Here is a 46,312-nt window from a genome sequence, read left to right as displayed (position 1 = left end):
CGCCCACGGTGCATTACCGCAGGCGGGGGAGAAGCCTACCTCAAACCGTTAGACCGGAACCGATATGGTGGGGCCTAGACAGAAGAAGAGCTAGAGGAAGAAGCGGAAGCCGACGAAGAAGAGCCTTCATCGCCGGTGAGCATAATCCACTTACCGTCCTTGTATTCCACGGCAACCTTCGCCAGCTTGCCATTCGGGCTAGAAGCGGTCTTAAAGGGCTGGTCAGACTTGCCCTCAATGTGAATCTTCGCATCGGCGCTGTAGTTCATGTATGCCGGCCAGTCGTAACGGGTACCCTTACCGGACGCCTTCTTCGGTGAACCACTAGTCAGCTCAAGAGTAACCGGGGTATCCGTACCGTACATCCAGCCCAGATCGTTCTCGTACATGATCGTAAGTTCCTGCAGACCATTCACATACACATCTGCAGGGTCAGCCTTCTTCATCGGCTCAGTATCACCGGTCATTAGCGCATAGTTAAAGCTTGCCAGCCAGTAGCCAATGAACGCATACATGCCATCAACGTTATCTTCGTTCATGTTCGCCGGGGCGAGGGGCTTGGGCACATTCTGCGCCTTCTTCTCGGCAGTGGCAGGAACGTATTCGCCGTTCTTCTCGAAGTTATCGAACTTCACAAAGCCCTTATAGGACTTGTCCGAAGAAGCAGATGCGGAAGCAGCGGCCGAGGCGCTTTCAGAAGCGGAGCTAGACGCCGAACCTTCAGCCGTCGGGCGAATATCGCTAGCGCACGCAGTCAATGCAGCCAGCACACCGGCACCGGTCGCACCCAGCGCCACGCGGCGGGACATACCAGCAGAAATGGGGGAAGGGCTCGTCATAATCAGCCTTTCATAGGAAGTCAACAAAGGAAATTGAGTGAGTTGACAACCCCATCATACCGGCAAACACGCAGATACCCGGCAGTAGCCGTCATCGAGTGCCGATGACAAAGCAACCTAATACCGCTGCAAAGCAACCTAAATACCGCAGCAAAGCATCACCGAGTTCCGGCATAAAGAAACCCCGCCCACGGTGCATTACCGCAGGCGGGGGAGAAGTCTATCTTAAGCCGTTAGACCTTACCTATAGGGTAGGTGCTTAGACAGAAGAAGACCCGCCGGCAGAGTCAGTCGCAGAAGAGCCATCCTCACTGCTGACCATAATCCACTTACCGTCCTTGTACTCCACACTAACCTTCGTCAGTTCCCGCGAACTATCCTCCATGAAAGGTTCATCAGGGCTGCCTTCAATGTGAATCTTCATATCGGCGCTGTAGTTCATGTACGCCAACCAGTCATAACGAGTTCTGCTACCGGAAATTTTCTGTGGTGAATCAGAAAGCAACTCAAGAGTCATAGGGCTATCCACACCGTAGAGCCAGCCCGCATTATTTTCATAGGCAACCGTCAAATTCTGGTAATTCTGCAGTGAATCCGCAGATTCAACCTTCTGCAGCGGCTCAGTATCGCCGGTCATCAGCAGATAGTTGGAACTCGCCAACCAATAACCAACGAACGCGTAAATACCGTCAACGTTCTGCTCGTTCATGTTCGCCGGAACGAGAGGCTTCGGCACATTCTGCGCCTTATGAGTGGCGGTTGCCGGAACGTACTCGCCGTTCTTCTCGAAGTTATCGAACTTCACGAGGCCCTTATAATGCTTGCCGGAAGAAGCAGAAGGCGAAGCGCTAGCCGAGGCACTGGGTGAGGCACTAGCTGAAGCGCTCGCGGATGCACTAGCAGAACCGGAAGTAGAGTTAGACGCCGAGCCATCAGCCAGCGGGCGAATATCGCTAGCGCACGCAGTCAATGCAGCCAGTACGCCGGCACCGGTTGCACCCAGTGCCACGCGGCGGGACATACCAACAGAGGTGGGGGAAGGGCTCGTCATAATCAGCCTTTCAAAAGAAGTCAACAAAGGAAATAGAGTGAGTTGACACCATCATTATACCCTAAGCACATGAATGGATATCAAATACCACTACCTATATCCTTTTGCGAAGAAAGGTCTAAAAAGCTGCAATTAGTGCACTAGGACGCTGAGGGGCTCGCAGACTCCGTGCTCTTATCAGCATCCTTATCTTTCTGAGTGCTCATAAACCAAGCACCCTCCTTATACTCCACAACAATCCTCATCGCCTGCCCCTGAGAATCTTCTGCCCTAGCCAGCGACTTATCGCGGTTGTCCCCCTCCGTCAGATGCCTCTTCGCATTCTGGTCAACCAGAGAACGAGCACGCCAGAAATAACGAATACGGTCGCCCTCAACCTGCGTGGGAGTGTCCGTCATCAGGTACACAGACATCGGCTCGCTCGTATCGTAAATCCAGCCGCGCCCTGTCTCATAGAGCTTAACCATCGGCTCAAGCTCCTTATAGTATTCGCTACTCGGGTCCGTCTTCTTCAACGGCTCAATATCACCCGTCAACGCCAAATAATTAAAGCTAGAAATCCAATAGCCAATCAGCGCATAAATACCGTCAATGCTCAGCTCCTGCACCTTCTCCGGCATGAGCGGTTTGGGCACGTTCTGCGCCTTCTTCTCAGCCGTGGCAGGAACGTACTCGCCGTTCTTCTCAAAGTTATCGAACGTGACCTTACCCTTATACGACTTATTCGCAGACGGCAACGTCGACGAAGCAGAGGGGCTCGCGCTCGCTGACTCAGAGGTGGCAGCATCAACCGGCGGATGCACCGTACGCGCACACGCAGACAACACAGCGGCAAGACCAACACCGCCCGCACCCAACACGGCGCGGCGGCTCAAGGCGACGGGCTTAGAAGAGGGGCTAGTCATCAGCAGTCTTTCGGTGAGGTCAACGGATGTGGGGAGTGAGTCGACACCCCCATCATACCGGGCGCACCTTATAGCAACCGTAAAGCACCGGCGAATAACAAATAGTCGGGCGCATATGAAGACACCCCATAGCTGCCACACAACAAAAGACAGCTACGGGGTGAACAACGTAATACGCCTCGGCTGAACCGGGCCCACCGGCTAGCAGAGTGGTTAACGGAGCAGATGCGCAAAATTACGGCGCGCGTGAGCCACCTTCGGGCTCACCACAAACGCACAATAACCCTGCGCCGGATTCAACGCGTAATAATTCTGGTGATACTCCTCAGCCTCATAGAACACGCCCAGAGGCTTAATCTCCGTAACGATGGGGGAGGAGTACAGCTGCTGAGCACGCGCCACCGCACGCTCAAACGCCTCACGCTGCTGCTCATCCGCGTAGAAAAGCACCGAACGGTACTGCGAACCGGTATCCGCACCCTGACGATCCCAGCTGGTCGGGTCGTGGCTCGTGAAGAAAATATCCAGCACCGTATCCAGGTCAATCACCTGCGGGTCAAAGCTGAGCTTCAGCGCCTCCTGATGCCCGGTCGCACCCGAACACACCGAACGATAATCAGGGTCGGGAGTATCGCCGCCCGTGTAGCCGCAGACGCTCTCCTCAACCCCGCGGAACTGGCGGTACACCGCATCCAGGCACCAGAAACAGCCGCCGGCAAGAACAACATCAGTCATGATTCCTCCTCGAATATTGAGCATCGAACTGACACTTAGAAATCCACACTACCTAAAGAACACCGCAGGGCCGCACAATATTCCTGCGCTACCGCAGGCTTCGGCGTAAACCGCCACCTGCCCCGCCGCGTCACCTGCCACAATAGAGGTATGACTGAAAAACTAGAAACCCCCACCCTCGCAGAAGTCGTCGACGCCTTCCACACACTCTTCCCGCCGCAGCTCGCCGCCGGATGGGACGCCTCCGGCCTCGTCGCCGGACGTGGCGCCGCCAAAGTGAGCACCGTCCTCTTCGCAGTAGACGCCCTCACCGCCACCGCTGAAGAAGCCGTAGCCGAAGGCGCGCAGCTACTCATCACCCACCACCCGCTGCTGCTCCGCGGCGCAAAGTTCATCCCCGACAGCGACTACAAAGGCAATGTTCTGCACACCCTCATCGAGGGCGGATGCGGACTGCTCGGCGCGCACACCAACGCAGATGCCGCCGTTGAAGGCGTGAACGAAGCACTCTGTGACGCTATCGGCCTGATTGACCGCGAACCGCTCACCGAAGCACAAACCCAGGTACTTGACGAGCAGGAACACGCGGTAGGCACCGGCCGCCTCGGCACTCTGCCCGAAGAAATCACCCTCAAGGAACTCGCAGAACGCCTCGCTACGGCATTGCCCGCGACCGCCGGTGGCCTGCGCATCGCTGGACGCGCTGACCAGCCGATCCGCCGCATCGCCCTCTGCGGTGGTGCCGGTGACTCCCTCTTTGACGCTGTGCGCGCCACCGACGCGCAGGTGTACATTACCGCCGACCTGCGCCACCACCCCGCCAGCGAATTCCGCGAAACCGCACGAGTTGACGGTAGCAACATCGCCCTGATTGATTGCTCCCACGCCGCCAGCGAATCCCTCTGGCTACAGTCGGCGGCAAACCGCCTGCGCGCCCTGCTCGCTGAGCGCGGCTTCACCATCGAAACGAAGCTGTCCGCACTGAACACCGACCCGTGGGACTTCACCGTCTCCACCGGCGTGGCAACCGGTCATGACGCGCACTCGGCAAGCACCGCCGCAGCCCCCGCGTGGGAACTCTAGGGCGAGAATTCTAGGGGTGAGAACTCTAGAAGAATCCGCGCAGATTCCCTCACCGCGTACTCAGTGCGTAAGAGCCCGGGCACCCCGTCCGTTGTGACGAGGTGCCCGGGCTAGAACCGGCCTGGCCTACTTAGTTAGCAATGCGATACAGGCCAGTAGTGATAGGGTTCATCACGCGATGCCGGTAATAGAACAACATCCAGTCCAATTCAATGCGGGTCACAGCATGATTCGGTTCAAACATGCCGGTCTCGGGAGTAATAACATTCTGCTGGGTAGCCCACAGAATCTCACGGTAGAACGCGGAATCCGGCGTAACATCCGGGAAGGATGAAACACCCGATACTTCCGGTGAACCAGACGCACGGTAAATCATTGCGGCAACGGTTGCATTCGTGAGACCGTCCTCCGCGTGGAACTTTCCGTCAGGTCCGCCGAAGGTAACACCCTTTTCACGAGCCCAAATGTAGGCGGCGTAGTTCGGATCGTCCGTCTTCACATCCGGCCACGGGGAGACTTCAGGAAGGTCCACCTTGGGGCTGCCCTTCATCTCATAAAGGGAGGAAACCAGCTCACCGCGGGTGGCAGGCTGCTTCTGTTCCTCGTCGTTCAGCGATGTCGAAAAGTACATACGTTCCTCTACGGGTACGTAAGCATTCGTGAACCGCTGGACACCCTCAAACTTCAAATCCTGGTGCGCCAAAAGAACGCCGCGGTGCTCCGGGGCAAAACCCACCATCGGGGTAATGAGAGTCTTATCCGTCTTGCTGGGGTAACCGTAGTCGCTCCACGCCTCAATGACGTACTGCTTGGACGGATCCAGCGTGTTCGCGGGAATCTTGAGATTGACGAAAGCGAAGCCTCCCTCCAGGCCCGTCTCGTATTCATCATCACCGTGGACGTAACGCTTCATCTCGCTCATAACCAGGACGGGGGAACCCGTGCCCTTCTCGCGAATGACGTACATCATGCCCTCAACGCCGGGGATGTCAGTCCCTACGAAGCCCTGACCCTGAATCAGCAGCTCCTGATCCTTTGTGGTGTCCTTCAAAGCGTCGTATTTCAACTTAGGTGCGAAGGTGTCGAAGTGATAATCATTGGTGCTCAGACCGTGATGCGTCACAACGTTCTTGCGAGCCCAGATATCCTGAACGGTTGACTGCGGCTGGCCCTCGGGCTCGGCGAGGATGCCAACCTCGTAACGCACCTTGTCCAGAGTCATATCCGGGAAATACTCCGTGAGAGTGTAGTAACTCGGCAAAGTATTAGCTTCAACCTTCAGCGGGGCGACAAAGGTGCCGTCATCGTCAATGGTGAAGTCCTTGCCCTCTTCAAACCGCAGAAGAGTGTCGGTAATCTGCAGAGCGTTATAGGGGACGTTCTCCTCGGGCGCGATGTAGATGACAACCTTGCCGTGCTGCTCGCGCCACTCCTTGGTGAATCCGCTGCCCAGAACCGTAATTTTGCTGTCCTCACCGGTGTACAGGCCGTCGCCCTCTTGCATGAAGACGTCACGGCCGTCCTGGTAGTAGTAATCCTCATAGACAACGGTGAAAGACGGCTCATCCGCAACGTCCTGAGTTGCAGGGGTGGGGGTATTGGTAACCGGCGCGTTAGCAACGGGCACATTTGCGGTGGGCGCTGCGTCCTGGGCTGACGCCGGGGTCAGCGGCAGGACCATCACGCCCGCCAGTGCGAGCGCGCTACAATTCCGAGCCGCGCGGAGGAATGAAGACTTAGAGTTCGGAAGTGAGGACATAAGACATCCTTAGGGTCATTTCTCCGGGGCTGCGCGAGCTTACCGGCAGGTTGGGAATCGGTCGCAGAATCTGCGCACGCCCGATGAGAAAAGTGGTTGAAAATCCCCCTCGGTTTCGGGGATATCCTCACCCTATCAAAGCGTTGAACGATTGTCAGGAAACACTCAAGGAATACTTTATGGTTTCGAGAAATCTCATACAGCGGTAGCTGTTAAAAGCTGAACCCCGTGCTCCCGAACAGAAAACCATTCGGGAGCACGGGGAACCAGAGAGTTATCCGATGCACCGCACGCGCCCTCAAGGTAAAACCCGAGGGGGATGCGGGCGGGCTAAACGACCTTACTTAGCGCGAGCCTGGAACGCCTCAATCAGAGTCTCCAACTCACCATGAGTCACCATGTACTGAGCATCGAAAGCGCCGTTAGCGTTCAGCACCACCTTGTTCTGCTGAGCCCACAGAATCTCACGGTAGAACGCCGAACCGGGAGCCACATCACTGTACGGGGAGTCGCCCTTAACCGCGGGCGAACCAGCCGCACGGTAGGTGAACGCCGCAACGGTAGCGTTCGAAATGCCTGCATCAGCATGGAACTTGCCGTCCGACCAGCCGAAGGTAATACCCTTCTGACGAGCCCACACGTACGCGGGGAAGTTCGGGTCGGTGGTCTTCACATCCGGCCAGGGAGAAGTTTCAGGCAGCTTCACCTCGGGGGTGCCCGCCTGAATGTACAGGGCAGCTGCGAGCTCACCGCGGGTAGCGAGGGTCTCCAGCTTCTCATCGGAAGGATCGGGCTTCTGGTTGTCATCCTTCTTGGGATCCTGAGCGTTGGGCAGGTTCGCCTCCCTGTAACCGTTCGTGCCGTTCAGGTCCAGGTCCTGCCACGCGAGTAGGGTACCGCGGCCCTTGGTGGACCTGCCCACGACCGGTGCGATCAGCTTACCGTTATTGCCGTAACCGTCGTTAGCCCAGACCTCAATCACGTACTTCTTCGAAGCGTTCAGAGTGTTTGCCGGAAGATTCACGGTACCGTTCAGGTTGCCATCACGGTACGCCGAAGACTGGGTGGGGTGGTCAAACTCGATAATGTCGCTGGTTGCCAGAACCGGGGTGTTCGAGCCCTTCTCACGAACCACGAGCTGAACGCCCCTAACGGAGTGAATATCGCCGTTAAACCCCTGGCCACCAACGTTCAGATCCTGTGATTTTATGGGGTCAGTCACAGCGTTGTAACCCAGGCGCGGTGCGAACGGCGCCGGCTTCTCACCCATAGTATTCAGTACCTGGGTGCTCACCACGTTCTTGCTGGTCCACAGCTCCTGAGCGGTCAGCGGCTTCTGATCCTTCTGTTCAGCAACCACGCGAATTTCGTAGAGGACATCGTACTTGGTGCCGCCGGTCGGGTCGTGGAAGTTGTCATCATCGATGAAGTAGTAGGCAGCAAGCTTGTACGCCTCAACCTTCAGATCAGCCTCAAAAGTGCCGTCATCGGTAATGGTGAAGTCCTGACCCTCCACGAAGCGCAGCATCTTCGAAGTCGGAATCTCGTAGCCGGAGGGCGCGTAGTTCGCGGGAGCAATGTACAGCGCCACGGTACCGTGCTGAGCACGCCACTCCTTGGTGTAACCCGCACCCTTCACATGGATGGTACCGCCCTCAGTCGTGACGAGGGAGGGGTTCACGCCGTCGTACTTGTAACCGTCAGGGATGGAAACCTCAAGGGTCGGGGTAGCCGCAGCGACCTGGTTAGCTGCCTGAGGGGTAGCGGCAGCAACAGCGGCATCAGCGGCAGGAGCCGCATTCTGAGCCAGTGCCGGGGTCATCGGCAGAACCATAGCACCAGCCAACGCCAATGCGCCGCAACCCTGAGCAGCGCGGAGGAAAGAAGACTTAGAGTTCGGAAGCGAGGACATAACACATCCTTAAAGTTGTTTCTCGCAGGGCTCTGCGGGCTCAACGGCGGGTAGGGAATTCGCCGTTGAATCTGCGCGCCCTATGAGAAAAATGGTTGGAAGCCCCGTCGGTTTCGGGGACATTTTCACCCTATCAAACCCTCCAAATGATGTCAGGGAACACTCAAGGGAGGCTTGAAGGTTTTGAGACATTTCACAGGTTGATCAGCCGGTAAAAGCTGAACCCCGTGTGCCCGAACAGAAAACCTGCTCGAGAACACGGGGTATTCAGCGTAGAACTAGTCCGCCTTACTTAGCGCGGTTCTGGAAATTGAACAGCATCTGCTCCAACTGACCACGATTCACCAGGTCCGTCGCATTAAAAGAGCCGAAATCCGGATTAATGACATACTGCTGAGTGGACCACAGAATCTCACGGTAGAACGCAGAATTCGGCTTCACATCGGTAAAGGAAGACACACCTGATACCGCCGGGGAACCCGCTGCACGGTAGGTGAACGCCGCAACCGTAGCGTTCGAAATACCGGCATCCGCGTGGAACTTACCATCAGACCAGCCGAAAGTAATACCCTTCTGACGAGCCCACACGTAAGCGGTGTAGTTCGGGTCGGTGGTCTTCACATCCGGCCAGGGGGAGACTGCCGGGAGGTTCACCTTGGGGCTACCAGCCTGAGCGTACAGTGCCGCAGTCAACTCGCCGCGGGTAGCACGCTGCTGTTGCTCCTGGTAGGTGAGCTTCGAAGTCAGGGTCTTGTATTCTCCCTTGGGCACAGTAGCATCCGTGAAGTCCGGAACACCCTCAAACTTCAGATCCTGGTGAGCCATAAGAACACCGCGGTGCTCCGGCGCCAAACCCACAATCGGGGTGATGAGGGGCCTGTCCTTCTTGGTGAGGTCGTAGTCGTAGTCGCTCCACGCCTCAATGACGTACTGCTTAGACGGATCCAGGGTGTTTGCGGGGAGCTTGATGGTGCGGTAAAGAGTGCCTCCCTCCAGGCGGGTTACGCCATCGGGACCTTCATAGTAGGACTTCATATCGCTCATCGCCAGGACGGGGGTGCCGGTGCCCTTCTCACGAATCACGTACATGGCACCCTCACGGCCAGGCAGTTCCTCCCCAACGAAACCCTCACCCTGAATCAGCAGCTCCTGATCCTTCGTAGTGTCCTTCAGGGCATCATACTTCCACTTAGGTGCCAGGACCTGCGGATGGTAAGCGCGGGTGTACATCGGGTGGTGGGCGATAACGTTCTTGCGAGCCCAAATATCCTCAATGCTCGACTGCGGCTGACCCTTAGCCTCGGTCAAAATACCCGTCTCGTAACGCACCTCATCCAGGGTGATACCCGGGAAATAATCGATGGGAGTGTAGAAACTCTCCAGCGCCTTAGCCTTGACGGTCAGCTTTGCCTCAAAAGTACCGTCATCAGCAATGGTGAAGTCCTTACCCTCTTCAAAACGAAGCATCGAGGTGGAAGGCTCAGCATTACCGGGGCGATCCTTCGTAGCAGCAATGTAGAAGACAACGGTGCCGTGCTGCTCACGCCATTCCTTGGTGAAACCGGTACCCTTCAGGGTCACGGTGCCGCCCTCACCGGTGTAAAAAATGGTGTCATAGTCGGTGGAGTACGTCGGCTGTGCCGCAGCGTCCTGAGCTGCAGGCTTGGGGGTCACAGCATTTGCCATCGGTGCATTAGCGGCAGGTGCCGCATCCTGGGCGAGTGCCGGAGTCATCGGCAGAACCATCGCACCAGCCAGCACCAGTGCGCCGCATCCCTGCGCCGCACGGAGGAAAGAAGACTTAGAGTTCGGAAGCGGGGACATACATCATCCTTACGGGTCGTACCCACCGGGATGATGCAGTTTCATAGGGTTTCTGGGGTGAGAAATCTTCGTCGAATCTGCGCCAACCCAATGAGAAGTGGTCGAATATCCCCGTCAATTTCGGGGACAATTTCACCCTATCAAAGGGCTGAACAGATGTCAGGAAACACTCAAGAGAGACTTGAAGGTTCTGAGGGTTTTCCCAGGTTGACCAGCCGCTAAAAACTGAGCCCAGCAGGCTAAAGCCCGAAAAAAGAACCCCGCACTCCCAAACAAGAGTGCGGGGCCGCCAAACACGCTAAAGCAAAGCGCTAAAACAAAGCACAGAAACTAGGAAGTGCAAAAACTAGGAAGTGCGGAAGTACAGGTACATCATCATCGCAACACGACCACGAGACGTCTGAGCCGTCGGCTCAAAAGCATTACCCTCAGACACCGTAGACACACCACGACGAGACGCCCACACAATCTGACGGTAGAACGGAGTCACAGACGAAACATCGCTAAACGGCGAAGAACCCGACATCTGAATCTTCTGCGCACCATCAGCACGGTACAGCAAAGCCGCCGCAGAAGCATTCGACAGACGCGCCTCCGCATGGAACTTACCATCAACCCAACCGGACGTAATACGCTCCTGACGCGCCCACAGGTACGCATCATAGTTCGGGTCAGACTCATCAACATCTGCATACGGCGAATGCTCCGGACGGGTCACTGCCGGCGAACCCGCCAGCTTATAGAACATGGTGATCAGCTCGCCACGAGTCACCGGATCCTCAGCACCAAAATGGTCCTCAGAAACCGGAAGCATAGTCTCAGTACGAACAGCCCAACGGATACCCGCATAGTACGCAGAGTCCTCGGGAGCATCAGCAAAAATAGTGTTCGCATCCGGCGCAGTCACGGACGGACGCAGAATCTTCGGGCCCTGAGTCGAAGAACTCGACGCCAGAGGAGAGGAGGTAGCAGGCACCGAAGCAGCTACCGGCGCAGCAGTATCCGCCGAAGAAAGACGCGCCTCCGACGAATCATAAAAAGAGAAAAGAGGTGAGAACGGCAGATACAAAACACCCGCCAACGCCACAGCGCCAACAGCCAGCTCAATACGGCGGCGCTTACGCTTCTTCGACTCAGCCTGAGAAGAAGCCTCGGGGGTGCCCTCCGGTGCCAGCAGAGGTGCAGAAGAATTATGGGCAGTATCAGTCGACTGCTTAAAATTCTGGGACATAAATCCTCAATGTGGTTGATGTATCGGTGTGTGCAGGGCTCCCTCTAGTTCTTCTACGCACCCAGCCGGATAAGGGTGCGCACTAAGGGGGCGCAACAGTCCTAAGCATAAACCACAGCTTGAAAAATATTAATTTACACTCCACAGAACATTCTTAAAAAGGGGAGTGGAGCACCCCAAAAATCCGCCCAATAGCGGGTACCGCATGAGGTGCGCCCCACATGCGGTACAGCCCACATTAGCGTGTTAGCCGGCAAAAATACCTCGAAAAACCGCGGAACATTAGCGGACAACAGCCCAGCTCACCACACCCCTACAGATACCCTGCAGACACCTCATAAACACCCCGCAAGAGCACAGAAAAGCCGGGTCAGCGGGATAAAACCAATGTTTCATCGCCGCCAGCCCGGCATAATCCATAGACCCTAGAGACTAGTCCTAGCGAACCTTATAGAGCCCTAGCGGACCTTGTAGTTCATCAAGAAACCAGCCAGCTCACCACGGCTCACCAGCGCAGACGGGTGGTACTCAGAACCCGGGAAAACCTGTAGCTTCTGCTGCTTAGCCCAAGTAATCTCACGGTAGAACGCAGAGCCGACCTTTACATCGGTGTACGGCGCCTCAGTCGCAACAACCGGCTTCTTACCATCGAAACGGTACAGGAACGCCGCAACAGTAGCGTTAGAAACAGACGCATTCGCGTGGAACTTACCATCAGACCAGCCGAAAGTAATGCCCTTCTGACGAGCCCAAATGTACGCAGTGTAGTTCGGGTCATCGGTCTTCACATCCGGGTACGGGCTAGTAGCCGGCAGGGTAACCTTCGGGGAACCAGCCATACGGTACAGTGCAACAGTCAGCTCACCGCGGGTCGCATCATCATTAACGCCGAACCAATCCTTCTCACGAGAATCAATCAGCTTCTGATCAGCAGCCCACAGAACAGCCTTGTGGTTCGCGTGAGCAGCCGGAACATCAGCGAAACGCTCACGAGCCTTCTTGTTCGCAGACTCACCGGTCAAAGTCAGGTAATCAGCCGCGATGCGCTCGCTGTCACCATCGGCGTAGTTCACGGTCACGAAAATAGCGTAGTGGCCATCAGCGTCCAGCTTGGTGCCGTCAACGTTAACGGTCGTCTCAAACGCGCCGGTTGCCACGCGGTCAGCGCTCAGAGTGATGCTATCCAGAGCCTCACCGGTCGGGTTGCCGTCAGCCTCAGCCTCAGAGAACAGAACGTTCACGGTAGCGCCAGCCGGAACCTTGAAGTCCTTACCCTTTACACGGATAGTGGTCGAAGAGCTCAGATCAACCTTGTCAGTGCTCAGGGACACCGAAGGCGAAGCAGTCTTAGCGTTCTCGCCGTTCACCGGAACAAACGCCTGAGTGCTCAGTGCCTGGTTGTTCGCCTCATCGTTATCTTCCGGAACATTGAACTCGAAAGTCTGCACAACGTAGGAGCTACCGGACTTCAGGGTACCCGCCGGGATGTCCAGAACAGTCGAGAAGCGGCCGTTGGTGTAACCCATGTACTGGCCGAAGAACGCAGAGTAGGAGGTGAACTTAGCCTCCGACTGAGCCAGCGCGGGGCCGGTCGCCTTGCCGGTCGCCGGATCAACCGCACGAACCGCAACAATCAGCGACTCGCTACCGTTGTACGAAATGTTCTGGAAGCCAGCACCGTTCACAGTGACCTTAGCGTTCTCAGAAGCATTCACCGACGAAGCGCTGTACGACAGGGTAGGGGAATCAACGGTGGGAACATCCGCGACCTTCAGCTCAGTACGAACCTCATCCGCGGGAATCCAGCCGTCTTCAGCGTCATCGCGGTAACCGAGCACAACATCGAAGGACGAGCCATTGGCCTCCAGATAGTTAGCGCCGATAGAAGCGGTCAGGTTCACGGTGCCGTCAGCCGCAAAGGCGGAGGCGGGAACATCCTGAACATAGAAGGGGTAATCACGCGGGTGGTGCGGCGGGAAAGCGACGCTTTCACCCTTCGGAACAACGTACAGGCGGAACGACTTGCCCTGAACGAAGTCCTTGGAGAAACCGGAGCCGCTAACCGTCACGTTGCCGCCCTTGAGAATATCAAAAGTGCCGGAGGTAACCTGCAGACGCTGAGCACCCTGAGCCTCGCCCTGTTCAACAGCCTGGGTTGCTACCGGAGTAGCAGGTGCGGCAAACGCGGGGGAGAGAGGCAAGAGCATAGCGCCAGCCAGGGTGATGGCGCAGCTGCTCTTGGCCACATTTTTGGGTAGCGCAAAGCGCATGTGGTTGGGAAGTGAGGACATTGTTATCCAATCAGTTTTTATCGGTGTCACGCATCGAGTGTGGTGCGCATAAACACCGTAGCAAATAGTTAAGACGTGCTGGAACCTGAAAGGTCATCAGTGCGAAAAATGCCTGTGTGTTTTATCGCATGTCTTAAGGTGAAGTATAGCTTTAAAAAGTATGTGCATGACGTGGAAAATATGCCTAAATAGTGTGCTGATAAGCACAAACACTGGTCACTGTACAAAAAAGAAAGCGTAAAAAACCCACCGCATTCGAAAAATTCGCACCTATGCAACCTCTGCAGGTTGAGAATATTCACAATGCGGTGGGCAAGGCAACATAAAAGTCACCCACAATAAAAGTGGCACATAAACAGAGCCATAAAGTCGCCTATTTGACGAAAGCCAACCAAAATAGCTAACGCCACGGCGAGACACTATGTGAGACGGCTGCCGCCGTGCTCCATGCGGTACAGCATCGTAGCGAGTTCCGTGTGCCCAATAAACGACTGCCCATACGCCTCATAGGTAGACTGTTCGCTGATATAACCCCAAATGTGCTGATCAATCGCCCACTGGGACTCCTTATGGAACGAGTAATGCCAGCCGAGAACAGTATTCCACCCACGTTCAGAAGAACCACCCGGCAGGCTACTCTTCTTTGACGCCGAAGAAACAGGACGAGGTTTCGCCGCAGGAACCTTACCCTGCGCCCTCTGATACCTATACAGGAACGCCACCGCCGAAGAATCGTAAACCTTCGCATCCGGGTGGAAACTACCATCAATCCAACCGAACGTAATGCCCTTCTGGCGAGCCCAAATATATGCGGCGTAGTCCGGGTCGTTGGGCTGAACATCCGGATACGGGCTGGTCTCCGGAAGCTCAACCTTCGGCGAACCCGCCAACATATAGAGAGCCACCGTCAGATCACGGCGCGTCATATTCTCAGAATAATAGAGCTCTGACTTGGGAAGCTGCTGAGCCTTGTACCACCTCTTCGCAGCCTCCCGCTCCTCAAACGCGTTCACCACCAAATCAATGTCAGTAGAAACAACCTGCTGTACAGAATCCGCGGCACCACCCTGACCGGGAAGAACCTTCTCCACCACCAGCTTGTAACCGCCCTGATAATTCAGCGCCTCACCGGGAACAGTGAGCGTCGCCTCCGTGTAACCGCTCTGGATGCGGTCAGCCGCAATATCCTGCTCCAGCGCCTTCTGGCCGGTCAGATTGCCAGAAGCATCCGTAGCCTGCATAGAGAAACGGTAATGGCCCTCAGTGAGCTTTGGCAGGTTCACGGCACGCACCTGCAACGTGTTCTTCTCCCAATAGGGGCTCACCTGCGGTGAATCAGAACGATATTGGTCCATCTGCTGCGGCTCAACGCGCAGAACCGGGGCGGCATCCTTCACCTCGGTGTTCGAGTTGGGCGAGCGCACCGGAATAAACGGGGCAACATCCGTCAAAAGGCTACCGGGTACCTTCTCCTCATCCGGATTCGGGAAGAAGCCGCTGTAGACGCCGATCATGTACGACTTGCCCGGTCGCAGAGTACCCGCAGGAATTGTCACATCCGCAGAGAAATAGTTGTTGAGGAAGCTCCAGCAATAGTATTCACCGCAATCCGTATAACGAACTGCATGAGTGAAAACGGGCTTGCCCACCATCAAACCCGTGGCGGGGTCAACCTCATACAGCATCAGATATGCTGGGGCACTCCCCGGCTCAAGAAGCTGCTTAGAGAGAATATGGTAGCCCTCAATCGTCAGCTGCGTATCAACCCAGGGATTATCAATCGCCGGCATGCTGTACACATAAGTAGTATGATCCGGCTCAGGGTCCTGAGTCAGGCTGAGCGGAGTGCGGGCAGTAAGGCGGGGGTCCTCATACTCCTCGGCGTTCGGTTCGCGCTCGCCCGCCGGATAGTAGGTCAGCACCACGTCAAGGGCAGGCGAAGGGGTTGCCCGGATGGTCTGCTTCTTGACCTCGAAGGTGAAGGTGATGCTCCCGTCCGGGTTGTCGTGGACGATACCGTCTTCTCGAAGATGATCGACCCTGCCGCTGTACAGGGGATTCTGGGTTGCCTCGCCGGTACGGGACCACTCGTAACCGGTACCACGGTTCACGAGGCCGAACTGGAAGAGCTTGTACTTCTTACGGAACTCGGGGGTCAACGGGGAAGTCGTCACGGACACCGTGCCGCCCTGAGAAATATTGAGAGTGCCGGTGGTGACCTTCAAATCAATCTTGTCAGCATCGCTAATACCGGTTGCGGCATCCGCCTCAGCGGCGCCGGGGACGGTAGCTACGGGGGTTGCCTGCAACGATGCGGCAGGGGAGACGGGGCTCGCCGGATCCGCTTGAGCAGGCTCCACCTGTGCGGGTTTCGTCTGTGCCGCATCAGCATGCGCAGCAGGGGTGACCGCCAGCGCCGGGGTCATGCCCAGCAACAGGGAGAGGCTGATTGCCTTTTTACTCTGGGCATTTTGAATGCGGATTTTCTGGGCAGGCGTCTTAGCGCCCTGAACTGTGGTTGGTCGGAAGAAAGAAGACACGGTTATCCCATCTAATGTTCTGCACTGTGCTTTCTATACCGCGGCTTTACACGGTGGTTTTTGCAGGGTGGTTTTCTGCACAGTGGCATTCTGTACGGTGATTGAAGCGAGTGAGGGAAAACGTTGAGTGGAAGGGGAGAAATGAACGAAAAGTTGAGTAGAAAGGGGGGGCGCACAGCGCGTCTTAGCGAAAGTGCTGGCGGGCTGAAAAGTCGGGCGAATCAGCCCGAAAATTTCAGCCCGCCATCACCGATTGTAAAGCAACACAACAATATGCCGTGTGGCCGCAGGGGACGACTCTCAAATAGCTACTTCAGGAATAACTATTTCAGGGCAACTACTTGAGGTGGCTGCCGCCGTGCTCCATGCGGTACAGCATCAACGCCAAGTCATAGACGGACGTTGTCTCCATGAAAAAGCGTTCGTGTTCCCAATCCCCGGTGTAGCCCCAAATGCGTTGCTGAACAGCCCACCGAGATTCACGCCAGAAAGCGCTACCCTCCTCCAAATCCAGAACCCATGGGTTAGCGCTCACCTCAGATTCATCCGACCCCGGCAGGCTACCGTTACGAGACTGCGGTGCGGCAGTCGGCGAGCCGGGAGACACCTTACCGCGCGAACGCTGATACCTATACAGGAACGCCGCCGTCGAATAATTGTGCATGTTCATCTCCGGGTGGAAATTCCCATCCGCCCAACCGAACGTAATGCCCTTCTGACGAGCCCAAATATACGCGGCGTAGTCCGGATCATCCGGAGCGATATCTCCATAAGGGCTCGTCGCCGGAAGCTCAACCTTCGGGGAACCCGCCAGGCGGTACAATGCCACCGTCACATCGCGGCGCGTCATATCGCGTCCCTCACTCAAAGAAGAAAACTCAGGAAGAACCTGACGGCGCTTAAACCATGCCCAGGCGGCGTTGACCTCCTTATTCTTCGTAAACTGCAGCTGTAGATCCTTCGAAGTAAGCTGCTCAACCGACTCAACCGTACCGTCCTTGCCGGCAGTCACCTTTTCCAAGAAGAGCCTGTACGAGCCGTCATAATTCAGCGGCGCACCGGGGACGTTCAGCTTCTCATCCACCGTGCCGTCATGGATGTTCTCAGCAGCAATCTCCTGCACCAGCGTTTTCTGACTGGCCAGAAGTCCCTGCGCGTCAACATGCTGCATCGAGAAACGGTAAGAGACCCCAGGCTGCTTCTTCAAGCCGACGGCGCGTACCTGAAGGATATTTTCCTCATCATAAGGGCTCACCGTCGTAGCCTTCAGAAACATCTCAGGGCTAGCCGATTCCTTATTAAGCGAACGTACCGGGATGAAATCTGCAACATCATTCAGCAACTCACCGGGGTAATTCTCATCCTCCGGACGGTCTTTACCGTAGAAACCAATCTTATAGACCTTACCCGGCTTAAGCGTTCCCCCAGGAATCGTAATAGACGTCTTAAAATGCCAATTCAGGAAATAAACGCGCTCTCCACTACGGGAAGCCGGGTACGGAATCCGAGTGGTGAATTCTGGTTCGCCTACAATCTTTCCGGTCTTCGGGTCGACTTCATAAAAAGCCAGAAGCGCGGGGCCATCCTTGCCCTCTCGACTACCGCTCGTAAGGATATGGAACCCCTCAATCGTCAGAGTCGTATCCTTCCACGGGTCATCAATTGCGGGCACACTGAAAATGTACGTCGTCTCAGTCGGCTTAGGGTCCTGCACAACATTAATAGGTGCACGCGCCACAAAACGGAATTCGGACGGCCAAAAATCCTCCCGGTGGCCCTTCTTGTGGTACGTCAAAATGACGTCGAAAAGAGTGCCTTCATTAGCCTCAATAATGTACGGCCCAATATTGAGGAAGAAGGTGTAGCTCCCGTCTGGGTTTTCTACCATCTGCTTCGGGTTGGGCTCACGGTCAAAGAGGTAGCCAAAGTAGGCATATCCGTCAATGCGGGCATGCGCGGCTTTGAAGTACGAAGAACCGCGATCAACCAGAGAAAATTCGTAGAATTCGTAATTCTGACGGAATTCAGCACTGAGCGGAGGCGTCGTCAGCGTGACGGTGCCTCCTCGAGTAATGTTGAGAGTCTCGGGAGAGACTGTAAACCCTTCCATTTCAGGATGGCGAGATTCATCTACCTCCGGAAGCGAATACGTGGGTTCGTCAGCATCTTCTTGAGTTGCAGCGGGGGAGGCGGGGGTCGCCTGCGCCGGCTGCGCCTGCTGCTCAGGTGTAGCCTGTGCCGGCGTTGCGAGTGCCGCCGGGGTGATACCGGCAAGCGGGCTCAAACCCAGCAGTAATGACAGGCTGAGCGCGCGGGCGCTCGCCGGGTGGCGCGGCGCAGTTGAGCGGCACCGGGCGCCTCGTGGTGTGAAGAATGAAGACATCATTATCCCATCTACAAAAAACTGTACGGTGAGTGAAGCGAGCGAGTAGACGAAGCAAGTGAAGAAGTTGAGCGGATAAAGCGTGAGAAGAAAAACCTCGAACAGGGGAGAAGAAGCCCCGTAAAGCCCGGTGTCGGGCACAAGAACTCGCAGAGGCAGGGAAGAAAAACAGAAGCAACACCGGTGGGCTGAAAAGCCGAACTATGTCGAGCATTCCAGCCCACCGGTTACCACGACCGCGCTACCTGAGGTGGCTGCCGCCGTGCTCCAAACGGTAGAGCATCAACGCCAAATCACCAGCGGAAACGAAAGACCTATCAAAGTCCTCATAAGCGTATTCCCCGTCAATGCGGTAACCCCACATGCGGTGATCAACAGCCCACTGAGCCTCACGCCAGAAAGCGCTACCCTGACGAACCTTATGCTGCCAGCCGCTAGCACTCCGGGGCGCGTCATTATTGCCCGGCAGGCTACTGTTCTTCGGCAGCGAGGCAGAGGTCGGTGCCTTCGGAATGGCCTGACCCATCGCCTTCTGATACCTGTACAGGAACGCCACCGTCGACGGGGCCGAAAGCTTCACCTCCGGGTGGAACTTACCATCAATCCAGCCGAAGGTAATGCCCCTCTGACGAGCCCAAATGTACGCGGCGTAGTCCGGGTCGCTTGTTGCCACATCCGCGTACGGGCTAAAAGCAGGCAGCTCAACCTTCGGGGAACCCGCCAGACGGTACAGCGACACCGTCACATCGTGGCGCGTCATACCGCTATGCCAGGACATCGGCGAAGGATTAGGCAAAATATCACGCTCAGCAAACCACTGCTCAGCCGCCTGCAACTCATCCTCACGCGTCAGCTTCAGAGGAATATCCTCGACAGCAAGCTGCTCCACCGACTCGCCAGCACCATCCTTACCGGGGGTGACCTTCTCCAAGACCAGACGATAAGCGCCCGAATAGCTCAGCTGCTGATCAATCGTCAGATTCAGCTCCACCCTGCCATCCTGGATGCGATCAGCGGGAATCGCCTGCTGGAACACCGTCTGACCGGTCAAACGCCCCTGCTCATCAACATGCTGCACCGAGAGGCGGTACGATCCTTCACCCGGTGCAGAGAGCCCGGTAGTGCGCGCCGTAAACAAGTTCGTCCGCGCGTACGGGTTCAGCCCCACCGACCCAAGGTGCAGCGTGGGCCCCGCAGAGTCCTGCTCGGGAGAATGCACCGGAAGGAACTCCGCAACATCATTCAGCATAGAACCCGGAGAATCTTCCATGCCGGGGTAAGGCAACCCGTTCCCATACATACCAATAAAGTAGAGCTTGCCCGGCTTCAACGTACCCGCAGGAATCTTCAGCTCCGCACTGAAATAGTTATTGCGGAACCACCTGGTGTTAACCCCGTAGTACGTGTAGTCATCCCGCTGAGTGAACACAGGCTCACCCACCATCTTTCCCGTTGCAGGGTCAGCCTCATAGATAGCGATGACCGGCCAATCATTACCAACCATTTCACTAGCCTGGGAGAGGATATGGCGTCCCTCAACCCGCAGCGTCGTATCCTTCCACGGGTTATCGATAGCGGACTGACTGAAGGTGTAGGTTCCACGGGTCGGCTGCGCTTCCTGAACCACATCAATATGGGCGCGGGCATACAAACGGTTCGACCTACTCGAAGGTTCCGGCTCAGTTTCATCCGACGGGTAGTACGTCATCACCACATCGAAGAGCTCACCGTCGGCAGCCTCAACGTACTGCGGGGGAACCTTAAACGTGTAGGTGAGGCTACCGTCCGGGTTCTCCCGCACCTGATGCACCAAATCCTTGAGCATTCCGCCGTACTCGTCGAGAGGCTCATAACTATTGTGCTCCGCATACACGTACACCGACCCGCGCTGCACCAGAGCCAGCTCGTAGAAAGTGTACTTCTTACGGAACTCGGGGCTCAACGGGGAAGTCGTCACCGACACCGTACCGCCCTGAGAAATATTGAGGGTTCCCGAAGTCACCTTCAACTCAACATTCCCCGGGTTCTCCGAATCAACAGCATCAGCGGCAAGAGGCGCCATCGGAAGCTGCGCGCTCACCGTGAACTTATGGCTACCGTACGAATACTGAGAGTCCGAGAACACCACACGCACTTCAGCCATCGAACCGCGAGAAGAAGGCCTATTGTAGGAATCACCATGAGCCTTATACTCAACCTCCACGGTCAGAGTGCCGTCAGCATTGCGGGTTACCAGCTCGTCACGCTTATAGTATTGACCCGCTACATCATTCCTCGCAAAATATCCCTGCTCACCAGAGGTAGCGTTATAAATCGACACAGAGTCAATGTAGTACCCCAGGTCAACCTCGGGTGAAATATTAGAAATAGTCACCTTATAGACGCGGTCCTGACCGGGATCAAAATCCTGCGCAGCAACAGATACCTTCGGCAGGGTATTCCTGAACGAATTATCCTGATACGCCATGCGCGCAGGGTTATTGCCCACCGGAACGAAGGGGAACTTACGCGTCAGCTTATTCCACCCGTGGGTTTCTACACCGGAAACACCCAGGGAATATCCCTTACCGGACTTCAAGACTCCCGCAGGGATAGTGACCTTCTTCTGGAAATAGCCGTTAGGAATCAGGCCCTTGAAAATGCGCTGATTCTCTTCCGTATCCGGTGCCTTCAGCTCACCAAGCGAAGCCACATTATCGTTCGTGACCTTTCCCTGCTCATCATGCTCGGATAGGGTGAACTTCACGGAGCTGACATCCTGAAAACCGGTACCCGTCAGCGTCACCTCAATCGGCTGACCGGAAGCAATCTGCTCCTCAGAAATAGCCGAAACATCATAGGTGATGGAGGGGAGCTGCGCCTTCGGGAGGTTGAACTCCACCGGCAGCGCCGTACGGACGCGATCCTCAGTATTCCACGCATAGGGGTGCGCCTCATCTACGGGGCGGTAGGTGAGAATAACCTCGTACTCCAGGTTTGCCGGCAGGCTATTCGCCGGAACCGTCAGGTCAGCGCTGAAACTGCCGTCAGCAGCCGGTTTCGGGGCGTCAAAGACAAGGCCGCGGTGATCAAGCTTCTGGTAGGGGTTAGCGTAGGTCGAAGAGCCCTTCGGGGCAATCGTGAGGCTACGCAGCTCATGATGCGCCAAGAACTCGGGGCTCAGCCCGGTACCCTCCACGTGCACGGTACCGCCGTGAAGAATGTCGAGGGAGCCGCTGGACACGCGCAGGGTCGGCAGGGAAGCATCCTGCTTAGCACCCTGCACGGGAGTGTTCTGCGCAGGTTCGTTCTGCGCAGGTTTGTTCTGGGCAGGCGCGTTCTGGGCGGGTGTTTCTTGAGGCGCCGCCAGCGCCGCCGGAGTGATACCTGCAAGCGGGCTCAAACCCAGCAACAGGGAAAGGCTGAGCGCGCGGGCGCTCGCCGGGTGGCGCGGGGTATCAGAATGGTGTGGGGCACCTCGTGGGGCGAAGAATGAAGACATCATAATCCCATCTACAAAATTTATACGGTGATTGAAGTGAGTGAGTAGATGAAGTGAGTGAAGAAGTTGAGCGGATAGATTCTGAAAAGCCAGGCTAGGGGAGACCCGTAAAGCCTGGTGTCAGGCAAGAGAGAACGCTGGTGAGAGGGCAACCGAGGCGGCACCGGCGGGCTGAAAAGCCGAACTACGTCGAGCATCCCAGCCCACCGGTTACCCCCTCACCGCGACCGGGCGTTACCTGAGGTGGCTGCCTCCGTGCTCCATACGGTATAGCATCACAGCCACCTGACGGTACGACATCTTGAAGCCCTCAAAGCTCTCATAGAAGTAACCTTGATCAGGCATGTAACCCCAGATACGTCGCTCAATAGCCCAACGAGACTCACGTGAAAAAGCAGTCTCCGGGCTGATCCAGAGCCGCCAATGAGAGCTATACGGGAAATGCGTCTGTTTCTTCGGGGTAGAGTCCGGTAGCGAAGGAGACGTCGGCAAGCTTGGCGACACCTCCCCCTGGGATCGCTGATACCTGTAGAGGAACGCAGCCGTGGAACGGTCCGAAAGCGGCTCATTCGGGTGGAAGCGACCATCAACCCAACCGAACGTAATACCCCGCTGACGAGCCCAAATAATCGCGGTATAGTCAGGGTCATCCGGCGTAATATCCGTGTAAGGGCTGACTGCAGGAAGCTCAACCTGCGGCGCGCCCGCTAACCGATACAGTGCCACCGTCACAGAACGGCGGTTCACTGATTCCCAATCGCGATCAGTGGGGTAGCCTGGCAGAATTTGACGGTTCACAATCCATTTCCTGGCAGCCTCCATTTCCCGTTCCTGACTGATATCCAAGTCCAGGTCTTTGGAAGCAACCTGCTCAACCGAATCGACAGTGTCACCCTGATTTGGGGTTACCTTCTCCACAAAGAGCCTATAGGCCACCTCAAAATTCAGGGCATAGCCGGGAAGAGAAAGCGTCTGCGCCGTACGACCCTTCTGAATGCTCTCGGCAGGAATCACTTTCTCCCAAGACTTCTGCCCGGTCGGACGGCCATGATCATCAATCGGCTGCAAGGAGAAACGGTAGTAGCCCTTGGTCAGCGGCGGCAGACCCAAAACAGTCACCTTCAAAGTATTATTCTCGCGATAAGGGCTCATCTTATCTCCCGAGACGTAGATGCTGGTGGGAGCTGCATCTTGCTCCGGGGTACCTACCGGGATGAAATCTGCCACATCGGTCATCCATGCACCAGGGTATTCCTCGGAACCCGGGCCAGGATAACCACCGCCGTAGAAACCAATCCTGTACAGCCTGCCCGCTTTGAGAGTACCCCCGGGAATCGTGATAGCCGTACTGAAATGGTCGTTCAAGAAACTATCACAGTACTGATTGCACCTGGTGTAATTCAGATTCTGCATAAACACAGGCGAACCAATACCCTGCCCGGTCACCGGATCAACCTCATAGAGGGTCAGGACCGCCGGGCCTTCAGGACCCCAAAAGGTGCTTTTCGAGAGGATATGGAAACCCTCAACCGTCAGGGTTGTATCCTCTTCCGGGTGCTCGATAGAAGATGAACTGAAAAGGTAGGTGGTCTTCGTAGGTTTAGCGTCCTGCACCACATCGGTAGGAGTGCGGACTACCCGGCGATTCGACCACGTCAACGGATCCGGCGCATACTCATTCGACGGGTAATACGTCAGTACCGTATCGAAGAGAGTCCCCTCTTTAGCCTCAACAATATGGGCGGGAACAACGAGCGTGAAAGTGAGGCTGCCATCCGGGTTCTCTCGCACATTACCCTGCTGCTTGAGGTCCTCGACCATCCCACCGTACTGAGTGAGGGGAACATAATTATGATGCCCGACATGGACGTACGTGGAACCACGTTCCACCAACGCGAGCTCGTGGAACGTGTACTTCTGCCTAAACTCGGCGCTCAACGGAGAGGTTGTCACCGACACGATACCGCCCTGAGAAATGTTGAGGGGGCCTGTCGTGACCTTCAAATCAATGTTCTCCAGCTCAGAGGCGGGATCGCCACCCTGCACTTGAGGCATCTGACGGGCCGGTGTTTCTTGAGTAGTTGCCTGCTGCGTGTTCACAGGGGAGGCGGGCGCCGGCTGGGCCGCCACCGGCGTCAAAGCCAACAGCGGAGACACGCCCAACAGCTGAGTCAAACCCAACGCCAGGGAAGCGCCCGCAACTTTTCGGCGTGCGCCACGGGCAGGCTTAAAGAATGAGGACATCATTATCCAATCTGAATTTTCTGCATGAATGAGGGTGAATGAGAAAAGAAGTTGAGAGGATCAATGAGTGACAGTCCACCGCGCTGAGCCTACGCCAAATCCACATCGTGGAGGACCCGTAGCGGCGGCATGCTGAAGTGCAATTTCAGCCTACCAACCCGCGTCTTAGACATTCAATGAAAACACGAGAAAAACATTCCAATAAGAGTTATAAGACAAAAAATTCGAAAATTACGCCCCCGGTTTTATACAAAGCCCGACCCCCAAAAAGACCACACAATAGAGAGACAAAAATGGAAGCATCACCAGCACTAAAAACCGCACCCAGCAGCGCCTGCACCAGAAAACGGGCACACGAAAAAAAGGGGCATACAAAAAGGGGCGGTGAGAGAAAAACTCTCGCCGCCCCTTCTATAGGCCATAGGCCACTATCTTCAGCTGCTGTTCTCAGAGATCAACCCAAGCTAAAACATGTAGGTTAACCGCCCGGTTCACGGCACCTGCCAAATCTTAAGCATCGATATAAGGGCTACTGGGGATGTCAATCATGTCCAGCATTGACAGGACACGAGCCAGCTCCTCGCGGGTAGCAATCTTGGTCGGACGGAAATCCTTGCTCTTATTGTGAAAGCTCGTATCAATATTCACCGACGAGTGCAGCCACACCGACTCGGTGTAGAACGGGGCACCCGGCTTCATGTCCTGCGGGGTAGTGGGACGGAACCACGAAGGACGACGGCCGGGGGTAAGCATAAAGTAACGGTAGAAGAACGCTGCCATCGTAGCGCGGCTAGCCACCGCCTCCGGGTGCATCTTACCGTCAGACCAACCCGAGGTCAGACCATTCTGGTATGCCCAAATGTATGCCGAGTAACGCTCATCCTTCGGGGACACATCCGGGAACGGGGAACGCGCCGGAAGCTTAACCTTCGGCGAGCGGGCGCCTCGGTAGATTGCATCCATCAGATCGCTGCGGGTCACCGCACGCTTAGGGTAGAAGCAACGTTCCTTATCGAGCAGCAAAACCTTTGCCTTACATGACCTGTAGATATCGGGAGCGTACTCGCCATCCATATCAATATCCACAATGAAAGGTGCCCACGCAAACTCAGTGTTAATCGTCGGGCGAACCTCAATAGTACGCAGGATGGTGTACTGCTCACGGCGCGGACGAAGAGACAAGCGAATCCCGTAGTCCGCCTTCGGGCCACCAGTGACCTCGCGAGAAATGACGTGGTGCCTCACGTAGGGGTCATTCTCGATGCGCTTCTTCGGCTCAAGAGCGAAGAAGTAGAACTGCGTGAAGCCCTTCTCCTTGGTGTAGTAGCCAGCCTCAATGTATGGGGTGTACAGGCCAGTATCAAGCACAGCCTGCAGGCCTGTAATCTCGTAGCTGAGGTTGAAGCCGCTAATATCAAACGACGCCTCGGTAATCTTGAACGTCAGCGGGGTGGTCATAACGTCCAAGGTGGCAGCCTGGGCGCTCTGCTCGCCGGCATGGTGCGCACCCAAAGCGCCAGCGACTGTTAGTGCTGCCGCACCCTTAAAAAGGGCGCGACGAGAGGAAAAAGTAGACATATCATTGTCCCATCGATGTGTTTCTGAGTGGTTACTTCTACGCTAGCAAACCAATAACCATTGGTTAAGCCTCTAGTCGTTTGCTATGCGTACGCGGCGTGACGTGTTTCCATGTGTGCTGAGTTGAGAATGTGAATGCTAGTGAGTGATGTACCCGCCACCAATGGCGAGACGTTTAATACTATAAGCACTTCTGTGCACAAAAAGAAGGCGGATAGATAGACACTACCCGTCTTCTGCCCCGCAAAAACCTACCCGCTTAATGTGGGGAAATGTGGTTTTACAGGGGGAAATACAGACTTAAGCCCCTAGAAAAATAGTTAAAAAATTTTCAATATGATGCAAAAAATAGGCGAAAACAAATAGTTGGGCGACCTACTGCTCATGTACCAGCAACGTCAAAACGCCTGCCTTACGCGCCGTCGGCAGGGTGCACTCCACCGACCAGTCCGCGCTGATCGCCTCCAAAAATTCGGCAATACCAGCCGTAGAACCATCAATAGGACGAGCCGCCAAACCCGACTGAATCAGGTAGCGCGCAAACAAGCCACGATAATGCTTCGCCATATGCGAGACGACCTTACGCGACCCATCAGCCGCCACACGCTCCACGCGAACCGCCAGAGTCTGCGACGGGGGAGTCACCCACGACTTCGCGTACGCTGCAGAGCGGCAATCCAGAATCAGCTGGTCCTTCGCGGTTGCCTCCAGTGCGGTACCCAACGCACCCTTCCAGAAGGAGGCGAGCGCACCAATTGAACCCAGCTTCACGCCCATGGACAGGCGGTAGGCGGGAATCGCGTCCTCGGGGCGCAGAATACCCCACAGCGCCGAAGAAATCAGCAGCGACCAGTGCGCGGCATCGCGTTCGGCGGGGGAGAAGCTCGCATAATCCAGTGCCTCGAACAGCACGCCAGTGTAGGTGCGGATCGCGGGCTGCGCCGGTTCGGTCAGCAGGCGCGTATTGCGATCCACTTCTGCTTCGAGGGACGTGCCCACCTTGAGCTCTGCAAGGGCGTCGGGACCCGAGCTGACAGTCGCCAGCTCCTCCAGGACGCTCTCACGCTCAGCGGTCAGTTCGGGGAACGAGAGGTCAGCAAAGCATACGGGCGCGTTGCCTGCGGGGGCGGGGGTTTTACCTTCGGAGGGGGGAAGAAGAATCAGCATCTCTCCAGTGTACCCGTGAGACGCCGGGTAGCTACGAGGCGCGGGGTAGTTGCGAGACGATAGCGCGCCCGCGAGGCCGCTAGTGCGCCTCCGTGTACCCCTAAAGCACCCGCGAGACGAACCCGGAAAATAGCCGCCGCCAGGGGTATGCGTATAATGGGTGAGGTGAAACGGGCCGTCCGGGCAATCGCGAGGCACACGTGCTTCGAGGAAAGTCCGGGCTCCACAGCACAGGATGGTGGATAACATCCACTCGGGGTAACCCGCAGGCCAGTGCCACAGAAAGTAAACCGCCGCGGTTCGCCGCGGTAAGGGTGAAAGGGTGGTGTAAGAGACCACCAGCGGGCGCGGTGACGTGCCCGGCTAGGTAAACCCCATTCGGAGCAAGGTCAAACAGAATACGCCATGGTAGGGTAGTGCGCCCGATCCCCGTCAGCTTCCTTTACGGAGGTGGGGTGCGTATTCGGGTAGGCTGCTTGAGACGTGCGGCAACGTACGTTCTAGATAGATGATTGCCTCGAAACGCCCCTTCGGGCGGCGTTTTAGACAGAACCCGGCTCATAGGATGACCCGTTTCACGCTACCGTTGGCTGATGGAAAACATCATCAGTTGATGGGAAAACGAAGACCGCGAATGCGCTTGAGAGTGCATTCGCGGTCTTCGTTTATGCTCTGTCTAAGAGTCCTCTACTGAAAAGCTGGAGAGGCTCTGATTGGGTGAGTCAGCGATTAGTGGCCGAACGGATCCGGATCCACGCCGGGCATCCACGAGTTACCGTCGACGGTCCAGCCTTCCTTCTTCACGACCTTCTTCATCTTGCCGGTCCACTTCTTGTTCAGACGGTTCACGTACAGCTTGCCGTCCAGGTGGTCAGTTTCGTGCTGCATGCAGCGTGCGAACCAGCCGGTCGCCTCAAAGTGGACGGGGTTGCCGTGCTCGTCAAGACCGTTCACGGTCACCCACTCGGCGCGCTTGAGGGGGAAGCCGTAACCGGGGAAGGACAGGCAGCCCTCTTCCTCCTCGTACGGGTCCGGGTCAGCGGTAGAAATCTTGCCCAGGGTCAGTACCGGGTTGATGATGCAGCCGCGCGGGGGAACGCCGTCCTCATTCTCCATCTTGTAGGTGAAGATGCGCAGGCCCACACCAATCTGCGGTGCCGCCAGGCCCACACCGTTGGATGCGTCCATGGTCTCGTACATGTCAGCCACGAGCTCCTTGAGCTCATCATTAAACTCGGTGACGGGTGCCGCGGGGCGGTGCAGAACGGGGTTGCCGTGAATAACGATGGGGCGAATAGCCACGGAATTATCCTTTGCTTGTGTTGAACGGGAACTGTTGAGTGGGAACTTGCCGGGTGCCCCTGTCGCATGAGGATGCGGGGCATGCCCTGTTTCCGCTCGCTGGTTTAAAGTGCGGGTGTAAAAGCTCTGTTCCGGTAAACCGTGTGCGGGGCAACCGAACAGGGGATAACGCGAACAGAGGGTAAAGCGAAAGGGCCGTTACGGATAACCATAACGACCCTTTCCATCGGGGTGATCGACGGGGGTTGAACCCGCGACCTCCTGGACCACAACCAGGCGCTCTGCCAACTGAGCTACGACCACCATGTGCTTCGCTTGGTTTCCCTTGCGATATGCAACGGATACTACTGTACAGGAGATTCAGAAACCTGCCAAGTTGAAAAGCCGTGATGCTCGTTACATGCTGTGCTTACGCCTCGGACGCCTCTGCCGCCTCAGAAGCGGATGCCTCAGCCTCGCGCTCAGCCGACTCGCGTGCGGCACGCTCCGCCTCCACCTCACGCGCAATCTGCGCCGAAGCAATTGCATCCGGGCCCTGCGGCACAAAAATGGCGCGGCGGTAATACTTCAACTCATCAATCGAATCCTTGATATCGCCCAGCGCGCGGTGGTTACCGGTCTTCGCCGGGGCACTATGACGAGCCGCCGGATACCAGCGCGACGCCAGCTCCTTAATGGTGGACACGTCAATCACGCGGTAGTGAAGGTGCGCCATGACCTCTGGCATGTAACGCTCCAAGAAGCGCTTATCCATGCCCACCGAGTTGCCGCCCAGCTGCGCCTTGCCCGCCACCGGAACATACTTCTTGATGTAACGAAGCACCTGCTCCTGCGCGTAATCCATCGACACACCGTGCTCAATATCGGGCAGCAGACCCGACGCCTCATGCATCGAACGCACAAAATCATTCATGTTCTCCAGCGCACCGGCAGGAGACTCATCACCGGGCTTAATGACGAACTCAACGCCAGAACCCAGAATGTTCAAATCGGCATCCGTGACCAGGACGCCCACCTCGACGAGAGCGTCGTTCTCCACGTCCAGGCCGGTCATCTCGCAGTCAATCCATACAATACGTTCACTAGAAATACTCACCCTCCCACTCTACCCCCAAACGCCGCCGACACGGCGGACAGCACGTCACAAAAGGGTGCAAGACGGCACAGGCGGATGCGCAAACGGCGGTAGCGGGGGGAGAACTGCGCCACTCTGCGCGCCCTTGAGGTGTGTCCACAAGCGCTTTCGTAACAGTGATTCTCACAAGTGCGTCCAAGGGCTCCGGTATGATAAAAGCCAGAACGACGATGCAGACAGAAAGGGAGTTATGCGCGCACCAACAGAGCTAGCACACCGGCTCACCACCCCCGGTGCACACGACGCACCTCTCTCACCCAAACTCTTGGACTACGTCAATAATCACCGTCTGCGCACGGTAATTATTGGCACCATCGGCTCTATCATGGTCACCCTCGGCTCCTACGCCGTCGGCTGGCTCGCCGACAGCTCCAGCTTCTGGCGCTACGACATTATCCGCGCCATCCGATTCGAAGCCGCATGGGTCATCACCGGCATTATTATGCTCGCCCTCGGCGCCATGATTATGTGCCGCGAATGGTTGCGCATCTACCAGAAAATGGGCGACTGGAACGAACCCAACACCATGCGTTGGATGATTGCCGTCATCACCAGCTGGTCCCTGCCGCAGGTCTTCGCCTTCACCATCTACAGCCGCGACATGTTCTCCTACTACGGTCAGGGCATGGTCATGGCGCACGGCCTCAACCCGTACAAGCACGGTGTCTCCGAAATCTCGAACTTCATGCAGAACGGTGCGGACCCCATGTGGGCGGAATCCCCGCCCCCGTACGGACCGGTCTCCCTCAAGCTCGAAGAGTGGATTGTGCGCCTGGCGGGGGAGAACATCGACCTCTCCCTCTTCTACTTCCGCCTGCTCTCCGTGCTCGCGGTCATCGGCATCCTCTTCTACGTAGCAAAACTTGCCAAGGCACACGGCTTCAACCAGGTCCGCGCTCTCTGGCAGATCGGCCCGAACCCTCTGTTCATCGCATCGTTCATCGCCAGCGGCCACAACGACTCGCTCATGACCATGTTCATGCTCGGTGGCCTCTACTACGCTAAGCGCTACCGCGACACCTGGTGGGGTGGCCCGCTCGGTGTGACCTTCGTAGCCCTCGGCGTTGCCGTCAAGCCGCTCGCCCTCGTGGTGCTGCCCTTCGTGGGTCTGCTCTGGGCGGGTAAGAACGCCTCCTGGCCGCGCAAGTTCATCTTCTGGGCACTCTCCGGCGTGCTACTGCTCGCCGAAATGGCGCTCATGGGCTGGGCGACCGGACTGGAATTCGGCTGGATTAAGGCACTGTCCACCACCGGCGGCCAGTACATCTGGTACACCCCCTTCGGTCTGCTCATCGGCGCCGCCTCCCTATTCGTTCAAGGCGACGCATTCGAGGTCATCCGCAAGCTCATCGAAACCGTCGGCAAGGGCATCGGCATGCTTGGCGCCGTGGCAATGGCATTCGTCGGACGCGACCGCAACATCGTGCGCCACGCCGGCCTCGCGATCCTGTTCATGCTCCTGTGCAGCCCCATGATTCAGCCCTGGTACCTGCTCTGGGCAATCCCGATGCTCGCCGCAACCGGTCTGCGCTCGCACTTCCAGCTCATGTGGTACTTCATCACCACGCTGTTCTTCATGGCGTACGGTGTGAGCGACCAGCTGAACGTGTCGCCCTACCTGCGCGATTTCAACCAGGACATGGGCCGACTCATCGCGACCGTCATCTGCCTGGGCTACATCATCTACCTGGTCGCCCTCGACCCGGCAACCCGCCGCCTGGTGTACGTGAGCCTGCACCCCACGCAGATTCGCCGCACCACCATCCGCCTGTGGTGGCAGCTGTTCCCCGGCGCATCAAGCCGCCGTGCACGCCGCCGCGAGGTGAAGAAGGCAGAACGGGAAGCCGCCAAGGTAGGTTCCTAGCGCGAACTCCTAGTTCGCCAGCCTGGCTTAGCTCAGTGGAACAGCCCCGCGTGAGATGCGCTGTGCATGAGAAGCATAAATTCTCATGTACCCTAGAGGAAGGCCTCAGTAGCTCAGAGGATAGAGCAGGAGCCTTCTAATCTCTTGGTCGGGGGTTCGATTCCCTCCTGGGGCGCCACATGCAAAAACCGCCCCGCACCCTAAACTCAGGGTGCGGGGCGGTTTTCTTTATGCTTTTTGCGTGCGTGCCGGGAAGCTACTTCTTGGTCGGGGCTACTTCTTAGTGGGGTTCGTGTCCTTGCAAGAGTTGAGGACGCGCTCCATAACCTTCTTCTCGTCCGCGGTCACCCACAGTTTGTACTTCGCCTTCACGTGCACCTGGCGTGCCACGTAGGTGCAGCGGTAGGCGGTGTTGCTCGGCAGCCAGTCGGCGGCGTCCGCATCGGACTTCTGCTGGTTCGCCGGGCCGTCTGCAGCGAGCAGGTTCTCCGGGTCGTTCGCCAGCTGGCGGCGTTGCTCTGCGGTCAGATCCTGCGCGCCGGTCTGCCATGCGTTCGAAAGAGCCACCACGTGGTCAATCTGCACAGCCGAGGAGGTCTTCTTACCGCGCTTGAACTCGATGGTCTTGCCGGTGTACGGGTCAGCTAGAGTGCCGGTGATGACGGTGCAAGCGTGGGTCCTCACCTTGAAACGAACATTGGTCAGATCGCGGCGCAGAATGTCGTCGCGGGTGTTGCACTTGTTGCCGTCAACGTCATCCCAGGCGGGACCGAACTGATCACGAGAGTAGCCAACCTTCGACGCGCGTTCCTTCACTTGCAGGGACGCCAGCTCGCTCTTCGCGGTCGCCAGATCCGGTGCGAGCGCGGTCGCGGGATCAACCGCCTTGTACGGGTTCTTGACCTCGGCGAGGGTTTCGGTCTGAACGTTGGTCTCTTCATCCTCGGTGGCGGAGGTCGTCTTATCCGAACCGAGCAGCCCGTCCACACCGTTCTTACTCACATAGACCAGACCAATAATCAGCACGATCACGGTGAACAGGGCGAGCAGACCGTAAATGAGGCGCTTCTTCTGCGGGTCCATCGAATCGGGCAGCTTGGGTAGGTTGCGCTGCAGCTGCTGAAGTTCCTGCAGGGAGGGCAGGTTGTTGTTCGCGGGCTTTTTGCTCACGGGTTCTCCAAGGCGGGTAGACGGGATGCGGCTGAGTGCACCGCATCATCAAGGATAGAGCGCGAGGGGCTGAAATAGTTAACTTGAGGGCAAAAATAGCCGCCCCGACGCTGAGATACCTATCACGATGATACCTATCACGATGTCGAATGGGGCATAGCCGTCATATTTCTGCAGGGAATGCGTTGCCCGCAGGCGATTTTTGAAAAAACGGGGTGAAAAGTTCAAAAACTCTATCCACAGGCGGTGCCCAAAACCGCAAAACGCGAGGTTATCCACAGAACCGGTAACCACCGGGTGCAGGAGCGGGTCAGCGCTGGCAAGGTGAAGGAACCCACCCACTAGTTTCTAAGGAGAAACCATGAGCGACACCATCCTGATCCGCGGATTCACCGCCTCCGACCCGGCACTGAGCACCCTGCCCAACGGGGTGCCCGTCGTGAACTTTCGCCTCGCCAGTACCCCGCGCTGGCAGGACGCCACCGGCACCTGGAAAGAAGGCACCACCAACTGGTACACCGTGAAAGCCTACCGCCGCCTCGCCCAGAACATTGCCACCTCCATTGAGAAGGGGCAGCCGCTGGTCGTGAGTGGCCGCCAGCGCATTAGCCGCTGGAACCGCGAAGATGGCACGCAGGGCACTACCGTAGAGGTGGATGCCCTCGGCATCGGTCACGACCTGAACTACGGCACGAGTACCTTTGCCCGCACCGTGGAGAAGCGCACGGTCAACGAAGGCTCCCTGCCGGGTGCGCCTCAGCAGGGTATGCCGGGTGCGCCTCAGCAGGGTATGCCGGGTGCGCCGTTGCAGGAGGTACCTCAGTACACGCAGCAGTATGCTCCTTCGCCTGCACCCCAGCAGAACGCGGAGGCACCGGGCGTGACCGCTCAGGGTACTCCGGCGCAGAACGGCGCATCCCAGGGCGGGGGAGCACAGAGTGACGAACCCCCCTTCTAAAAGTGCTCCCCGGATGCTTGCATAAACGCGGGTGCATTGGGATAATGGAGCATTGTGTTGACATCGGGCACGCCCCTGCCGCAGGGGGAAGAGCGACCAACGATGTCAACCTTCGGGCACCAATCCTGTCCGAAGCATAAAGTTTTCTGTCCCGCAGTGGGGCAGAGCAATCTGAGTCTATTTGACCTGCGGCAGATGACTCTGGAGATCTACAACTATGCAGACTCTTGACTTCCTCGACAAGAAGTCCCTCCGTGACGACGTCCCCGCATTCGGCCCCGGTGACACCCTGAACGTTCACGTTAAGATCGTTGAAGGTAAGAACCACCGTATCCAGGTCTTCAAGGGCTTCGTCGTTGGCCGCCAGGGTGCAGGCGTTCGCGAGACCTTCACCGTCCGCAAGGTTTCCTTCGGCGTTGGTGTTGAGCGTACCTTCCCCGTTCACTCTCCCTCCATCGAGAAGATCGAGGTTGTGACCCGCGGTGACGTCCGTCGTGCAAAGCTGTACTACATGCGCGACCGCCACGGTAAGGCTGCTCGTATCCGCGAGAAGCGCGAGTTCTAATCTTTATAGATACAGAATTCTGTTGCAAACCGCTCCCCAACCGCATTCCGCGGGAGAGGAGCGGTTTTTGCATATTCTGAGACCCCGCTTTCTGAGAACCTTGCCGCTCTCAGAAAATAAAAGCCCAAGAGCGCAAACACTCTCGATACAATAGCTAGGTACCGTTTCACTCGAGCTAGGTATCTCTCAAACGAAAGGCTCACTCCAGCATGGCAGACGACAAGAACACTGCGAACACCAGCCCCTTCCCTGAGGGATACCAGCCTCAAAGCCGCCGCGAGCGCCGCGAAATGGAAGAATACTTTGCGCGCCTCGCCGCTGAAAAGGCTGCGGCAGAGAAGACGGCTACCGAGCAGAATGCCGCAGCGAAGAATGCCGAGCGCGAAGAAACCACCGATGAGGAGAGCGCCGTAGACGTGGAAACCACCAAGGACTTCTCCGAAATGACCCCCAAGGAACGCCGCAAGGCAAAGCGCGCCGAACAGGCGGAGCTGACCTACTCCCAGGCGCAGGAAGAAGGCCGCCTCGGCGAATGGCTCTGGGTACAGGCACGTGAGGGCGGCACCGTCATCCTCTACGCGCTGGTCATCGCATTCCTGGTCAAGACCTTCCTGCTGCGCGGCTTCTACATTCCCTCCGGCTCCATGGAGCAGACCCTGCAGGTCAACGACCGCGTGTTCATTAACGTGGCGGGCTCCTACTTTAGCGAGCCCAAGCGCGGCGACGTCATCGTCTTCAAGGATTCTCAGGGCTGGATTCCCTCCACCCAGAAGACCAGCAGCCCGCTCAAGGACGCCCTGTCCTTCGCGGGTATTCTGCCGGATACCTCCTCGAACTTCCTGGTCAAGCGCGTTATCGGTACCCCCGGTGACGTGGTCGAAAGCGACGGCAACGGCAAGATCAAGGTCAACGGCGTAGAAATCACCGAACCGTACCTGTACCCCGGCAACCCGCCCTCGGAGATGCCCTTCAAGGTGACCGTGCCCGCCGGCAAGTACTTCGTGATGGGCGACCACCGCAGCAACTCCGCCGACTCCCGCTACCACATTAGCGACGGCACCGCGTTCATCTCCAAGGACGACGTGCAGGGTAACGTGTTCGTGGTGGCGTGGCCGCTGAACCACTTCGGTCTGCTGCAGGATCAGAGCTCGGTGTTCTCCTCGGTTCCCGAGCCGACCTCCACCCCGAGCGAGTAAGCGAGCTTGGGAATGATGGTGAGCGCTCAGAAGAGCGCAACGAAACCCGCTCAAGCTAAGCCCGTGAAAGCAACCCCGCCCGCCGCCGACCTCGAGTACGAGCAGCAGCTCTTCGCCTCCGGCGCCCGCACGGTTGCCGGAATCGACGAGGTGGGCCGCGGCTCCATGGCGGGCCCGGTCACCGTGGGCGTCGCAATCCTCACCCCGGACGCCACCCTCGAAGTGGGCGGGCTGATCGACTCCAAGGCGCTCTCACCGGCACGCCGCGAATCCATGGTTCCCGAAATCCGCCAGTGGTGCGCCGTGGCGGTCGGGCACGTGGAACCGGCAGACATTGACCGGCTCGGCATGACCCTCTCGCTGAGGCTTGCCGCCCAGCGTGCGCTCGCAGAGCTGGCGCGCCGCGGATACCGTGCCGACGCCGCCCTGCTGGACGGTAAGCACGACTGGTTCACCCCTCCGCAGGAAGACCTGTTCAGTGCGCTGGCACCGGACCCGGCGCAGGCACACTACAACGCACTGCTCGCCCAGGCTTGGGAAGGCGCAGGCGACCCCGCGCAGATGCCGGTGACCATGGTCATTAAGGGCGACTACAAGTGCGCCTCCATTGCCGCAGCATCGGTGGTAGCGAAGGTAGAACGTGATGAGCTGATGGTCCAGCTGGATACCCGCTATCCGGGGTACGGTTGGGCAAAGAACAAAGGCTACGGATCCGCCGCTCACCGCGAGGCGATTAGCGTGCAGGGCCCCAGCCTGCAGCATCGACTGTCATGGTCGCTTCCGGCGACCGCCGAGCAGATTGAGGCCGCCGCGGCACAGCGCGGCTAGGGCGCGTGGCACTCCTGAAAACCGCGCCTCGGAAGCTGGCGAAAACCTAACGTGCCACCGCTGAATCAGTACTAACCAGGAAAGGAAGAGCAGTGAGCGCAGAAGACCTCGAAAACTACGAGACCGACGCCCAAATGGCGCTCTACCGCGAATACAAAGACGTCATGTCGCTCTTTAGCTACGCGGTAGAAACCGACCGACGCTTCTACCTGGCAAACCAGGTGGACGTCACCCCGCACGTGCAGGACGGCACCCTCTACTTTGAGGTGAGCATGAGCGACGTGTGGGTGTGGGATGTATTCCGCTCCAACCGCTTTGTGAAGAAGGTGCACGCCTACTCGGTACGTGACGTGAACGTGGAGGAGCGCCTGCCCAACCAGGAGTTCACCGTGCCGGAAATGCCGGACTTTAACACCTAGCTCACGCCTGATTCACCGCATTGCCGGGGGAAGCAGGCGGCTGCTGAGCTACCGGGCGGCAGCGCTGGGTGATGAAACCGCGTGATGAAACTGCGTGATAAACCAGCACGAATATGACGCGGCGAATCGGCACTCGAGCGGTGTTTTTGAAAAATATGCCCCAAAATTTCAAATAAATGGCTGTGGATAACCTCTAATTCCTTCTGAGAACCGAGGTTATCCACAGTTTTTCGTTAACCGCGTTCAGGCACGCGCGCGGCGGGCACAGTAGAAACACTACCGCTATCTACCTGGGGAGAGACCCATGACAACAGCCCGAATAACAGCCCGCGCCGCAACCCGAAGCGCACCCAACAGACCCCTGCTCCGCAGAACCTCGCCCCGCGCCCACAGCGTCGGTAGGTGGGGCGAGGAGCTGACCGCCCGCATCCTGGAGACGAACGGCTACCGGATTCTGGAGAGGAATTGGCGACCGCCCGCTGGACTGGAACACGAACAGATTCGCGGGGAGCTCGACCTGATCGCCATTGACCCCGAGGACGAACTGGTTTTCGTTGAGGTCAAGACCCGCAGCAGCGAAGACTTTGGGCACCCGTTCGCGTCCATTGACCGTGATAAGGCGCGCCGCACGCGCTCGCTGGCGATTCTCTGGTGCAGGCTGCGCGAGAACCTGGATTTTCCACGCTTTCGCATCGACGCAATTGCGGTGACCGGAACTTGCGAAACCTTTACCTTCGAGCATCTGAAGGCGGTGGCGTAATGGGATTCGCACGCACCTATTCCGTGGCGCTCGTGGGCTTGCGCGGGCACATTGTTGACGTTGAGGCTGACATCTCACAGGGCCTGCCCGGCTTCGTGCTGCTGGGTCTGCCTGACACCGCCCTCAACGAGTCGAAAGAGCGTGTGCGCTCCGCAGCGAAGAACACCGGCATCACCCTCACTCAGCACCGGCTTACGGTGAACCTGACCCCGGCGACCCTGCCCAAGCGCGGCTCGGCGTTCGATCTAGCCATTGTGGTTGCGGCGCTGCAGGCGGAGAAGAAACTGCACCCCAGCGGCGATAGCGTCTTCCTGGGTGAGCTGGGCCTGGACGGAACGCTACGCCCCGTGCCGGGCATCCTGCCGGCAGTTAAAGCCGCCGTGGACGCCGGACACCACCGCGTGATTGTGCCCGCCGAAAACGCTGAGGAGGCGGCGCTCATTCCCGGCGCGCAGGTGAGCGGTTTCCGCTGCCTGGCTGAGGTTTTTGCCGCGCTCGGCGCGGAGAGTCAGAAGCTGACCTACCCGCCCGCCCCGCAGACGGAGGCGAGCGCACCGGTAGCGAAACCGACTGAAATTCCCTCCGATATGAGCGATGTTGCCGGTCAGTCACAGGGCCGTTTCGCCCTGGAAATTGCAGCTGCCGGCGGCCACCATATGCTGCTGACAGGCCCGCCCGGCTCGGGTAAAACCATGCTGGCGGAGCGCCTGCCGAGCATCCTGCCGACCCTCGATAATGATGCCGCGATGGAAGTGACCGCTATTCGTTCCCTCTGCTCGGCGGGGGAGCACCTGAGCGAGCTGGTGCGTCAGCCGCCCTTTGAGGCGCCGCATCATAGCGCCTCCGCGCCGGCGATTCTTGGTGGCGGTAGCGGCATTCCCCGCCCGGGCTGTGTGTCTAAAGCGCACCGCGGCGTGCTCTTTCTCGACGAGGCGCCGGAGTTCAAACGCACGGTGCTCGATTCGCTCCGTCAGCCCCTGGAGTCGGGGACCGTGACCTTGGATCGTTCGAGCGCGTCGGCGACCTATCCGGCGCGGTTTCAGCTGATCCTGGCGGCGAACCCGTGCCCCTGCGGCATGAACGTGGGCACCGGTACGGAGTGCACGTGCGCCCCGCGTGAGCGTCGCGCCTATTTTGGGCGGCTGTCCGGCCCGCTGGTGGACCGCATTGACGTGAATGTGACGGTTCCGAAGGTGTCGTCCACGGAGCTTGCGGGCGGTCAGGTGAACGAGAGTTCGGCGCAGATTCGTGAGCGCGTCATGGCGGCGCGACAGGCTCAGCGGGAGCGTCTGGAGCCGTACGGGTTGAAGACGAATGCGGAGATGAACGGCAAGATTTTGCGCGGTCCGTTGCGTCTGGATGCGAAGCTCACCGGCGAACTGAACGCCGCCGTGGACCGCGGAACGCTGACGGCTCGCGGCTACGACCGGGTGCTGCGTATCGCCTGGACTCTCGCCGATTTGGAGGGGGCCGCCTACCCGAGCCGGGAGCACCTGGATGTGGCGCTTTTTCTGCGGCAGCAGGGGCAATTGAAATAATGCGCCAGCTGAAATAGGGCCAGCTGACATAGCGTGCCGGTTTATAGAAGGAATCACTCACGAGAGGAGAAGAACGTCATGAGTGAGAAGAAGCTCAGAAAACGAGCTGAAGAGGCCGAATTGAAAGAAAATGGGCTGAGAGAAACAGCGCCGGACGAGTGTGTGCCAGAAGAGAAAGTAACGGGGGAGAGCGCGCCTGAAGAGAGCGCGGCGGAGGATTTTGTGCAGGAGGAACTGCAGATTCGCCTGCCCGGTCGCACCCTGGATGCGCACGCCCTGGCGCGTGAGAGAGTGGCGCATATCCTGTCGCTGGGGCAGGAGCCTTCGCCGAGCCCGTATAACGCGGCGCGGTTGCCGGGGTTCCTCGCATCCTGCCTGAACCCGGTGTACCTGGAAGAGATGCACCTGAATGAGATGAATCAGCAGGAACAGCAGAGGGAGCGGCTACAGGGTGAGGCGCTACAGGGTGAGCACCCCGAACCTGTGATGGGCACCGCCTCCAGCGGTTCTGACCCAGCACCCCTGCTCAATCCAGCACCCCTGTTCAACCCAGCCCTCAGCGCGGAGGAGCTTGAGGCAGCGTGCCGCGAGTACATCCGCTGTTGCACCGCCCAGCTGATGCGCTACGCCGAACCCGCCGATGAGCTCGTGGTCGAATCCCTCACCACCCTGGGAGCGCCGCTGACCCTGCACTACCTGCTGACCGGGCACATCCCCGATGAGCACACCTGGGAGCACGGCGAACCGGATACGCAGCTCAGCGATTTTCTGCACTCGGTGGGTGCACCCGCGGAAGGGGAGTCCGCCCTGTTCTGTAGCGCGAATGGCTACTACACGCCGGGTGAGCATCAGATGAGCCGCGATAAGTTCGGCAAGGCGCTCGCGACCCGCCGCCTGCGCTGGAACCGCCGCATGGAACGCACCCTGAACGCGGAGGCGCATATGGCGGCAACCTGCGGGGCGTGGCTGGTCACTCCCGCCGATCCGCTGTGGCCGCCGCAGCTGAACGATTTGGGGCCTGCTCGACCGTACGGACTGTGGTGCCGAGGCGATTCGCGGCACCTGCTGGATGTGGCCTCTGCCCCGAGCGTGGCGCTGGTCGGTTCGCGTGACCCGAGCATCTACGGTACGGAGGCGACGACCCACCTTGCCGCTGAGCTGGCGCGCCGCGGGTACACGGTGATTTCTGGCGGTGCGATGGGCATTGATATTGCGGCGCATAGGGCGGCACTGACCCAGCAGGGTAGCGACCTGCCGACCATCGCTTTCATGGCGGGTGGGCTGGATCGGCTGTACCCGGCGCAGAACTCGGATGCACTGAATATGATTGTTAACCGCGGGCTCATCATGAGCGAGGTGAGCGTGGGTAACACCCCCACGCGTTGGCGTTTTCTGGAGCGTAACCGCCTGATTGCGGCGTTGGCGCGGCACACCATTGTGGTGGAGGCGCGCTGGCGTTCCGGTGCCCTGAATACGGCTCGTCACGCGATGGAGATTGGGCGTACCCTCTGGGCGGTTCCGGGGCAGATTAACTCGCCGAACTCGGTGGGAACGAACCGTCTGTTGCGCGATGGACTAGCGCAAACACTCACCGAGGCCGCCGACATCCTCGAGTACGATGCCGCCGCGGGGTTCGAGCTGGGCACCGAGCACGAGAGCGAATGGGATCAGGCTGCCTCCTCCAGTGCACTGGACGAGCTGACCGAACGACAGGGTAGAGTCTGGGACGATTTGAGCCCGCGCTCCTACCGCGGCGTGGATGAGATTGCCGCAGCCCTCGGGTTGAGCGCTCGCGACGTGATGGCTGACCTGTTCCACCTGGGTCGCTGCGGTCTGGCGGAGAGTAGCGGAACGAGCTGGCGGAAGGTCCGCCCGGCTGTCGCTGCGTAGAAGAGCCCCCGCTGAGTACCCCGCTAAAACCCTGTCTGAACGCCCGTAGTGAACATCCAGGCAGTAGCGGGTTGCGGCGGTCGGGCATGACGGGACGGCCGGTCATAACAAGGCAGCACGTGGAGAGCGTGGAACCTCTCTACAATTGGGGTAGGCTTGCGCATACTTGCGCGGAGCCTACCCCGCCGCTGCGCTATCAGCAGACGCGCGGAGAAAATGTCGACAGACCGAAACCCGAAAGGAGGGACGCATGACCCCCGCCCGCCAGCACGAAAACCGGGCTGAGAACCGGAACGAAAGCCGGGAAGATTACCGGGACGAGGCTCCCTCCACGACCCTGCCGGTGACCTACACCCGCACGCTTGCGCCGGAGCAAGTAGAGAGCTCTGCTCTACCTGATTCTGCACTGCCTGAATCGGCGCTAGGGGTTTCCGGCGAGGTGTTCCGCCCCGTCCTGGACCGTTTTGAGCGTTTTCTGCGCTACGAGAAGCACCGTTCCGAAGAGACAATCCGCTCGTATATCTCCGATTTGGAGGGCTTCTTCGGCTATATGGCGCGCCGCGGTGTGCGGCATCTGGACAGCATTGATGCGTCCCTGATTCGTGAGTGGTTGGGTTCGCTACATCTGCGGCAGGCGGCTCGTTCTACGGTGGCGCGCCGCGGTTCGACCCTGCGCACGTTCTTCACCTGGGCTCAGGAAGAGGAGCTGGTACACGCCAACCCGACCCGCGGTATGCGCACCCCCAAGCGGGAGAATCACCTGCCGCCGGTGCTGAGCCGCGAGCAGATGAACCAGCTGCTGACCACTCTGCAGGAGCGCCGGGCGCAGGATCCTCGTGATGCGCGCCTGCTGCGCCTGGAAGCCGTGGTTGAGGTGCTGTACGCCTCGGGCATGCGTATTTCTGAGCTGACCGGCCTGGATTTGCAGAGCGTGGACCGGGCGAATAAGACGGTGCGCGTGCTGGGTAAGGGCAATAAGGAGCGCGTGGTGCCGCTGGGTACTCCGGCGCTCAAGGCGTTGAATCGTTGGGTGTCCTATGGTCGTCCGCAGTGGATTCCGGAGGGTTCTCAGGGCGTGACGGCGCTGTTTATTGGCCCTCGTGGTGGGCGTGCGAATGCCCGTCAGATTCGTGAGGACCTGACCCGCCTGCTACGCACGGTGGAGAACACTCAGGCGTCGGGTGCGCACGTTTTGCGTCATTCGGCGGCGACTCACCTGGTTGATGGTGGTGCCGATATTCGTTCGGTGCAGGAGCTTCTGGGGCATTCGTCGTTGGCGACCACGCAGATTTACACGCACGTGTCGATGAAGCGTCTGGCGGAGACGTACGCGCGGGCGCATCCGCGAGCATAGGGGTGACACCCCGAAAATTAGCTGTCTCTCTATTTGAACCTTGCCCGTTCGGGTTGTACGAATGGACGAGTTCAATCTAAGCTATACACTGTTCAATGTCTGCCTAAATATCCCGCGCAGCCCAAAGTTTCTGCACAGTGATGTTTATACAGGGCGGCTGAACAAGGTAGCATAGGTAACAGACTAACCGTGGTCTCCGTCTCTATAATGGCACCGCGTACGAGTACTAAAAACCAGAAAGGTCGCACCGCATGCGCGCACTCGTTTGCCCCGGACAGGGCTCCCAGAAGAAGGGCTTCCTGAGCCCCTGGCTCGAGATTGAAGGTGTGCGTGAGCACCTGGAACGACTCTCTGAAGCGGCAGGCATCGACCTGATTCACTACGGCACCGAAGCCGAAGAAGAAACCATCAAGGACACCGCAATCGCCCAGCCCCTCATCGTGGCTGCAGGCATCGTCACCGGTCGCCTCGCACTGCGCGAACTCGACGGTGAAGAGCTCATCTTCGCGGGCCACTCCGTCGGCGAAATCACCGCAGCAGCCCTCGCAGGCGTACTCAGCGACGAAGACGCAATGCGTTTCGTGCGCGTGCGCGCTAACGGCATGGCGGAGGCGGCAGCCGCCTCCCCGACCGGCATGGCTGCAGTACTCGGCGGCGTTGAAGAAAACGTCCGCGAAGCCATCGACGCAGCAGGCCTCGTCGCAGCAAACTCCAATGGCGGCGGCCAAATCGTAGCCGCAGGCCCCATCCCCGCCATCGAAGCATTCGCCGCGAACCCGCCCGCACGCGCTCGCGTCATCCCCCTGAAGGTCGCTGGCGCATTCCACACCGAGGCAATGGCACCCGCCGTGCCCGCACTGGAAGAGTTCGCCGCATCCCTGCAGGTCTCCGACCCGACCTCTGCACTGCTGACCAACCGCGACGGTTCCGCCGTGGCATCCGGTGAAGAGTTCGTCAAGACCCTCGTCTCCCAGGTCACCAGCCCCGTCCGCTGGGATCTGTGCATGGCAACCCTGCTTGAGCGTGAAGTTGCCGGCATTATTGAGGTCGCTCCCGCAGGCACCCTGATCGGCCTGGCAAAGCGCGCGATGCGCGGCGTGCCCGGCACCTCCATCAACACTCCCGAGGATCTCGCCTCGCTGAAGGGCTAAACACTGGGGGAGAGCGCCCCGCCCTCCCCGCAATGGGAACCCTTCACACTAGACATGCACTTTAGACATGCAAGGCACACAGTGCCTTGCGAGCATCAGCACTAAGGATTGAATACGTGACTACCCTCAAGCAGTACGAAATCAACCGCTACTCCCGCATCCTCGGTTACGGCGCAGCCCGCGGTGAGGTCATCGTCCCCAACGACGACATCGTTGAGGCAATCGACTCCTCCGACGAGTGGATCAAACAGCGCACCGGCATCGCAACTCGCCACCGCGCCAGCGAAAACCAGTCGGTAACCGACCTTGCCATCGGTGCCGCCAAGGACGCCCTCGAAGCATCCGGTGTAGCCGGTGAGGACATTGAGGCGGTCATCATCTCGACCATCTCGCACCCCTACGCAACCCCCTCCCTGGCAACCCTGGTCGCCGACGCAATCGGCTCCAAGTGCCCCGCATACGACATCTCTGCAGCGTGTGCAGGTTTCTGCTACGGCATCGCCCAGGCAGACGCCCTCGTCCGCGCCGGCACCGCAAAACACGTGCTGGTCATCGGCGTTGAGAAGCTCTCCGACTTCATCGACAACACCGAACGCACCATCTCCTTCCTGCTCGGAGACGGCGCAGGCGCAGCAGTCGTAGGCGTATCCGACGAACCCGGCATCGCCCCGACCGTATGGGGTTCGGACGGCTCCCGCTGGGGCACCGTCGGCATGACCCACTCCCTGCTGGACATCCGCAACCGCGACTTCGCCGCAAACCCCGTCGAAGAAGGCGAAAAGATCTGGCCCACCCTGCGTCAGGACGGCCCCTCCGTCTTCCGTTGGGCAGTATGGGAAATGGCGAAGGTCGCCAAGCAGGCACTCGAAACCGCCGGCATTACCCCCGACGAGCTCGGCGCGCTCATTCCGCACCAGGCAAACGCCCGCATCATTGACCAGATGGTCAAGACCCTCAAGCTTCCCGACACGGTGGCAGTGGCACGCGACATCGTCGATGCCGGTAACACCTCCGCCGCATCGGTCCCCCTCGCCGCGCACCGCCTGCTCAAGGAGAACCCGGAACTCTCCGGCAAGCTCGCCCTGCAGATTGGTTTCGGTGCCGGCCTGGCATTCGCAGCTCAGGTAGTCGTCCTTCCCTAAGGAAAACCACCAGAGCCCGATGCTCACCGCCCCTCACGACCGGCACAGCGCCGGTGCGCGAGAAAGAAAAGAAAGCGGGAAAGCATCCCCACAAACTCCGAGTTGACGCATGCGTACACCACGCAGACACGATAAACTCGGTAATGCACGCGTACCCCCACCCGGCGGGTGCGATGACCATCGAAAAAACAAAGGAGCCCCTGAATGGCTAACAAGGAAGAGATCCTCGCAGGTCTGGCAGAGATCGTTAACGAAGAGACCGGCGTTGAGGTTGAGGACGTTCAGCTGGACAAGTCCTTCACCGAGGACCTGGACATCGACTCCATCTCGATGATGACCATCGTCGTGAACGCTGAGGAGAAGTTCGAGGTGACCATCCCGGACGAAGAGGTCCAGAACCTCAAGACCGTTGGCGACGCAGTCGAGTTCATCGCGAACGCTGCCTAAGCTATAACCAATAACGAGGCGGCGCGGGCTCTCACCGGCCCGCGCCGCATCGCTATTCACTCAGCTTTCAATCCAACATACCCCCGGGAACACACAGGGTGCGATGACTGCACTCTCCACGGCGTGAAAACGCCCACTGTAAACCCCGGGTCCAACAGGTTTTTATCCACACACCACCGGATAAACCACCAAATCGACCACCGAAGAGAAAGTGCCACAATGTCTCGAAAAGTGCTGGTGACCGGCCTCGGCGCGACCACCCCCATTGGCGGCGACGTCCCCACCACCTGGGAAAACGCAACCAAGGGCGTATCTGGTGTATCCACCCTCGACCACCCCTGGGTCAAGGAATACGACCTGCCCGTATACATTGCAGGCCAGCTCGCCGTGCCCGCCCTCGAATCCGGCCGCCTCACCAAGGTAGAAGCAAAGCGCCTGGATCCCTCGGGCCAGCTCGCCCTCATCGCCGCACGCGAAGCATGGGAAGACGCAGGGTTCTCCGGCCCCGACGCCGACTCCGCAGAAGAAGTCGACCCCGAACGCACCGGCGTAGCCTTCGGCACCGGTATCGGCGGCGTGTGGACCCTTCTCGACGCATGGGACACCCTCCGCGAAAAGGGCCCCCGCCGCGTCCTCCCCATGACCGTTCCCATGCTCATGCCCAACGGCAACGCAGCAGCCGTCTCCATGAACCTCAAGGCACGCGCCGCAGCACAGACCGTCGTCTCCGCATGCGCATCCTCCACCGAAGCCATGCAGCTCGGTGCTGAAATGATCCGCAGCGGTAAGGCAGATGTCGTCATCGTCGGCGGTGCCGAAGCAGCAATCCACCCGCTTCCCATGGCAGCATTCGCCAAGATGCAGGCACTCTCCTCCCGCAACGACGAACCCGAAAAGGCATCCCGCCCCTACGACGTCGACCGCGACGGCTTCGTCATGGGTGAAGGCGCAGCAGCCCTCATCCTCGAATCCGAAGAGCACGCCAAGGCACGCGGCGCACGCGTCTACGCGGAACTGGCAGGCACCGGCGTATCCGCTGACTCCTACCACATCACCGCACCGGACCCCGCAGCACTCGGCGCAACCCGTGCACTGCGCGAAGCCCTCGAAGACGGCAACATCGACCCGAAGACCGTCGTGCACATCAACGCGCACGCCACCAGCACCCCCGCCGGTGACCTGCCCGAAGCAACCGCAATGCACGAAACCTTCGGCGAGCACACCAAGAACATTGCCGTCTCCGCAACCAAGTCCATGACCGGCCACCTGCTCGGCGGCGCGGGCGCACTCGAAGCCGTACTCACCGTACTGGCACTGCACCACCGCACCGCACCCTGCACCATCAACCTGGACAACAAGGACCCCCAGATTGACCTGGATGTGGTGACCGAGGCACGCGAGCTGCCCGCCGGCGAGATCGTGGCACTGTCGAACTCCTTCGGTTTCGGCGGTCACAACGCGGTTGTAGCATTCCGTTCCGTAGAGGACTAAAAACTCTTCGACAGCCTCATAGGAAGGGCACGTCGGACAATGCTAGCGGGGGAGTGCCCCCTCTTCAGCGCCTGGGGGC

33 protein-coding genes, 2 tRNA genes and 1 other RNA gene are annotated in these 46,312 nt (G+C 58.5%); 17 read left to right on the top strand and 19 right to left on the bottom strand.

Annotated features, from left to right (window positions below):
- Positions 1-74: 74 nt before the first annotated feature.
- The 4 genes from HMPREF2528_RS05965 to msrA all read right to left on the bottom strand — a co-directional run bounded on the left by HMPREF2528_RS05965 (position 75) and on the right by msrA (position 3,530).
- The gene (locus HMPREF2528_RS05965; protein WP_080974517.1) at positions 75-839 is read right to left on the bottom strand and encodes a DUF6318 family protein; all 765 of its coding nucleotides are present in this window, start codon (positions 837-839) and stop codon (positions 75-77) included.
- A 259-nt stretch (positions 840-1,098) separates the two neighbouring features.
- Positions 1,099-1,890, bottom strand: a complete 792-nt coding sequence (locus HMPREF2528_RS05960; protein ID WP_044150520.1) for a DUF6318 family protein — start codon at positions 1,888-1,890, stop codon at positions 1,099-1,101.
- A gap of 140 nt (positions 1,891-2,030) precedes the next feature.
- Entirely contained in the window at positions 2,031-2,795 is a 765-nt protein-coding gene (locus HMPREF2528_RS05955; protein WP_044150517.1) for a DUF6318 family protein, read from the bottom strand.
- A gap of 213 nt (positions 2,796-3,008) precedes the next feature.
- Positions 3,009-3,530 (bottom strand): peptide-methionine (S)-S-oxide reductase MsrA, encoded by a 522-nt coding sequence (gene msrA / locus HMPREF2528_RS05950; protein ID WP_049345412.1) that lies wholly within the window; start codon positions 3,528-3,530, stop codon positions 3,009-3,011.
- A gap of 150 nt (positions 3,531-3,680) precedes the next feature.
- Here msrA and HMPREF2528_RS05945 point away from each other — a divergent pair, with 150 nt between their 5' ends.
- Positions 3,681-4,613 carry a Nif3-like dinuclear metal center hexameric protein gene (locus tag HMPREF2528_RS05945; protein WP_070543150.1) on the top strand — a complete coding sequence of 311 codons (933 nt, stop codon included), beginning with the start codon at positions 3,681-3,683 and terminating at the stop codon, positions 4,611-4,613.
- A gap of 130 nt (positions 4,614-4,743) precedes the next feature.
- On the opposite strand, the gene HMPREF2528_RS05940 is transcribed toward HMPREF2528_RS05945, so the two are convergent.
- The 11 genes from HMPREF2528_RS05940 to HMPREF2528_RS05890 form a co-directional block, all read right to left on the bottom strand.
- Complete coding sequence (locus HMPREF2528_RS05940; RefSeq protein ID WP_012903679.1) at positions 4,744-6,372, bottom strand: S-layer homology domain-containing protein; 1,629 nt, start codon at positions 6,370-6,372, stop codon at positions 4,744-4,746.
- A gap of 340 nt (positions 6,373-6,712) precedes the next feature.
- Positions 6,713-8,284, bottom strand: coding sequence for a hypothetical protein (locus HMPREF2528_RS05935; protein ID WP_049341403.1), 1,572 nt, complete (start codon positions 8,282-8,284; stop codon positions 6,713-6,715).
- A 288-nt stretch (positions 8,285-8,572) separates the two neighbouring features.
- Positions 8,573-10,108, bottom strand: a complete 1,536-nt coding sequence (locus HMPREF2528_RS05930) for an S-layer homology domain-containing protein (RefSeq protein ID WP_070543147.1) — start codon at positions 10,106-10,108, stop codon at positions 8,573-8,575.
- Between the two features lie 346 nt (positions 10,109-10,454).
- The gene (locus HMPREF2528_RS05925) at positions 10,455-11,339 is read right to left on the bottom strand and encodes an S-layer homology domain-containing protein (RefSeq protein ID WP_049349972.1); all 885 of its coding nucleotides are present in this window, start codon (positions 11,337-11,339) and stop codon (positions 10,455-10,457) included.
- 458 nt (positions 11,340-11,797) lie between these two features.
- Positions 11,798-13,630: an S-layer homology domain-containing protein gene (locus HMPREF2528_RS05920; protein WP_070543143.1), complete on the bottom strand. Its 1,833-nt coding sequence runs from the start codon at positions 13,628-13,630 to the stop codon at positions 11,798-11,800.
- A gap of 419 nt (positions 13,631-14,049) precedes the next feature.
- Positions 14,050-16,170, bottom strand: a complete 2,121-nt coding sequence (locus HMPREF2528_RS05915; protein ID WP_070543140.1) for an S-layer homology domain-containing protein — start codon at positions 16,168-16,170, stop codon at positions 14,050-14,052.
- Positions 16,171-16,507: 337 nt separating this feature from the next.
- A complete protein-coding gene (locus HMPREF2528_RS05910; protein ID WP_083297890.1) occupies positions 16,508-18,556 on the bottom strand; it encodes a superoxide dismutase in 2,049 nt (682 codons plus the stop codon).
- A gap of 238 nt (positions 18,557-18,794) precedes the next feature.
- The gene (locus tag HMPREF2528_RS05905) at positions 18,795-22,037 is read right to left on the bottom strand and encodes a siroheme synthase (protein WP_070543135.1); all 3,243 of its coding nucleotides are present in this window, start codon (positions 22,035-22,037) and stop codon (positions 18,795-18,797) included.
- Between the two features lie 231 nt (positions 22,038-22,268).
- A complete protein-coding gene (locus HMPREF2528_RS05900) occupies positions 22,269-24,209 on the bottom strand; it encodes an S-layer homology domain-containing protein (RefSeq protein ID WP_246823894.1) in 1,941 nt (646 codons plus the stop codon).
- 579 nt (positions 24,210-24,788) lie between these two features.
- The gene (locus HMPREF2528_RS05895; protein ID WP_012903668.1) at positions 24,789-25,856 is read right to left on the bottom strand and encodes an S-layer homology domain-containing protein; all 1,068 of its coding nucleotides are present in this window, start codon (positions 25,854-25,856) and stop codon (positions 24,789-24,791) included.
- Between the two features lie 375 nt (positions 25,857-26,231).
- Entirely contained in the window at positions 26,232-27,023 is a 792-nt protein-coding gene (locus HMPREF2528_RS05890; RefSeq protein WP_070506506.1) for a YaaA family protein, read from the bottom strand.
- 171 nt (positions 27,024-27,194) lie between these two features.
- Between HMPREF2528_RS05890 and rnpB the strand changes: the two genes are divergently transcribed.
- Positions 27,195-27,600, top strand: an RNA gene (gene rnpB, locus HMPREF2528_RS05885) — RNase P RNA component class A.
- 152 nt (positions 27,601-27,752) lie between these two features.
- On the opposite strand, the gene def is transcribed toward rnpB, so the two are convergent.
- The 3 genes from def to orn form a co-directional block, all read right to left on the bottom strand.
- On the bottom strand, positions 27,753-28,325 hold the full coding sequence (def, locus tag HMPREF2528_RS05880; RefSeq protein ID WP_044141710.1) for a peptide deformylase: 573 nt from the start codon (positions 28,323-28,325) through the stop codon (positions 27,753-27,755).
- Between the two features lie 230 nt (positions 28,326-28,555).
- Positions 28,556-28,628, bottom strand: a tRNA-His gene (locus tag HMPREF2528_RS05875).
- Between the two features lie 106 nt (positions 28,629-28,734).
- On the bottom strand, positions 28,735-29,421 hold the full coding sequence (gene orn, locus HMPREF2528_RS05870; protein ID WP_049341386.1) for an oligoribonuclease: 687 nt from the start codon (positions 29,419-29,421) through the stop codon (positions 28,735-28,737).
- A 229-nt stretch (positions 29,422-29,650) separates the two neighbouring features.
- Here orn and mptB point away from each other — a divergent pair, with 229 nt between their 5' ends.
- On the top strand, positions 29,651-31,324 hold the full coding sequence (gene mptB / locus HMPREF2528_RS05865; RefSeq protein WP_044150507.1) for a polyprenol phosphomannose-dependent alpha 1,6 mannosyltransferase MptB: 1,674 nt from the start codon (positions 29,651-29,653) through the stop codon (positions 31,322-31,324).
- Between the two features lie 102 nt (positions 31,325-31,426).
- A tRNA-Arg gene (locus tag HMPREF2528_RS05860) sits at positions 31,427-31,502 on the top strand.
- 95 nt (positions 31,503-31,597) lie between these two features.
- Here HMPREF2528_RS05860 and HMPREF2528_RS05855 read toward each other — a convergent pair.
- Positions 31,598-32,494 carry an HNH endonuclease family protein gene (locus HMPREF2528_RS05855; RefSeq protein ID WP_070506503.1) on the bottom strand — a complete coding sequence of 299 codons (897 nt, stop codon included), beginning with the start codon at positions 32,492-32,494 and terminating at the stop codon, positions 31,598-31,600.
- A 361-nt stretch (positions 32,495-32,855) separates the two neighbouring features.
- Between HMPREF2528_RS05855 and ssb the strand changes: the two genes are divergently transcribed.
- From ssb to fabF, 13 genes are all read left to right on the top strand, one after another.
- Positions 32,856-33,452 carry a single-stranded DNA-binding protein gene (gene ssb / locus HMPREF2528_RS05845; RefSeq protein ID WP_070543132.1) on the top strand — a complete coding sequence of 199 codons (597 nt, stop codon included), beginning with the start codon at positions 32,856-32,858 and terminating at the stop codon, positions 33,450-33,452.
- A gap of 217 nt (positions 33,453-33,669) precedes the next feature.
- Positions 33,670-34,017, top strand: coding sequence for a 50S ribosomal protein L19 (rplS, locus tag HMPREF2528_RS05840; RefSeq protein WP_005507488.1), 348 nt, complete (start codon positions 33,670-33,672; stop codon positions 34,015-34,017).
- Positions 34,018-34,226: 209 nt separating this feature from the next.
- Positions 34,227-35,213 carry a signal peptidase I gene (gene lepB / locus HMPREF2528_RS05835; RefSeq protein ID WP_049347232.1) on the top strand — a complete coding sequence of 329 codons (987 nt, stop codon included), beginning with the start codon at positions 34,227-34,229 and terminating at the stop codon, positions 35,211-35,213.
- A gap of 6 nt (positions 35,214-35,219) precedes the next feature.
- Positions 35,220-36,041: a ribonuclease HII gene (locus HMPREF2528_RS05830; protein WP_210390365.1), complete on the top strand. Its 822-nt coding sequence runs from the start codon at positions 35,220-35,222 to the stop codon at positions 36,039-36,041.
- A gap of 92 nt (positions 36,042-36,133) precedes the next feature.
- Positions 36,134-36,460, top strand: a complete 327-nt coding sequence (locus HMPREF2528_RS05825; RefSeq protein WP_049337707.1) for a DUF2469 domain-containing protein — start codon at positions 36,134-36,136, stop codon at positions 36,458-36,460.
- A gap of 304 nt (positions 36,461-36,764) precedes the next feature.
- Positions 36,765-37,220, top strand: a complete 456-nt coding sequence (locus HMPREF2528_RS05820; RefSeq protein WP_012903656.1) for a YraN family protein — start codon at positions 36,765-36,767, stop codon at positions 37,218-37,220.
- Entirely contained in the window at positions 37,220-38,758 is a 1,539-nt protein-coding gene (locus HMPREF2528_RS05815; RefSeq protein ID WP_049337706.1) for a YifB family Mg chelatase-like AAA ATPase, read from the top strand. Before HMPREF2528_RS05820 ends, HMPREF2528_RS05815 begins: the two co-directional genes overlap by 1 nt.
- 162 nt (positions 38,759-38,920) lie before the next feature.
- On the top strand, positions 38,921-40,648 hold the full coding sequence (dprA, locus tag HMPREF2528_RS05810) for a DNA-processing protein DprA (protein WP_246823892.1): 1,728 nt from the start codon (positions 38,921-38,923) through the stop codon (positions 40,646-40,648).
- Positions 40,649-40,898: 250 nt separating this feature from the next.
- Entirely contained in the window at positions 40,899-42,002 is a 1,104-nt protein-coding gene (locus tag HMPREF2528_RS05805) for a tyrosine recombinase XerC (RefSeq protein ID WP_049347219.1), read from the top strand.
- A 251-nt stretch (positions 42,003-42,253) separates the two neighbouring features.
- A complete protein-coding gene (locus HMPREF2528_RS05800; protein ID WP_070543125.1) occupies positions 42,254-43,153 on the top strand; it encodes an ACP S-malonyltransferase in 900 nt (299 codons plus the stop codon).
- A 116-nt stretch (positions 43,154-43,269) separates the two neighbouring features.
- Positions 43,270-44,295, top strand: a complete 1,026-nt coding sequence (locus HMPREF2528_RS05795; protein ID WP_070543122.1) for a beta-ketoacyl-ACP synthase III — start codon at positions 43,270-43,272, stop codon at positions 44,293-44,295.
- A 204-nt stretch (positions 44,296-44,499) separates the two neighbouring features.
- Entirely contained in the window at positions 44,500-44,742 is a 243-nt protein-coding gene (locus tag HMPREF2528_RS05790; protein WP_005506250.1) for an acyl carrier protein, read from the top strand.
- A 219-nt stretch (positions 44,743-44,961) separates the two neighbouring features.
- Complete coding sequence (gene fabF, locus HMPREF2528_RS05785) at positions 44,962-46,233, top strand: beta-ketoacyl-ACP synthase II (protein WP_070506485.1); 1,272 nt, start codon at positions 44,962-44,964, stop codon at positions 46,231-46,233.
- The last annotated feature ends 79 nt before the right edge of the window (positions 46,234-46,312 follow it).

Origin of the sequence: Rothia sp. HMSC078H08 (assembly GCF_001808955.1) — a bacterium.
In the GTDB taxonomy this organism is placed as follows: domain Bacteria; phylum Actinomycetota; class Actinomycetes; order Actinomycetales; family Micrococcaceae; genus Rothia.
Note: the sequence above shows the minus strand (reverse complement) of the source record. Positions and strands in the feature narration are given on the sequence as shown.

Bases quoted from the DNA above. Each gene is read 5' to 3' on its own strand.
- HMPREF2528_RS05965 (WP_080974517.1), bottom strand. From the start codon at position 839: ATGACGAGCCCTTCCCCCATTTCTGCTGGTATGTCCCGCCGCGTGGCG.
- HMPREF2528_RS05960 (WP_044150520.1), bottom strand. From the start codon at position 1,890: ATGACGAGCCCTTCCCCCACCTCTGTTGGTATGTCCCGCCGCGTGGCA.
- HMPREF2528_RS05955 (WP_044150517.1), bottom strand. From the start codon at position 2,795: ATGACTAGCCCCTCTTCTAAGCCCGTCGCCTTGAGCCGCCGCGCCGTG.
- msrA (WP_049345412.1), bottom strand. From the start codon at position 3,530: ATGACTGATGTTGTTCTTGCCGGCGGCTGTTTCTGGTGCCTGGATGCG.
- HMPREF2528_RS05945 (WP_070543150.1), top strand. From the start codon at position 3,681: ATGACTGAAAAACTAGAAACCCCCACCCTCGCAGAAGTCGTCGACGCC.
- HMPREF2528_RS05940 (WP_012903679.1), bottom strand. From the start codon at position 6,372: ATGTCCTCACTTCCGAACTCTAAGTCTTCATTCCTCCGCGCGGCTCGG.
- HMPREF2528_RS05935 (WP_049341403.1), bottom strand. From the start codon at position 8,284: ATGTCCTCGCTTCCGAACTCTAAGTCTTCTTTCCTCCGCGCTGCTCAG.
- HMPREF2528_RS05930 (WP_070543147.1), bottom strand. From the start codon at position 10,108: ATGTCCCCGCTTCCGAACTCTAAGTCTTCTTTCCTCCGTGCGGCGCAG.
- HMPREF2528_RS05925 (WP_049349972.1), bottom strand. From the start codon at position 11,339: ATGTCCCAGAATTTTAAGCAGTCGACTGATACTGCCCATAATTCTTCT.
- HMPREF2528_RS05920 (WP_070543143.1), bottom strand. From the start codon at position 13,630: ATGTCCTCACTTCCCAACCACATGCGCTTTGCGCTACCCAAAAATGTG.
- HMPREF2528_RS05910 (WP_083297890.1), bottom strand. From the start codon at position 18,556: ATGATGTCTTCATTCTTCACACCACGAGGCGCCCGGTGCCGCTCAACT.
- HMPREF2528_RS05905 (WP_070543135.1), bottom strand. From the start codon at position 22,037: ATGATGTCTTCATTCTTCGCCCCACGAGGTGCCCCACACCATTCTGAT.
- HMPREF2528_RS05895 (WP_012903668.1), bottom strand. From the start codon at position 25,856: ATGTCTACTTTTTCCTCTCGTCGCGCCCTTTTTAAGGGTGCGGCAGCA.
- HMPREF2528_RS05890 (WP_070506506.1), bottom strand. From the start codon at position 27,023: ATGCTGATTCTTCTTCCCCCCTCCGAAGGTAAAACCCCCGCCCCCGCA.
- mptB (WP_044150507.1), top strand. From the start codon at position 29,651: ATGCGCGCACCAACAGAGCTAGCACACCGGCTCACCACCCCCGGTGCA.
- ssb (WP_070543132.1), top strand. From the start codon at position 32,856: ATGAGCGACACCATCCTGATCCGCGGATTCACCGCCTCCGACCCGGCA.
- rplS (WP_005507488.1), top strand. From the start codon at position 33,670: ATGCAGACTCTTGACTTCCTCGACAAGAAGTCCCTCCGTGACGACGTC.
- lepB (WP_049347232.1), top strand. From the start codon at position 34,227: ATGGCAGACGACAAGAACACTGCGAACACCAGCCCCTTCCCTGAGGGA.
- HMPREF2528_RS05820 (WP_012903656.1), top strand. From the start codon at position 36,765: ATGACAACAGCCCGAATAACAGCCCGCGCCGCAACCCGAAGCGCACCC.
- HMPREF2528_RS05815 (WP_049337706.1), top strand. From the start codon at position 37,220: ATGGGATTCGCACGCACCTATTCCGTGGCGCTCGTGGGCTTGCGCGGG.
- HMPREF2528_RS05805 (WP_049347219.1), top strand. From the start codon at position 40,899: ATGACCCCCGCCCGCCAGCACGAAAACCGGGCTGAGAACCGGAACGAA.
- HMPREF2528_RS05800 (WP_070543125.1), top strand. From the start codon at position 42,254: ATGCGCGCACTCGTTTGCCCCGGACAGGGCTCCCAGAAGAAGGGCTTC.
- HMPREF2528_RS05790 (WP_005506250.1), top strand. From the start codon at position 44,500: ATGGCTAACAAGGAAGAGATCCTCGCAGGTCTGGCAGAGATCGTTAAC.
- fabF (WP_070506485.1), top strand. From the start codon at position 44,962: ATGTCTCGAAAAGTGCTGGTGACCGGCCTCGGCGCGACCACCCCCATT.